Source organism: Bradyrhizobium hereditatis (assembly GCF_020329435.1).
In the GTDB taxonomy this organism is placed as follows: Bacteria; Pseudomonadota; Alphaproteobacteria; order Rhizobiales; family Xanthobacteraceae; genus Bradyrhizobium; species Bradyrhizobium hereditatis.
This window is the reverse complement of record NZ_JAGKJK010000009.1, coordinates 287726-345396: the sequence shown is the minus strand read 5'-3', so window position 1 is coordinate 345396 and position 57671 is coordinate 287726. Positions and strand designations below refer to the sequence as shown.

The 57671-nt window shown below is 62.6% G+C and carries 48 protein-coding genes (2 of these 48 running past the window's edge); 16 read left to right on the top strand and 32 right to left on the bottom strand.

Going from position 1 to position 57671, the window contains the following annotated elements; all coding sequences use genetic code 11:
- The 6 genes from fmdA to urtA form a co-directional block, all read right to left on the bottom strand.
- Positions 1-1198, bottom strand: partial view of a formamidase gene (gene fmdA, locus J6524_RS22725; protein WP_225674593.1) — the 5' portion only. The gene continues 32 nt to the left of window position 1, outside the view; 1198 of the gene's 1230 nt are visible here — the first part of the coding sequence; it begins with the start codon at positions 1196-1198; its stop codon lies off the left edge, out of view.
- A gap of 37 nt (positions 1199-1235) precedes the next feature.
- A complete protein-coding gene (urtE, locus tag J6524_RS22720) occupies positions 1236-1925 on the bottom strand; it encodes an urea ABC transporter ATP-binding subunit UrtE (protein WP_225674591.1) in 690 nt (229 codons plus the stop codon).
- 11 nt (positions 1926-1936) lie between these two features.
- Positions 1937-2692, bottom strand: coding sequence for an urea ABC transporter ATP-binding protein UrtD (urtD, locus tag J6524_RS22715; RefSeq protein WP_225674589.1), 756 nt, complete (start codon positions 2690-2692; stop codon positions 1937-1939).
- A 124-nt stretch (positions 2693-2816) separates the two neighbouring features.
- Entirely contained in the window at positions 2817-3959 is a 1143-nt protein-coding gene (gene urtC, locus J6524_RS22710; protein WP_225674587.1) for an urea ABC transporter permease subunit UrtC, read from the bottom strand.
- A gap of 18 nt (positions 3960-3977) precedes the next feature.
- Positions 3978-4904 carry an urea ABC transporter permease subunit UrtB gene (gene urtB / locus J6524_RS22705; protein ID WP_225674585.1) on the bottom strand — a complete coding sequence of 309 codons (927 nt, stop codon included), beginning with the start codon at positions 4902-4904 and terminating at the stop codon, positions 3978-3980.
- A gap of 128 nt (positions 4905-5032) precedes the next feature.
- Positions 5033-6292 carry an urea ABC transporter substrate-binding protein gene (urtA, locus tag J6524_RS22700; RefSeq protein WP_225674583.1) on the bottom strand — a complete coding sequence of 420 codons (1260 nt, stop codon included), beginning with the start codon at positions 6290-6292 and terminating at the stop codon, positions 5033-5035.
- A 173-nt stretch (positions 6293-6465) separates the two neighbouring features.
- On the opposite strand from urtA, the gene J6524_RS22695 reads away from it, so the two are divergent.
- Together J6524_RS22695 and J6524_RS22690 are read left to right on the top strand one after the other, a co-directional pair.
- Positions 6466-9837, top strand: a complete 3372-nt coding sequence (locus J6524_RS22695; RefSeq protein WP_225674581.1) for a hybrid sensor histidine kinase/response regulator — start codon at positions 6466-6468, stop codon at positions 9835-9837.
- Entirely contained in the window at positions 9827-10753 is a 927-nt protein-coding gene (locus J6524_RS22690; RefSeq protein WP_225674579.1) for a response regulator, read from the top strand. The genes J6524_RS22695 and J6524_RS22690 overlap by 11 nt, the downstream gene beginning before the upstream one ends.
- A 159-nt stretch (positions 10754-10912) precedes the next feature.
- Here the strand turns inward: J6524_RS22690 and J6524_RS22685 are convergent, their stop codons facing one another.
- The 6 genes from J6524_RS22685 to J6524_RS22660 all read right to left on the bottom strand — a co-directional run bounded on the left by J6524_RS22685 (position 10913) and on the right by J6524_RS22660 (position 19230).
- A complete protein-coding gene (locus J6524_RS22685; RefSeq protein ID WP_225674576.1) occupies positions 10913-13618 on the bottom strand; it encodes a nitrate reductase in 2706 nt (901 codons plus the stop codon).
- Positions 13619-13631: 13 nt separating this feature from the next.
- A complete protein-coding gene (locus J6524_RS22680; protein ID WP_225674574.1) occupies positions 13632-14849 on the bottom strand; it encodes an NAD(P)/FAD-dependent oxidoreductase in 1218 nt (405 codons plus the stop codon).
- Between the two features lie 33 nt (positions 14850-14882).
- The gene (locus tag J6524_RS22675; protein WP_225674572.1) at positions 14883-15677 is read right to left on the bottom strand and encodes an ABC transporter ATP-binding protein; all 795 of its coding nucleotides are present in this window, start codon (positions 15675-15677) and stop codon (positions 14883-14885) included.
- A gap of 11 nt (positions 15678-15688) precedes the next feature.
- Complete coding sequence (gene ntrB / locus J6524_RS22670) at positions 15689-16597, bottom strand: nitrate ABC transporter permease (protein ID WP_225674570.1); 909 nt, start codon at positions 16595-16597, stop codon at positions 15689-15691.
- Positions 16598-16663: 66 nt separating this feature from the next.
- Entirely contained in the window at positions 16664-17983 is a 1320-nt protein-coding gene (locus J6524_RS22665; RefSeq protein WP_225674568.1) for a CmpA/NrtA family ABC transporter substrate-binding protein, read from the bottom strand.
- 332 nt (positions 17984-18315) lie between these two features.
- The gene (locus tag J6524_RS22660) at positions 18316-19230 is read right to left on the bottom strand and encodes an intradiol ring-cleavage dioxygenase (protein ID WP_225674566.1); all 915 of its coding nucleotides are present in this window, start codon (positions 19228-19230) and stop codon (positions 18316-18318) included.
- 134 nt (positions 19231-19364) lie between these two features.
- Between J6524_RS22660 and J6524_RS22655 the strand changes: the two genes are divergently transcribed.
- The 3 genes from J6524_RS22655 to nhaD all read left to right on the top strand — a co-directional run bounded on the left by J6524_RS22655 (position 19365) and on the right by nhaD (position 23642).
- Positions 19365-20639, top strand: coding sequence for a serine hydrolase domain-containing protein (locus J6524_RS22655; RefSeq protein ID WP_225674564.1), 1275 nt, complete (start codon positions 19365-19367; stop codon positions 20637-20639).
- A gap of 141 nt (positions 20640-20780) precedes the next feature.
- On the top strand, positions 20781-22289 hold the full coding sequence (locus J6524_RS22650; protein WP_225674563.1) for a sensor histidine kinase: 1509 nt from the start codon (positions 20781-20783) through the stop codon (positions 22287-22289).
- Between the two features lie 75 nt (positions 22290-22364).
- On the top strand, positions 22365-23642 hold the full coding sequence (nhaD, locus tag J6524_RS22645) for a sodium:proton antiporter NhaD (RefSeq protein WP_225674561.1): 1278 nt from the start codon (positions 22365-22367) through the stop codon (positions 23640-23642).
- A gap of 85 nt (positions 23643-23727) precedes the next feature.
- Here the strand turns inward: nhaD and J6524_RS22640 are convergent, their stop codons facing one another.
- The 3 genes from J6524_RS22640 to J6524_RS22630 all read right to left on the bottom strand — a co-directional run bounded on the left by J6524_RS22640 (position 23728) and on the right by J6524_RS22630 (position 26712).
- Positions 23728-25047, bottom strand: coding sequence for a TRAP transporter large permease (locus J6524_RS22640; RefSeq protein WP_225674559.1), 1320 nt, complete (start codon positions 25045-25047; stop codon positions 23728-23730).
- Positions 25044-25559, bottom strand: coding sequence for a TRAP transporter small permease (locus J6524_RS22635; protein WP_225674557.1), 516 nt, complete (start codon positions 25557-25559; stop codon positions 25044-25046). Before J6524_RS22635 ends, J6524_RS22640 begins: the two co-directional genes overlap by 4 nt.
- Before the next feature lie 148 nt (positions 25560-25707).
- Positions 25708-26712 (bottom strand): TRAP transporter substrate-binding protein, encoded by a 1005-nt coding sequence (locus J6524_RS22630; RefSeq protein WP_225674555.1) that lies wholly within the window; start codon positions 26710-26712, stop codon positions 25708-25710.
- A gap of 905 nt (positions 26713-27617) precedes the next feature.
- Here J6524_RS22630 and J6524_RS22625 point away from each other — a divergent pair.
- Complete coding sequence (locus J6524_RS22625; RefSeq protein WP_376700250.1) at positions 27618-27989, top strand: helix-turn-helix domain-containing protein; 372 nt, start codon at positions 27618-27620, stop codon at positions 27987-27989.
- A 386-nt stretch (positions 27990-28375) separates the two neighbouring features.
- The gene (locus tag J6524_RS22620) at positions 28376-29197 is read left to right on the top strand and encodes an enoyl-CoA hydratase (protein ID WP_225674639.1); all 822 of its coding nucleotides are present in this window, start codon (positions 28376-28378) and stop codon (positions 29195-29197) included.
- Between the two features lie 98 nt (positions 29198-29295).
- Here the strand turns inward: J6524_RS22620 and J6524_RS22615 are convergent, their stop codons facing one another.
- The 8 genes from J6524_RS22615 to J6524_RS22580 all read right to left on the bottom strand — a co-directional run bounded on the left by J6524_RS22615 (position 29296) and on the right by J6524_RS22580 (position 38408).
- Positions 29296-30378 (bottom strand): isocitrate/isopropylmalate dehydrogenase family protein, encoded by a 1083-nt coding sequence (locus J6524_RS22615; RefSeq protein WP_225674553.1) that lies wholly within the window; start codon positions 30376-30378, stop codon positions 29296-29298.
- 169 nt (positions 30379-30547) lie between these two features.
- The gene (locus J6524_RS22610) at positions 30548-31618 is read right to left on the bottom strand and encodes an alcohol dehydrogenase (protein ID WP_225674551.1); all 1071 of its coding nucleotides are present in this window, start codon (positions 31616-31618) and stop codon (positions 30548-30550) included.
- Positions 31619-31723: 105 nt separating this feature from the next.
- Positions 31724-32704, bottom strand: a complete 981-nt coding sequence (locus J6524_RS22605) for an ABC transporter ATP-binding protein (protein ID WP_225674549.1) — start codon at positions 32702-32704, stop codon at positions 31724-31726.
- Positions 32701-33696, bottom strand: coding sequence for an ABC transporter ATP-binding protein (locus J6524_RS22600; RefSeq protein ID WP_225674547.1), 996 nt, complete (start codon positions 33694-33696; stop codon positions 32701-32703). Before J6524_RS22600 ends, J6524_RS22605 begins: the two co-directional genes overlap by 4 nt.
- On the bottom strand, positions 33693-34565 hold the full coding sequence (locus tag J6524_RS22595; RefSeq protein WP_225674545.1) for an ABC transporter permease: 873 nt from the start codon (positions 34563-34565) through the stop codon (positions 33693-33695). The genes J6524_RS22600 and J6524_RS22595 overlap by 4 nt, the downstream gene beginning before the upstream one ends.
- On the bottom strand, positions 34552-35502 hold the full coding sequence (locus tag J6524_RS22590; protein ID WP_225674543.1) for an ABC transporter permease: 951 nt from the start codon (positions 35500-35502) through the stop codon (positions 34552-34554). Before J6524_RS22590 ends, J6524_RS22595 begins: the two co-directional genes overlap by 14 nt.
- Before the next feature lie 6 nt (positions 35503-35508).
- Positions 35509-37050, bottom strand: coding sequence for an ABC transporter substrate-binding protein (locus J6524_RS22585; protein ID WP_225674541.1), 1542 nt, complete (start codon positions 37048-37050; stop codon positions 35509-35511).
- A 152-nt stretch (positions 37051-37202) separates the two neighbouring features.
- A complete protein-coding gene (locus tag J6524_RS22580) occupies positions 37203-38408 on the bottom strand; it encodes a CaiB/BaiF CoA transferase family protein (RefSeq protein WP_225674539.1) in 1206 nt (401 codons plus the stop codon).
- A 208-nt stretch (positions 38409-38616) separates the two neighbouring features.
- Here J6524_RS22580 and glgA point away from each other — a divergent pair, with 208 nt between their 5' ends.
- Positions 38617-40068 carry a glycogen synthase GlgA gene (glgA, locus tag J6524_RS22575; RefSeq protein ID WP_225674537.1) on the top strand — a complete coding sequence of 484 codons (1452 nt, stop codon included), beginning with the start codon at positions 38617-38619 and terminating at the stop codon, positions 40066-40068.
- On the opposite strand, the gene J6524_RS22570 is transcribed toward glgA, so the two are convergent.
- Together J6524_RS22570 and J6524_RS22565 are read right to left on the bottom strand one after the other, a co-directional pair.
- Positions 40046-41209, bottom strand: a complete 1164-nt coding sequence (locus J6524_RS22570; protein ID WP_225674535.1) for a patatin-like phospholipase family protein — start codon at positions 41207-41209, stop codon at positions 40046-40048. The two genes, glgA and J6524_RS22570, sit on opposite strands and share 23 nt — an antisense overlap.
- Before the next feature lie 21 nt (positions 41210-41230).
- Positions 41231-42055, bottom strand: coding sequence for a 3-hydroxybutyrate dehydrogenase (locus J6524_RS22565; RefSeq protein WP_225674533.1), 825 nt, complete (start codon positions 42053-42055; stop codon positions 41231-41233).
- A 167-nt stretch (positions 42056-42222) separates the two neighbouring features.
- Here J6524_RS22565 and J6524_RS22560 point away from each other — a divergent pair, with 167 nt between their 5' ends.
- From J6524_RS22560 to J6524_RS22550, 3 genes are all read left to right on the top strand, one after another.
- Positions 42223-43125, top strand: a complete 903-nt coding sequence (locus J6524_RS22560) for a LysR family transcriptional regulator (protein ID WP_225674531.1) — start codon at positions 42223-42225, stop codon at positions 43123-43125.
- A gap of 188 nt (positions 43126-43313) precedes the next feature.
- Positions 43314-43640, top strand: a complete 327-nt coding sequence (locus J6524_RS22555) for an antibiotic biosynthesis monooxygenase family protein (protein WP_225674529.1) — start codon at positions 43314-43316, stop codon at positions 43638-43640.
- 236 nt (positions 43641-43876) lie between these two features.
- Positions 43877-44446: a NuoB/complex I 20 kDa subunit family protein gene (locus J6524_RS22550; RefSeq protein ID WP_376712061.1), complete on the top strand. Its 570-nt coding sequence runs from the start codon at positions 43877-43879 to the stop codon at positions 44444-44446.
- Positions 44447-44508: 62 nt separating this feature from the next.
- Here J6524_RS22550 and J6524_RS22545 read toward each other — a convergent pair whose 3' ends face one another.
- Both J6524_RS22545 and J6524_RS22540 read right to left on the bottom strand, forming a co-directional pair.
- A complete protein-coding gene (locus J6524_RS22545; protein WP_225674525.1) occupies positions 44509-45228 on the bottom strand; it encodes a peroxiredoxin-like family protein in 720 nt (239 codons plus the stop codon).
- Positions 45229-45305: 77 nt separating this feature from the next.
- Positions 45306-45590, bottom strand: a complete 285-nt coding sequence (locus J6524_RS22540; protein WP_225674523.1) for a hypothetical protein — start codon at positions 45588-45590, stop codon at positions 45306-45308.
- 242 nt (positions 45591-45832) lie between these two features.
- Between J6524_RS22540 and J6524_RS22535 the strand changes: the two genes are divergently transcribed.
- The 4 genes from J6524_RS22535 (at position 45833) to J6524_RS22520 (ending at position 49740) form a co-directional block, all read left to right on the top strand.
- The gene (locus tag J6524_RS22535) at positions 45833-46324 is read left to right on the top strand and encodes a DUF302 domain-containing protein (protein ID WP_225674521.1); all 492 of its coding nucleotides are present in this window, start codon (positions 45833-45835) and stop codon (positions 46322-46324) included.
- 79 nt (positions 46325-46403) lie between these two features.
- Positions 46404-47765, top strand: coding sequence for a dihydrolipoyl dehydrogenase family protein (locus J6524_RS22530; protein WP_225674519.1), 1362 nt, complete (start codon positions 46404-46406; stop codon positions 47763-47765).
- Positions 47766-47897: 132 nt separating this feature from the next.
- Positions 47898-48389, top strand: coding sequence for a cupin domain-containing protein (locus tag J6524_RS22525; protein WP_225674518.1), 492 nt, complete (start codon positions 47898-47900; stop codon positions 48387-48389).
- A gap of 121 nt (positions 48390-48510) precedes the next feature.
- Positions 48511-49740, top strand: a complete 1230-nt coding sequence (locus J6524_RS22520) for an MFS transporter (RefSeq protein ID WP_225674516.1) — start codon at positions 48511-48513, stop codon at positions 49738-49740.
- On the opposite strand, the gene J6524_RS22515 is transcribed toward J6524_RS22520, so the two are convergent.
- The 4 genes from J6524_RS22515 to J6524_RS22500 all read right to left on the bottom strand — a co-directional run bounded on the left by J6524_RS22515 (position 49691) and on the right by J6524_RS22500 (position 55644).
- Positions 49691-50941, bottom strand: a complete 1251-nt coding sequence (locus tag J6524_RS22515) for an MFS transporter (RefSeq protein ID WP_225674515.1) — start codon at positions 50939-50941, stop codon at positions 49691-49693. The genes J6524_RS22520 and J6524_RS22515 overlap by 50 nt on opposite strands.
- 142 nt (positions 50942-51083) lie before the next feature.
- The gene (locus J6524_RS22510) at positions 51084-51569 is read right to left on the bottom strand and encodes a PRC-barrel domain-containing protein (protein WP_225674512.1); all 486 of its coding nucleotides are present in this window, start codon (positions 51567-51569) and stop codon (positions 51084-51086) included.
- Positions 51570-51611: 42 nt separating this feature from the next.
- Positions 51612-53813, bottom strand: coding sequence for an amylo-alpha-1,6-glucosidase (locus tag J6524_RS22505; protein ID WP_225674511.1), 2202 nt, complete (start codon positions 53811-53813; stop codon positions 51612-51614).
- 67 nt (positions 53814-53880) lie between these two features.
- Complete coding sequence (locus J6524_RS22500; protein WP_225674508.1) at positions 53881-55644, bottom strand: ABC transporter ATP-binding protein; 1764 nt, start codon at positions 55642-55644, stop codon at positions 53881-53883.
- A 304-nt stretch (positions 55645-55948) separates the two neighbouring features.
- On the opposite strand from J6524_RS22500, the gene J6524_RS22495 reads away from it, so the two are divergent.
- On the top strand, positions 55949-57019 hold the full coding sequence (locus tag J6524_RS22495; protein ID WP_225674506.1) for a glycosyltransferase family 4 protein: 1071 nt from the start codon (positions 55949-55951) through the stop codon (positions 57017-57019).
- A 136-nt stretch (positions 57020-57155) separates the two neighbouring features.
- Here the strand turns inward: J6524_RS22495 and J6524_RS22490 are convergent, their stop codons facing one another.
- A protein-coding gene (locus J6524_RS22490; RefSeq protein WP_225674504.1) for an alkyl/aryl-sulfatase crosses the window boundary here: on the bottom strand, positions 57156-57671 show its 3' end. 1431 nt of this gene lie beyond the right edge of the window; 516 of the gene's 1947 nt are visible here — the last part of the coding sequence; its start codon lies off the right edge, out of view — the gene reads right to left on this strand; the stop codon is at positions 57156-57158.

The window sequence follows — 57671 nt, the reverse complement described above, 5'->3', positions numbered from 1 at the left end:
CGCCCGTGATGTGTTTGATCGGGCCTGCCGAGGACGGCATGATGTCGAAGTCGAAGATCTCCGTCGGCAGCCATAGCGTGGCGCAGGCGTTCGGCACGTCGACCACGCCCGAGATGTGGCCCTGACACGGCGCGGTGCCGAGGATCGAATAGGCCTGCGCGCCGGAATAGCCGAACTTCTTCAGGTATTCGATCGCGTTCAAACAGGCCTGGCGATAGGCGATGTGGACATCGAGGTAGTGCTGCTTGCCGGCTTCGTCCACCGAGATGCCCTCGAAGATCAGATAATCCTTATAGTTCGGCGTGATCGGCGACGGCTTGAAAACGGGATTCTTGATGCCGTATTTGGCGACGCCGTCCTTGATGACGTCGACTTTCAGATGCAGCCATCCTGCCATCTCGATGGCGCCGCAGAAGGTGATCTCGCCGTCGCCCTGGCTGAAATGCAGATCGCCCATCGAGAGGCCGCCGCCCGGCACATACACCGGGAAGTAGATTTTCGAGCCGCGCGACAAATCCTTGATGTCGCAATTGCCGCCATGCTCGCGCGGCGGCACCGTGCGCGCGCCCTCCGCGCCAACCTTGGCCTTCGCCTCGCCCTTGGCGCGGCCGGCATGCGCGGTCGCGGCGAACGGCGGATTGGCGAGACCGGGCACACGGGTCGGATTGGTCGAAATCAATTCGGCCTCGCGCGCATTCCATGTTGCCAGCATTTTTGGATCAGGCAGACAGCCGATCAGCCCGGGATGGATCAGGCCGGCAAAGGAAACGCCAGGCACGTGACGCGACGAGGTGTAGAGGCCCTTGATGTCCCAGATCGACTTCTGCGCCAGCGGGAAATGATCGGTGAGAAAGCCGCCGCCATTCTGCTTGGAGAAGAAGCCGTTGAAACCCCAGAGGCTCTCCTTCAGCGGACCAACATCGAGCAGATCGACCACGAGCAAATCGCCAGGCTCGGCGCCCTTGACGCCGATCGGGCCGGACAGGAAGTGCACGATCGACAGATCGATATCGCGGACGTCATCGGCGGAGTCGTTGTTCTTGATGAAGCCCCCAGTCCAGTCGTAGGTCTCGATAATGAAGTCGTCGCCGGGATTGACCCACGCCACGATCGGTATATCGGGATGCCATCGGTTATGGATCATGTCGTTCTCGTAGGCCGACTTGGTAAGATCGACCTTGATCAGTGTCTCTGGCATCGATAGCTCCCCTTTTTAGACAGCACGAGTTACGGTATTAGACGGACAGGAATTTCGAGACTTGCGCGGCATCGACGCTGTCGCGCGGATCGTCGCGGACGATCTCGCCGTTCTCGATGACGAGCACGCGATCGGCGATATCGAGCGCAAAGCTCAGCACCTGCTCGGAGACCACGATCGACAGGCCGCGCTCGTCGCGGATGCGCTTCAAGGTGCGCGCCATGTCCTTGATGATCGACGGCTGGATGCCCTCGGTCGGCTCGTCCAGCAGCAGCACTTTTGGCTTGGTGGCGAGCGCGCGGGCGATCGCCAGTTGCTGCTGCTGCCCGCCGGAGAGATTTCCGCCGCGGCGGCCCTTCATCTCCAGCAGCACCGGAAATAATTCATAGATATCTTCCGGCACCTCGGAGCCACCCGACACCACGAGCCCGGTTTCGATGTTCTCCTTCACCGTCATGTTCGAGAAGATCATCCGGCCCTGCGGCACATAGGCGAGGCCCTTGGCGACGCGCTCATAGCTCGGCAGCGCGCTGAGCTCGGCGCCGTCCATGCTGACAGAGCCGCTCTTGGTCGGCACGATGCCCATCAGCGATTTCATCAGCGTGGTCTTGCCCATGCCGTTGCGGCCCATGATCGCAACGATCTCGTTAGGCGCGACCGAAACGTTGAGGCCGTGCAGCACCTCGCTCTGGCCGTAGGCGACGTGAAGGTTGGAGATAGCCAGCATCGACGCGCTCCTTAGTGACCCAAATAGACTTCAATGACCTTCGGATCGTTCTTGACCTTCTCCATCGTCCCCTCAGAAAGTATCTGGCCCTGGTGCAGCACCGTGACCTTGTGGGCGATGTCCTCGACGAATTTCATGTCATGCTCGATCACAAGCACCGAGCGGTCCTTGATAATGCGGTTGAGCAATTCGGCGGTCTTGGCGCGCTCGGCGACGCTCATGCCGGCGACCGGCTCGTCGAGCATCAGGAGTTCCGGGTCCTGGATCAGCAGCATGCCGATCTCCAGCCATTGCTTCTGGCCGTGGCTGAGCTGGTCGGCATAGGTGTCGAGACGGTCCTGCAGGAAGATCATCTCCGCAACCTCTTCGACGCGCTGCTTCACGGCGCTATCGCGCTGAAAGGCGAGCGAGCCGAACACAGTGCGGCCGCGCGGATAGGAAATCTCCAGGTTTTCGAACACGGTGAGGTCTTCGAACACCGACGGCGTTTGAAATTTGCGGCCCACACCGGTCTGCACGATCTGGTTCTCTTTCAGCTTCGTCAGCTCCTTGCCGCGAAACTGGATCGAACCTGATGTCGCCTTGGTCTTTCCGCAAATCAGGTCGAGCACCGTGGTCTTGCCCGCTCCGTTGGGGCCGATAATGACGCGGATCTCGTTCTCCTCGACATAAAAGGAGAGGTTGTTGACCGCCTTGAAGCCGTCGAAGGAAACGGTGAGCGCCTCGACCGCAAGCAGGAAGGGCTTGGGCTGGTGACCGATGAGCATGATCTATCCCCTCATTTCTGCCAGTGTGGCATCGGCACTGCGGTGACCGATGAGCATGATCTATCTCCTCATTCTGCCAGTGTGGCATCGGCACCGGGGTGACCGATGAGCATGATCTATCTCCTCACTCCGCCGGTGCGCCGTCGGCGACGGAATTCCAGCCGTCTTTCGGTTTCGATTTGCGTGATGCCAGGAGGCGATCGATGCGCGGCTGCACGTGGTCCTGCCAGATGCCGGACAAGCCGTTCGGGAAGGCCAGCACGACTGCGATGAACAGCGCGCCAAGGCCAAACAGCCAGAGCTGCGGGAAGGATTCCGAAAGGCTGGTCTTGGCGAAGTTCACCAATATCGACCCCCACACCGCGCCGAAGATCGACATCCGACCGCCGACCGCGGTGTAGATCACCATCTCGATCGATGGCACGATGCCGACAAAGGACGGCGACATGAAACCGACATTGAGCGCGAACATGGCGCCGCCGATCGCCGCGAAGATCGCAGCCATGCAGAAGGCAAAGATCTTGAAGTTGGCGACGCTGTAACCGGAGAAGCGAACGCGGTCTTCCTGCTCGCGCATCGCCACCAGGATACGGCCGAGCTTGGTCAGGCGGATGAACTGGGCGATGCCGATGCAGGCGAACAGCAGAACCACCTCGACGAAGTACAGGATGACCTTGGCATGATCCGGCCGGATGTCCCATCCCTTGAGGGTGCGCAGGTCGGTCATGCCGTTGATGCCGCCGGTGTAGCCCTGCTGTCCCACGATCAGGATGGTCATAATCGCGGCGATGGCCTGGGTGATGATCGCAAAGTAAGTGCCGCCGACGCGGCGCTTGAACATCGCGGTGCCGATGATCAAGGCGAACAGTCCGGGCACCAGGATGATTGCGGCGATGGTGAACGTGAGACTGTGGAAGGGCTGCCAGAAGAATGGCAGCGCGGTGACCTGATTCCAGTCCATGAAGTCGGGAATGCCTGGCGTCGACTGGATCTTGGTGTTCTCGACGCTGGAAGCTTCCAGCTTGAGGAACATCGCCATGCAGTAGCCGCCGAGGCCGAAGAACACCCCCTGCCCCAGGCTTAAGATGCCGCCATAGCCCCAGCATAGCACCAGCCCGATCGCGACAAAGGCGTAGGTCAGATATTTCGCGACCAGGTTGAGACGGAACACATCCAGCGACAGCGGCAGGATCACGAACAGAATGGCGGCCAGCGCAATGAAGCCGATGAGCTCGGACCTGTTGAAGAAGCGTGAGTTGATGATCATGACCTGGCCTGCTTTTTGTTATTTGCGGACTTTGAGGGCGAACAGGCCTTGCGGCCGCAGCATCAGGATTCCGACCACGGCGAGCAGCGTGAGCACCTTGGCCATCGAGCCCGACATGAAGAATTCCAGCGTCGACTGGGTCTGCGAGATCGAGAAGGCGGAGGCGATGGTGCCGAGCAGGCTGGCGGCGCCGCCGAACACGACGACCAGGAAGGTATCGACGATGTAGAGCTGGCCCGACGTCGGCCCGGTCGAGCCGATCATGGTGAAGGCGCTTCCGGCGATGCCGGCGATGCCGCAACCGAGTCCGAAGGTGAAGCGGTCGACCTTCTCGGTATTGATGCCGACCGCACCGGCCATGATGCGGTTCTGCACCACAGCGCGGACCTGACGGCCCCAGCGCGATTTGTACAGAACGTAGGCGACCACGATCGTGATCAGCACCGTCAGCCCCATCACGAAGACGCCGTTGATCGGAACCTCGATGCTGTCGGTCACCTTGAGCGAGCCCAGCATCCACTGCGGCAGCTCGACGCCGACCTCGCGCGGACCGAAGATCGAACGATAGGCCTGCTGCAGCATCAGGCTGAGGCCCCAGGTTGCGAGCAGCGTATCGAGCGGTCTTTTATAGAGGTGCCGTATCAGCACCCACTCCACCAGCATTCCGAGCGCGCCGGAGGCAAGGAAGGCCAACATCATTGCGAGGAAGAAGTAGCCGCTGAACAGACTTGGCAGAAAGGACTGGAATAAGTTCGATGTCATCCAGGTGACGTAGGCCCCGAGGATCATGAACTCGCCATGCGCCATGTTGATGACGCCCATCTGGCCGAAGATGATCGCAAGACCGAGCGCCATCAGCACGTAAACGGAGAACAGGATCAGGCCCGCAAAGCCCTGCATGACGAAGATGGAGCCCAGATCGCCAATCGAGTATTCGCCGAACATCTGATTTCTCCGTTGGGGAAAGGGTCCCGCGCCGCGAGCAAAGTCGCGGCGCGGGGTCGTCAAGCGCGGATTGACGGTCCACGCCAGGGAGCTGGTGCTCGGAGAGAAGCCGCTGATGATGGCGGCGCTTACTGGTAACCCTTCGGAAACGGATCGGGCTCGACCAAATCAGCGGTCTCAAAGATCAGTTCGAACTGACCATCGAGCTTGGCGCGGCCGACGCGCGTCTTCGACCAGAGGTGATGGTTCTCATGGATGCGCACGTAGCCCTCGGGTGCGCCCTTGAACTCGACACCGGCTGAGGCTGCTGCGATCTTGTCGACGTCGAAGCTGCCGGCTTTCTCGCAAGTCAACTTCCACAGCCAAGGGCCGAGATAGGCGGCCTGCGTGACGTCGCCGATCACGGTCTTCTCGCCCCACGCCTTCTTGAAGGCCGGAACGAAATTCTTGTTGTTGGCGTTGTCGAGCGACTGGAAGTACTTCATGCAGGCATAGGCGCCCGCGATGTTCTCGCCGCCGATACCGTCGATTTCGTCCTCGGTCACCGAGATCGTCAGCAGCGCCTGCTTGGAGAGATCGACACCGGCCGCCTTGAGCTGCTTGTAGAAGGCAACGTTGGAGCCGCCGACGACGTCGGTGAAGATGACGTCGGGCTTGGTGAGCTTGATCTTGTTGATGACCGAATTGAATTGCGTAGAGCCGAGCGCGTAATATTCCTCGCCGACGACCTTGCCCTTCAGCACGTTCTCGACATGCTTGCGCGCGATCTTGTTCGAGGTGCGCGGCCAGATGTAATCCGAACCGATAAAGAAGAATGATTTGGCGCCCTTCTCCTTGGCGATCCAGTTCAGGCCCGCGAGAATCTGCTGGGTGGCTTCCTGGCCGGTGTAGATGACGTTCTTTGACTGCTCGAGGCCTTCATAGAAGGTCGGGTAGTAGAGCATGCCGTTATACTGCTCGACGACAGGCAGCACCGCCTTGCGCGAGGCCGAGGTCCAGCAGCCCATGATGGCCGCGACCTTGTCGTTGACGAGCAGCTTCTTGGCCTTCTCCGCAAATGTCGGCCAGTCGCTGGCGCCGTCTTCCTGGATGAACTTGATCTTGCGCCCGAGCACACCGCCGGCGGCGTTGATCTGTTCGATCGCGAGCTTTTCGGCCTGGATCGAGCCGGTCTCCGAGATCGCCATCGTGCCGGTGGCCGAGTGCAGGATGCCGACGGTAACTTCCGTATCGGTGACCGCAAGGCCCGTGGTGTTGACGGTAGCGGTCGCGGGACCGGCCCCGAAGGAGGGCCGCGGAAGGATCGAAACGAGCGGCAATGCCGCCGCCCCCATCAGCAGTTTGCGGCGAAGCGGCGACCGCAGGTCCTTGTTCGGTTCGTCTGACATGAGCACCCCATTTGTTTCGAGAACGCTTATTGGTCAGGCGAGGATTGCCCAGAATTGTGCACTGCACAGATACGTGGGATTGCGTATACTGCACCGCAAAATAGCGACGTAGATTTTGGTACGGAGTTTGCTGGCACTAGGCGGGGTCGATTGAGCGGGCAGGAGCAGCATCAGTGGCAGGGCGGCAGCGGATAGACCGCGTCAGGCGCCAGTATAATCAATGGGTTGCGAACCAGACCCTGGAAGACTACGCGCTGCGCTTCACCGCCAAGAGCGCGCGGCGATGGTCCGCCGCCCGCGTTGCCAATACTGCGTTAGGTGCGATCTCATTTCTGGCGCTGGAAGCGATCGGCGGCACGATTACGCTGAATTACGGCGCCACCAACGCCACCGTGGCGATCCTCGTTGTCAGCGTCATCATTTTCTTCTGCGGCCTGCCGATTGCCTATCATGCTGCCAAGTGCGGCATCGATATTGATCTGCTGACCCGCGGCGCGGGCTTCGGCTATATCGGCTCGACCATCACCTCGCTGATCTACGCCTCCTTCACCTTCATCTTCTTCGCGATCGAGGCCGTGATCCTCGCTTCCGCGCTGGAAATGTGCTTCGGCATCCCGCGCCCCATTGGTTATCTCATCAGCGCCGTCGTCATCATTCCGCTGGTGACCTACGGCATCACGCTGATCAGCCGCTTCCAATTGTGGACGCAGCCGATCTGGATCATCCTGCATATCCTCCCGTTCGTTGCTATCGCCTATGCCAATCCGCATTCATTCGCAGAGTGGCGCAAATTTTCCGGCGAGCATGGCGATCCCGCCGGTCAGCTCGATCTCCTACTGTTCGGTACTGCCGCTTCAGTCGTGTTTTCGCTAGTCGCGCAGATCGGCGAGCAGGTCGATTTCCTGCGCTTTCTGCCGCGCGATCGCCGCACCTCGCGGACGTCATGGTGGATCTCGCTGCTGATCGCGGGCCCCGGCTGGATCCTGTTCGGCGCGCTGAAGCTCCTGCTTGGCTCGTTCCTCGCCTTCTTCGCGATCAGCCACGGCCTCTCCACCGAACAGGCCGCCGAGCCGGCGCATATGTATCTCGAGGCGTTCCGCTACGTGCTGTCGCAGCCGGACATGGCGCTGGCACTGACAGGTCTTTTCGTCATCCTCTCGCAGATCAAGATCAACGTCACCAACGCCTATGCGGGCTCGATCGCATGGTCGAACTTCTTCTCGCGGCTGACCCACAGCCATCCTGGACGCGTGGTGTGGCTCGTCTTCAACGTGCTGGTCGCGCTGCTGCTGATGGAGATCGGTGTCTACAAAGCGCTGGAGCAGACGCTGGCGCTCTATTCCAACGTGGCGATTGCCTGGGTCGGCGCGCTGGTTGCCGATCTCGTCGTCAACAAGCCGCTGGGCCTGCGGCCGCAGCATATCGAGTTCAAGCGCGCGCATCTCTGCGACATCAATCCAGTCGGCGTCGGCGCGATGACGATTGCGACCATCATCTCGATCTCGGCGTTCTATGGCCTGTTCGGACCGACGGCTAAAGCGCTCTCCGCCTTTGTCGCGCTCGCGGTCGCGTTCGTCACCGCGCCGCTGATCGCATGGGCGACCGACGGCAAATATTACATCGCGCGAAAGCCGAAGCGGAGCTGGCAGAATCTCGAAGCAATTCAGTGCTGCATCTGCGAGCATTCGTTCGAGCCGGAGGACATGGCCTCCTGCCCGGCCTATGCCGGGCCGATCTGCTCGCTGTGCTGCTCGCTCGATGCGCGATGCCACGATCTCTGCAAGCCGCATGCACGCGCCGGGGCACAGGTCTCGGACTTGCTTGGGATATTATTGCCGGAGACGATCTATGCGCGGATCAACTCGCAAGTGGGGCATTATCTCGGCGTATTCGCGGTTTCCGCCGGCCTGGTCGGACTGACGCTGGGGCTGATTTACCTGCAGACCTCGTCAACGCTGCCTCTCGACAATGTCCAGATATCCGACGTGTTGTGGAAGGTGTTCTTTGCGCTCACCATCATCATCGGTGTGGTGGCGTGGCTGTTCGTTCTGGCGCAGCAAAGCCGCCGCGCGGCGGAGGCGGAGACGCGGCGGCAGACCGCGCTCTTGATTCAGGAAATCGACGCGCACAAGCGCACCGACGCTGAGCTGCAGCGCGCCAAGGAGGTCGCGGAGTCCGCCAACCTCGCCAAGAGCCGCTATGTGGTGGGGCTGAGCCATGAGCTGCGCTCGCCGCTCAACGCCATTTCGGGCTATGCGCAATTGCTGGAGCAGGATTCAAGTCTCGCTACCAAGCCGCGCGATCAGGTGCGCGTGGTCCGCCGCAGCGCCGATCATCTGTCGGGGCTGATCGACGGCATTCTAGATATTTCCAAGATCGAGGCGGGCCGGCTCTATCTTTCGCGCGACGAGGTGCGGCTCGGCGAATTCCTCGATCAGCTCGTCGGCATGTTTCGCGTGCAGGCTGCCGCCAAGGGCATCGATTTCGTATTCAAGCGGCCGGCGGTGCTGCCCGTCGTGGTCTATGCCGACGAGAAGCGGTTGCGGCAGGTACTGATCAATCTTTTGTCGAATGCGTTGAAATTCACGCAAGTGGGCAGCGTGCAATTCGTCGTCCATTACCGCAGCCCGGTCGCGGAATTCGAAATCATCGATACAGGCCCCGGCATTCAGGCGGACGATCTCGAGCGCATCTTTGCACCCTTCGAGCGCGGCGCGCTCGGCGTGTCGCAGCCGCAGACCGGTACCGGGCTCGGCCTCACCATCAGCCGTCTGCTCGCGGGCGTGATGGGCGGCGATATCAAGGTGACGAGTGAGGTCGGGACCGGCAGCACGTTCCGCGTGAAAATCCTGCTGTCGGAGGTGACCAATCCAACGCGGATCGCACCGGTGGAGGCGCCGATCTTCGGCTATCACGGGCCGCGCAAGACGATTCTGATCACCGATGACGACCCGACCCATCGCGACCTTCTGCGCGAGGTGCTGGCGCCGCTCGGCTTCATCCTGCTCAGCGCGCCCGATGGACCTGGATGTCTCGCGCTGGCGCAGCACTGCCGGCCCGATCTGTTCCTGCTCGACATCTCGATGGCTGGGATGGACGGATGGACTGTCGCTGAAACGCTACGCGCAACCGGTCATCATCAGGCGCGCATTCTAATGGTGTCAGCGAGCGCGCTGGAAGCGCACGGCGCGCCGCTGGCACAGCCGTTCCACGACGGCTATCTGATGAAGCCGATCGACATTCCACGGCTGCTCGAAGCCATCCGGCAATTGCTCAAGCTCGAATGGCAGCATGAAGCCGAACAGCCCGCCCTGCCCCGCTGGAAGCCGGAGACCGGCTCGCGGCCGCCCGTGAAGTATGTCGAGGAACTGATCGGGCTCGGGCAACTCGGCTATATCAGGGCCATCCAGCTCAAGCTCGACGAGATTGGCAATGATTATCCCGAGCACGCCGACTTCGTCTCGCAGATGCGCGGCCTGATCGATCGCTTCGATCTCGACCAGTACATGGCGACCCTGAAAGCGCTGCACAGCTATGATCATTGAAACGAAAAAGCGCGACGTCGCTCTCGTGGTCGACGATTCCCCGGAGACGCTGCGGCTGCTCACGGATGCGCTCGACGGCGCGGGCATGACGGTCATGGTCGCGCTGGATGGTGCTTCCGCGATGCGGATCGTCGACCAGATCACGCCAGACATCGTGCTGCTCGACGCCGTCATGCCCGGCATCGACGGCTTTGAAACCTGCCGGCGGCTGAAGCGCGATGCCGGGCTCGACCATGTGCCGATCATCTTCATGACGGGCCTGGCCGAAACCGAACACATCGTCCGTGGGCTGGAGGCCGGCGGCGTCGACTATGTGACCAAGCCGATCGCGGTCGAGGAGATGTTGGCGCGGATCCGCGTTCACCTTGCGAACGCGCGGCTGACCCAGAGCGCCCGCGCCGCGCTCGACGTTTCCGGCCGCTATCTGCTCGCCGTGAACGGCGCGGGCAAGCTGATGTGGGCGACGCCGCAGGCGCAGAAGCTGTTGTCAGACGCGCTTTCGAGCGAAGGCGACGCTGTCGTGTTGCCGGACCCGATCCCGCAATGGCTCGAGCAGGCGCGCAAGGGCAAGGCAGGATCGAAAGCCACCGTGATCGCGGCACTGCCCGGCAACGAGCCGCTCCGCCTGCAATATATGGGCAAGCTCGGCGCCAACGAATTCCTGCTGCGGCTCGCCAAAGATTCCGGCGCCGATGCGCCTGCGGAATTCTCCAGCGAATTGGGGCTGACCACGCGCGAAGGCGAAGTGCTGTCGTGGCTCTCCAAGGGCAAGACCAACCGCGACATCGCGCAGATTCTCGGCCTCTCCCCGCGCACCGTCGACAAGCATCTGGAGCAGATCTACGCCAAGCTCGGCGTCGAGAACCGCACTGCAGCGGCGGCAATCGCGGTGAATGCGAAGAACAGGAGGGGGTGACGGGGTGGTTGCGCTCCTTCTCCCCGTTCTTCACGGGGAGAGGGAGAAGGGCCGCTGCGCCCTCCGTCGTCATTGCGAGCGCAGCGAAGCAATCCATAGCGCCGCAAGCGGAGAGATGGATTGCTTCGTCGCTGCGCTTCTCGCAATGACGGTGGACAGTCAGTTTGCTGCGGTTAACTGAGGCTGTTGTCGAGAATTGAGAGCGCTCTCCGCAACCAGCCGCTTCAACTCCGGAATGCACGAACCGCAATTGGTGCCCGCCTTCAGCTTCGCACCGATATCGGCTGCCGACCGTGCGCCGGCGGAGATGGCCTCGCCGATCGTGTTGCGGCCGACGCCGAAGCAGGCGCAGACGATCGGGCCGGCATTGGCGAGGCCGTCGGCGGATTTACCTGACAACAGCATCCGGCGCTGGTCACCGCCCAGCCTATCCGCTGCAAACAGGTCCTTGACCACGTTCCAGTCCCCGGCGTCGTGCGCGGGGCCGATAAACAGGCAGCTATCGATGCGGTCACCGTCGAAGCACGCCGCGCGATAGACGCCGCCGCCGAAATCCTTGTATTCGGCGAGGTCGTCGGTCGCGATGGCTTGCAGCCAGGACTGCCAGCCGGTGAGATCGGCATTGTCGGCGAAGAGATAGCCGTAGCCGCCTTGGATGGCGACCCGCGCCACCCAGGCGTGCGCCGGGAATTCGATCGGCCGGCGCGATAGCGCAAAGCCGCGGAACACATATTCGTACGGCGCGATCGAAGCCGGCGTCGCCTTGTTCTCGGGCTGGCCCGAGAACGGATCGGTGACGGGCGCCACCAGTGAGCCGACGCGGGCGCCGGTCGCATTCGCCTCGCTCCAGTGGATCGGCGCAAACAGCATGCCGCGCTGCTGGCGCGCGCTGACGACAACGCGAAGCGTGCATTGCCCGTAATCGGTCGTGACGCGGGCGAAATCACCGTCGGCGACGCCGTAACGCGCGGCATCGTCAGGGTGAACTTCGACGAACGGCTCCGGCAGATGCTGGCCGAGCCGCGGGCTCTCCCCCGTGCGGGTCATGGTGTGCCACTGGTCGCGGATGCGGCCGGTGTTCAGCCGCAGCGGCCGTGCAGGCGTAGTCTCGGTGCGCAACGCAGGGACTTCCGGCGCGATGAAGCGGGCCTTGAAGTCGCTCGAGAAGAAGCCGCCTTCGGCAAAGAATCGCGCCTGCGGATCGGCGCCCTGCCGGATCGGCCATTGCACCGGCGCCATCGCGTCGAAATCACTATCCGACAGCGATTGCAGCGCGCCGATATCGAAATCGCGCGCGCCCTCGTTCTCGAATGCCGAGAGCGCGGCGTGCTCGCGAAAGATATCGGCTACTGAGGCGAAACTGAAAGCCGCGCCGAAGCCGAGGCGCCTCGCGACCTCCCCCATTATCCACCAATCGGGCTTGGCCTCTCCCGGCGCCGGAAGAAACGCGCGCTGCCGCGAGATGCGGCGCTCCGAGTTGGTCACGGTGCCGGATTTCTCGCCCCACGCCAGCGCCGGCAGCAGCACGTGCGCGCCGGCATCCACCGTGTCGTTGGAAATCACGTTCTCGGAAATCACGAACAGATCGAGCTTCTTTAGGGCGTCGCGGACGCCGTCGGCATTCGGCAGCGACACCGCCGGGTTGGTGCCCATCACCCACAACGCCTTGATCTCGCCGCGCGCGATCGCTTCGAACATCTGCACCGCCTTGAGCCCCTCATGGGTCGCGATGCGCGGCGCCTTCCAGAACCGGCGCACACGATCGATGTCGGGCGGCGTGAAGCCCATGTGCGCGGCGAGCTGGTTGGCGAGACCGCCGACCTCGCGGCCGCCCATCGCATTGGGCTGCCCGGTCAGCGAGAACGGCGATGCGCCGGGCAGGCCGATCCGCCCGGTCGCGAGGTGGCAGTTGAGGATGGCGTTGACCTTGTCGGTGCCCTGCGCCGACTGGTTGACGCCCTGCGAGTAAAGCGTCACCACGCGCGGCGTGTTCGCGAACATTTGAAAGAACGTCGCGACGTCCTGCTCGGAGAGGCCGGTCGCCAGCGCGGTGGCGCCGACGCTACCGGCCATGCTGCGGGCACGGGCGATGGCGTCATCGACGCCGGTCGTGTGAAGCGCGATGTAGTCACGGTCGAGCACGCCACTATCTGCGAGGTAAACCAGCAGGCCGCTGAATAGCGCGGCATCAGTGCCTGGCTTCAATCCGAGAAACAGATCGTCATCGCCGACGGTGTCGGTGCGGCGCGGATCGATCACCACCATGCGCGCGCCGCGCTTCTGTTTGTTCACGAGCATGCGCTGGTACAGCACCGGGTGGCACCATGCCGCGTTGGAGCCGACCAGCACCAGAAGGTCGGCCTCGTCGAGATCCTCGTAGCACCCAGGCACGGTGTCGGCGCCGAAGGCTCGGCGGTGGCCGGCGACGGAGGACGCCATGCAGAGCCGCGAATTGGTGTCGACATTGGCGCTGCCGACAAACCCCTTCATCAGCTTGTTGGCGACATAATAGTCTTCCGTCAGCAACTGGCCGGAGAGATAGAACGCGACCGCGTCCGGGCCGTCGCGTGCGATGATGTGCTGGAAGCGGTGCGCAACGTGGTCCAGCGCGTCGCTCCACGCTACCCGCTCCATCTTCCCTTCGCCGCAGCGGATCATCGGATAGAGCAGCCGATTGGAAAGCCCCAGCGTCTCCCCGAGCGCCGAGCCCTTTGAGCACAACCGGCCGAAATTGGCGGGATGATCAGGATCGCCCGATATCGCCGCCCCGCCTCGCCCGTCCGGCGTCGCCAGAATGCCGCAGCCGACGCCGCAATAGGCGCAGGTGGTTTTGACAGCGCGAAGGTCGGGAGCGACGATGGTCATGCGGGTAACCCGATCATGCAGCTTCCGAACGCATCGCGAGCGAGCGGCCGAACATCATGTCGGCACGAATTCGGGCCGTCGGCTGCTGCATACGGATCAATTCGTGATACCAGAGCGCATCAGTGACATCTCCGATCAGCACCGCGCCGGTCAGGCGCCCGTCGGCAATCACGAGCTTCTTGTAGGTGCCACGGTTGATGTCTGATAGCACGATGCTTTCGCTACCCTCGCCGCCGATGAAATCCCCGGCGGAGAACACGCTGACGCCGGAAACTTTCAGATTGGTCGCGACGATGCTGCCGGCATACGACGCTTCGCGCCCGGCAAGATGCCGCGCCAGCAGCCTCGCCTGCTCATAGGCCGGCTCGACCAGGCCGTAGCAGACGCCGCGATGCTCGGCGCATTCGCCGATGGCAAAGATGCCGGACGCGCCGGTTTGCAGATGGTCGTCGACCACGATGCCGCGGTTGACAGGGATGCCGGCTTCCTTCGCCAGCGCGATATTCGGCCGGATGCCGGCGGCAAAGATCACGGCATCGGCCGGAATCAGGCGACCGTCCGCCAGTTCGACGTCCTCAACGCGCGTCTCGCCGTGGATGCGCGCAGTGTTGGCGTTGAGCAGGATCTCGATGCCCTTGCGCTCGACGATGGATTTGAGGAGCGCCGCCGCTGGTGCATCGAGCTGGCGCTCCATCAGGCGGTCGATCAGGTGCACGAGCGTGACCGGCGCGCCGGCTTTGGCAAGGCCATAGGCCGCTTCGAGGCCGAGCAAGCCGCCGCCGACCACCACCACGCGCCTTTTCTGTGCGGCAAGCGCAAGAAGAAGGTCGACGTCGCGGCTGTCGCGGAACGTATGTACGCCGGCGAGATCGGCGCCCGCCATGTTCAGCCGCAGCGGGGACGATCCTGTCGTCAGCACCAGCTTCGAGAACGGAATGCTTTCGTCGTTCTCGATCTTGAGTTCACGGCGGCCGACATCGATCTCGGTCGCCAGGCAGCCATATTTCAGCGTGACGCCGCGGTCGCGCCACCAGGATGCCGGCCGCAATTCGATGTCCTGCGACGTTGTCTCGCCGGCCAGCACCGATGACAACAGCACGCGGTTGTAGGCAAGGCGCGGCTCGTCGCCGATCACGGCGACGGCGTAGCGGCCCAGGGCCACCTTGGTGAGTTCGTCGACCAGCCGGGCTGCGGCCATGCCGTTGCCGACAATGACAAGCGGTTCGCTCATGGCGCGTCCTCACCCGGCGGATTGTGCGCGAAACTACGCCGCCTCGACGAAGCGATGCCGCTCGTAGAGGAATTCGAGCACGCGCTGGCGGCACTTGAGGTAGCCGGGGTTGGTTGCCAGCTCGAGCCGCTTGCGCGGCCGCGCCAGCGGCACTTCCAGCACCTCGCCGATCCGCGCGCTCGGGCCGTTGGTCATCATCACGATGCGGTCCGACAGCAGCACGGCCTCGTCGACGTCGTGCGTGATCATCAGGATGGTGTTGCCGAGCTTCTGATGCAGCGCCATCACCGAGTCCTGCAGATGCGCGCGCGTCAGCGCATCGAGCGCGCCGAAGGGCTCGTCGAGCAGCAGCACCTTCGGCTCCATCGCGAGCGCCCGCGCAATGCCGACGCGCTGCTTCATGCCGCCGGAGATTTCTGATGGACGCTTATCCTTGGCGTGCGCCATCTGCACAAGATTGAGATTGTGCATCACCCAGGCGTCGCGCTCGGCCCGCGTCTTGGTCGAGGCGAACACCTTGTCGACGCCAAGCTTGACGTTTTCATAGACCGTCAGCCAGGGCAGCAGGCTGTGGTTCTGGAACACCACCGCGCGATCCGGTCCCGGCGAGTTGACCTCGCGGTTTTCTAGCAGGACGCCGCCCTGCGTCGCGTTGGTGAGGCCTGCAACGATATTGAGCAAGGTGGACTTGCCGCAACCGGAATGGCCGATGATCGAGACGTATTCGCCCTTCTCGATCGTCAGGTTGATGTCCTTCAGCACCTCGGTCGTGGCGTTGCCGCGGGTGAAGGTCTTGTCGATGTGGTCGAGCTTCAGATAGGCCTGCATGACATTCTCCTTCAGTTCAGCGCGGTGCCGCGGGTCACGATCTTCGCCAGTCCCGCGATCAGGCGGTCGAGCACGAAGCCGATGATGCCGACGTAGAACAGCGCGAGGATGATTTCGCTGATGTGCGAGGAGTTCCAGGCGTCCCAGATGAAGAAGCCGATGCCGACGCCGCCGATCAGCATTTCAGCTGCGACGATCGCCAGCCACGACAACCCGATGCCGATGCGAAGACCGGTGAAGATGTAAGGCGCGGCCGCCGGGATCATGATCTTGGAGAAGAACTCCAGCGGGTTGAGCTGCACCACCGCTGCGACGTTGCGATAGTCCTGCGGGATGTTGCGGATGCCGACGGCGGTGTTGATGATGATCGGCCACACCGAGGTGATGAAGATCACGAAGATCGCCGAGGGCTGGCCATCGCGGAATGCAGCAAGCGACAGCGGCAGCCATGCCAGCGGCGGGATGGTGCGCAAGACCTGAAACAGCGGATCGAGCCCGCGCATCGCCCAGACCGACTGCCCGACCAGCGTGCCGAGCGCGACGCCGACGACAGCGGCGATCGAATAACCGTATGCGACGCGCTGCAGCGAGGCGGACAAATGCCAGAACAGGCCCTTGTCGATGCCGCCATTGTCGAAGAACGGATCGAAGATCAGTTCCTTTGTGTCCTTGAAGACTTTTGATGGCGGCGGCAGCGTCGAGCCGGTACGACGACAGACCAACTCCCAGAACAGCATCAACAGCGCGAGCACGATCAGCGGCGGCACGACGCGTATCGCGGCTTCTTTTATCATCTTGATGTACTTCTCCGCGCGCGGCGCTTGCTTCGGCGTCATCGTCACCACCGGCGCCGCCGTGACTGGCGATGCGGTCGGAATGGCCACAGCAGTGGCTTCGGCTTTGATCGCAGGCATCGTCATTGAAAATGTGTCTCCGTGTTCAAAGAGGGCGGGCCGCACGCTCCTTTACGCGCGGCCCGGACTTGATCAGACATCAACACGCTTGATCGAAAGCGACTTCAGATACGCAGCCGGATTCTCCGGATCGAACACCTTGCCGTCGAAGAAGGTCTCCTTGCCGCGCGACTTCGAGGCCGGGATGTCGGATGCGGCGACACCGAGCGTCTTGGCCGCGTCACGCCACATATCCTCGCGGTTGACCTTAGCGATCAGCGCCTTGCTGTCGAAGCCCGCTTCATACTTGCCCCAGCGGATGTCCTCCGTCATGAACCAGAGATCATGGCTCTGGAACGGATAGGACGCGTGATCGCGCCAATATTTCATGATGTGCGGCGAGTTCTCGACGACCTTGCCCGGAATGCCGTAGTCGAACTTGCCGGCCGAACGATCGTAAACGTCTTCGACCGGGCAGTTCATCCACTGCCGCTTGCCCATGATGGTGGCGAGCTCTTTCTTGTTCTCGGCCTTGTCTGCCCATTGCTGCGCCTCCATAACAGCCATCAGGATCGCCTTGGCGGCTTTCGGATTCTTGTCGACCCAGGCTGCGCGCATACCGAACGACTTCTCCGGATGCTTGTTCCAGAGCTCGCCGGTGTTGACAGCGGTGTAGCCGATGCCCTGGTTGATGAGCTGTAGATTCCAGGGTTCGCCGACGCAGAAAGCGTCCATCGTGCCGACCTTCATGTTGGCAACCATTTGCGGCGGCGGCACCACGATAGTCTCCACATCCTTGTCGGGGTCGATGCCACCGGCCGCGAGCCAGTAGCGAATCCAGAGATCGTGCGTACCGCCCGGGAAAGTCATTGCGACCTTCGCCGCCTTGCCGGCAGCCTTCTTCTGCTCGAACACCGCCTTGAGCGGCGAGGAGTCGACTCCGATTTGCAGGTTGGCGTACTCCTTTGCGATCGAGATGCATTGCGCATCGAGATTGAGCCGCGCCAGGATGTACATCGGCGTCGGGACGTTATTCTGCGTCACCTTGCCGGCCGAGATCAGGTAAGGCATCGGCGTCAGGATGTGGGCGCCGTCGATGCCATTGCCTTCACTGCCGAGCACGAGGTTGTCGCGGGTCGTGCCCCACGAGGCCTGTTTGGCGACTTCGACATCGGGCATTCCGTGCTTGGCGAAAAATCCTTTGTCCTTGGCAACGAACAATGGCCCTGCGTCGCTAAGCGCAATGAACCCGAGTGTCGCCTTGGTGACTTCCGGACCCGCGCCCTGCGCGAACGCGCCGGCGGGGAAGTTCAGCTTGGCGGCGGCGAGCAGTGCTGCCGTCCCGCCGGTCGCCTTCAGAAGCTGGCGGCGGCTGAAACCGCGGCGCGAGGTCGGATGGGTAGGCTTCGTCATTGGTAGTGCGCTCCTTTGCGTGTGAATGGGGCCCTCCGTTTCGTGTCGCCGCGCGAGACGCATAAGGGCGCGCGCCGGGGATGCCCCGGACGTGCGGCGTCACGATTCGGATAAGTGGTCTCAAGGGACGGCGACAATGGCGTCGGCACTAACTATTCAAGCTTCGTGCCAAGCCTCCCGCATCGCGAAAAGATTATTTATTTCAGTATATTGCGAGATAACTGCCGTAAAAAGCGGCACCGGTCAGGAACCAGTCATCGCATTCTAAACTTGCGATTCGCTCAATCCTTGTGCGACGCACAAGAATTGAGCAAGCTGTGCAAGACGCTGCCTTACGCGTCCTCGGCGGTCTTCGCCAGCATCGGTTTTGGCGCGTTTCCTTCGCCCGGCTTCATCCGAAATTCGTAGGTCATGAGGTGCCAGGGTTCGCCGGCTGGCTTGCCGTCCGGCATCCTCGGATCGCTGCGTTTCTCGATCTTCGCCACCAACTCGTCCTTGACCCCGAACACCACGTCGGAATCAAGATACTTGTCGCCTTCCATGAAGACGTGGGTGATCAGCGGCTGATAGCCTGATGCATTGACCAGGAAATGGATATGCGCCGGCCGCATCGGATGGCGGCGCGTCTGCAGGATCATCTCGCCAACGGGCCCATCGGTCGGAATCGGATAGCTGCACGGCAGAATGGTGCGAAAGTAGAACCTGCCATCGGCATCGGTGATGAAACGCGCCCGCGACGAGGGCCCCTGCGTTTCATAGGTTGGCTTCTGGGAATCGTAGAAGCCGTCACCGTCGGCGTGCCAGATGTCCACCGGCACATTCGCGAGCGGCTTGCCCTTGAGGTCGGTGACGCGGCTCTGCACGAACATCCGCTCGCCAGGCAGCTCGGCCGAAATATCCGTGCCATGCGGCGTCACCTTGTGCTCGCCGACATAAAACGGGCCGAGCACCGTCGTTTCAGTCGCGCCCTCGCGCTCCCTGTGATTGACGGCATCCACCAGCATCGACACGCCGAGCACGTCGGAGAGAAGAATGAACTCCTGCCGGATCGGCGTGCACTTCTGGCCGGTCCGGGTCAGGAAGTCGATCGCGTATTCCCATTCTTCGAAGGTGAGATCGGTCCTGCGGACATAATCGTGCAGCGACTTCACCAGTTCCTGCAGCAGGAATTTGGCGCGCGCATCAGGCGTGGCGTCGAAGCTGCGGATCACGGCGGCGGTCAGTTCGGTCTCACTGAATTGGCGCATTTTGCTGTCCTGCGAAATAAACGAAGTTGGCGCGAGCCTACACTACCGCCCCACTCTGGATAAGCATGGTCGGTTGGAACGGGAGACACTTTTCGGCTATCAAAGCCGTATCGCCCAGCCGGAGATCAGCGCCGATGTTAGCTCCCACCCCTGCCTCGCCCGAGCAAGCCGGAATGTCCCAGGCGGCGCTCGACCGCCTCGAAAACCACCTGAAGCAACGCTACATCGATGCCGGCCGCTTTCCGGGAACGCAGCTCCTGATCTATCGCCGCGGCAAAGTCGTCCATTCGATCTCGCAGGGCTTTGCCGACATCGAGCGCAAGGTGCCGGTCAAGGACGACACGATCTTTCGCATCTATTCGATGACCAAGCCGCTCACCAGCGTCGCCTTCATGATGCTGGTCGAGGAAGGCCGCGTCGCGCTCGACGAGCCCGTGCACAAATATATCCCAGCGTGGAAGAACCTCGGCGTGTTCGTGGCCGGCACGCACCCTGCGTTCCTGACCCGTCCGCCGTCGCGGCCGATGCTGATCGTGGACCTGCTGCGGCACACGTCCGGCCTGACCTACGGCTTCCAGCAGCGCAGCAATGTCGACGCCGCCTATCGCGAGAACAAGATCGGCGAAGTCATCAAGGCCGGCACACTGCACGGCATGATCGACGACCTCGCGAAAATTCCCTTGGAGTTTTCGCCGGGCGAAGGCTGGAACTACTCCGTCGCCACCGACGTGATCGGCTATCTTATCGGCGTAATCAGCGGCAAGCCGTTCGAGCAATTCCTGAAAGAGCGCATCCTCGATCCGCTCGGCATGCACGACACCGATTTCTTCGTCCCGAAGGAAAAGGCGCACCGTTTCGCGGCGTGCTATTCGGCCGATCCTGAGGCCGGTTTCAACCCGCTCGCCGCTGATCGCAAGGGCACGCTGACGCTGCAGGACGATCCGGCGACGAGCTCGTTCCTGGAGCCGCCTTCCTTCATCTCCGGCGGCGGCGGCCTGTGCTCGACGACGGCCGACTACCTCTCTTTCTGCCGGGCGCTGCTCAATGGCGGCGAACTCGGCGGCGTCCGCCTGCTCGGACCAAAAACCTTGAAGCTGATGATATCGAACCACCTGCCCGGCGGCGTGGATCTGCCGGCTATGTCGCGCTCGCTGTTCTCGGAAGCCGCCTATAACGGCATCGGCTTCGGGCTTGGCTTTGCTGTCACCATGAATCCGGCGCAGACGCTGATTGCCGGCAGCCCCGGTGAATACAATTGGGGCGGCGCGGCGACGACCTCATTCTTCATCGATCCCGCGGAAGAGCTGATCACGATCTTCATGACCCAGGTGCTGCCATCGAGCGCCTATCCCTTACGGCGCGAGCTGCGTACCATGGTGTATGCGGCTATCACGGACAGCAATGTCTGAGGCGGCGGCCGGGACGCATGGCGGAACCCGGCCTCCCTCCAACGCGCCTGAATACCCTAATTCATCCTCTTAATATCCTTGGCGAAATTCGGCGGCTTCTCCTATGCTTTGGGGACGTTGGGGGCCGATCCGGGGCTTGCGTTGCCGAAGCTTTCACTGCCAGTGCGTCTCGTCCTTCTGGTTGCGGGCACCACACTGCCGCTGATCCTTTTCGCGGCCGGCATCGTTTTCAACAACTACAAGCAGGACCGCCAGAACGCGACGCAACGGGTACTTGAAACGGTTCGCAGCATTCGCCTTGTGCTTGATGCGGAGATGCAGCGGATCACCGGCGCGCTGCAGGTGTTGTCGCTAACAGACGCACTACACAAGCGGGACTTCGAGGCATTCCGCCGCATCTGCCAGGGTTTCCTCGACCAGTATGGCGAAGGCGGCGTGGTGCTGGTGGCGGACCGCGACGGGCGCCAGGTTTTCTCCTCGCTCACGCCTGATACGGCAAGCCTGCCGCTCCGCAACAACCTGCCGATGGTCGAGAAGGTCTTCACGGAGAAGAAGCCGGTTTATTCCAACCTGTTCTTCGGATCGGTCAAGAAGCGGCTGATCGTGACAGTCGAGGTGCCCGTGATGCAGGACGACGAGGTGCTCTACGACATCTCATTCAGTCCACCGATCGAAATCTTCCAGGCGATGGTCGAGCAACAGCGCCCGAGCAAAGATTGGACGATCTCGATCTTCGACGGCGAAGGCATCAACTTTGCGCGAGTGCCCAACCCGCAGGAGACCGTCGGCAAGCGTGCATCGCCCTCGCTCCACGCGGTGATGTTCAAAAGTCCGGAAGCCACCTTCCCGACCGTATCGCTCGAAGGCGTGCCGCTGATCACGAGCTTTGCCCGCTCCTCGCTCACAGGCTGGACAGTCGCCGCCGGCGTTGCCGAAAGCTCGCTGGTCGCGCCGCTCTGGCGCAACCTCGCGATAACAAGCGTGATGGGCGCGGTTCTCCTGATGGTTGGTCTCGCCTTCGCGGTGCGGATGGCGACCCAGATCGCGCGCGGCGAGATGCTGCACAATCTCCTGATCGAGGAGCTCAACCATCGCGTCAAGAATACCCTTGCGGTGTTGCAGTCGATCGCCACCCAGACCTTCCGCAGCGCGAGCCGGGCCGAGCGCGAGAAGTTCGAGGGAAGGCTCGGCGCGCTGGCGGAGGCGCACAACCTTTTGAGCCAGGAGAAATGGCAGAGCGCGGAGCTGCGCGAAGTGATTGCCCGGGTGCTGCGGCCCTATCTGCTCAACAATGCGGAACGGGTGCGGATGTTCGGACCAGACGTTCCGCTGACGCCGCGGCTCGCCGTGGTGCTGTCGATGATCGTGCACGAGATCGCAACCAATGCCGCGAAATACGGCGCGCTGTCGAACGACACCGGGACCATCGCGGTGGATTGGGAAATCCTCCAGGAAGCCAACGGCCGCAAGCTGCGGCTGATCTGGACCGAGGCCGGCGGCCCGCCGGTCACCGCGCCGGTGCAGCGCGGCTTCGGCTCGCGGCTGATCGAGCGTAGCGCACGCGATCAGCTCGGCGGCGAAGCGACCGTCGACTTCCTGCCGCGCGGCGTGGTCTATACGGTGAGCTGCGCGCTCGATAAGGAGGAATAGGCGCGAGGCGCCTCGTCGCATGGCCAGGACCATCCTGAGCGCATAGGACGATCTCGCTATTTCTCAGAGGTTCCCTTGGTCGTCGCTCTCGTCCTGATCTTCATCATTGTCTACGCCGCCATCGCCCTTGAGCACCCGCTCAAGATCAGCAAATCCGCATCTGCGCTGTTCGGCGCCGGACTGTTGTGGACAGTGTATGCGCTGTCGATCGGCGACCACGGCCGAATTGGGCACGAGCTCGACCACAGCATCACGGCGACGGCACAGATCACGTTGTTTCTGCTCGGCGCGATGACCATTGTCGAAGTCATTGACGCGCATGACGGATTTGCGCCTATCACCTCTCGCATCCGCACGCAGCGGCTGACGAGCCTATTATGGCTCGTATCCGCAGTGACATTCTTTCTGAGCGCCATTCTCGATAATCTGACCACCACCATCGTGATGGTCTCGCTGATGCGAAAGCTGCTCGACTACGGCACGGAGCGGCTGCTTTTTGCCTCGATGATCGTGATCGCAGCCAATGCAGGCGGTGCGTGGTCGCCGATGGGAGATGTCACCACCACGATGCTGTGGATCGGCGGTCAGATAACCGCGACAGGAATCATCGCGGCACTGCTCCCTGCCTCTGTCGTGAACCTCCTGATTCCCTTGATCGCGGTGACTTTCAGGCTGAGGGGCAAGCCGTTCGCGGCGACGAGCACCGCTACTGAAACTTCGGACTTTCCGCCATTCGAGCGCAATACCATGCTCGCCCTGGGTCTTGGCGTTCTCGTACTGGTGCCGGCGTTCAAGCAGGTCACGCATTTGCCACCCTTCATGGGCGTCCTATTTGGGCTCGGCATCGTCTGGTTTGCCGGAGAAATCCTGCACAAGGACAAACCGCCTGAGGCGCGGGAAAGGCTGACACTCGCGCATGCGTTGAGCCGGATTGATCTCAGCTCCCTTCTCTTCTTCGTCGGCATTCTGCTCGCCGTGGCGACGCTGGAGCACGCCAAAATTCTTGAAGCGCTGGCCGGCTGGCTCGATCGCACGGTCGGACGTCAGGATGTCATCGTGCTGGCGCTCGGGCTATTGAGCGCGATCGTGGACAACGTACCGCTGGTGGCGGCGTCGATGGGAATGTACCCGCTCTCGCAATATCCGACTGACAGCTTCCTCTGGACGTTCATGGCCTATTGCGCCGGAACGGGCGGCTCGATCCTGATCATCGGATCGGCGGCTGGCGTGGCGGCGATGGGCATCGAGAACATCCAGTTCATCTGGTACATGCGCCGGATCGCATGGCTCGCAATGCTCGGCTATTTTGCCGGCGCAGCGGTCTATATCGTGCAATTCAGTCTGATGAACTGATGAGGACCCCATTAATCGCTGTCCGCGGCGAGCAACGCGCCGGACAAGCCGACGCACAACCCGCGATCGGTGGCGAACCGCACGATTACTTGAGCATCTCCGGCACGATGAGGCGCGGCAGGAACAGCGAAACGCTTGGCCAGATGATGACGGCGGCCAACACCAGCAGCATCGGGATCAGCATGATCACCGTGTCCTTCAGCGCATAGCGCAGCCGCACCCCAGCAATCGAACAGGCGATCATCAGGCACAGCCCATAGGGCGGCGTCACCAGGCCGAAGGCCAGCGACACGATCGAGATGATCGCGAACTGGACGGGATGCAGGTCGACCGATTTGGCCAACGGCTCCAGTACCGTGCCGACGATCACGATGGCCGGAATGGCATCGAGGAAGCAGCCGACGACCAGGAAGCAGAACGAGATGAAGAAGCCGGCAGCGATCGCGCCCATGCCCCAGGTCGAAACATTGGCCAGCAGCTCCTGCGGTATCTTGTAGTAGGCCAACAGCCAGCCGAAGGCGCTGGCGGTGCCGACGCAGAACAGCGCGACGCCGGCCAGCCGCCCGGTATCGAGCAGAGCTTTGTAGAGTTCGCGCCAGCCGGTCTCGCGGTAGAAGAATGCGGACAGCACGATTGAATAGAGCACCGCGACGCAGGCGGACTCGGTCGCGGTGAACCATCCGAGCAGGATGCCGCCGACGATGATAAACGGCGTCATCAATGCCGGTATCGACCGCCAGATGGCGTAAACGATATCGGTCCAGCTCGATTTCGGGTAGGTCGGATAGCCGCGGCGCACGGCATAGACATGCACCGTCGCCATCTGCGCGCCGGCAATCAGCAATCCCGGCACGATGCCGGCGAGGTACATCGCCGCGATCGAGGTCGAGATCAGCCCGCCCCACACGATCATCAGGATCGAGGGCGGGATGATCACCGCGAGCACGGCGGATACCGCGGTGATCGCGATCGAAAACGAGAGGTCGTAGCCCTCCTTGGATTGGGCATCGATGAAGATCTTGGACTGGCTCGCCGCATCCGCGGTGGACGAGCCGGAAATCCCGGCAAAGAACACGCTCAGCACGACGTTGATCTGCGCCAGCGACCCCGGCCAATGCCCGACCATCGAGCGCGACAACGCGACCAGGCGGTCGGTGATGCCGCCGATGCCCATCAGATTGGCAGTGAGGAGGAAGAACGGTACCGCCAGCAGGATGAACGAGTTGTAGGCGTTGAAGGTCTCCTGCGCGAGCGTCATGATCGACAGGCGCGGCTCGATCATGAGGATCGGCACGCAGGCAAGGCCGAGCGCGAAGGCAACCGGCACGCGGATGATGAGCAGGCCGATGAAGACGCCGAACAGGACCAGTGCGGCCTCTCCGGCAGAAAGAACATTGCCGCTCATTGCTTTGCCCCAAGCAGAATTCGCGTTTCATCAAGGATCTGTTCGCCCGCGAACACGATCCACGTCACGCCCGCGACCGGCCAGGCGACATGAATCAGCCAGAGCGGCAGGTCGGCCAGTTCGGAGGTCCGGTTCCAGGCAAACCGGGTAAATTCGAGCCCCGCCCAGACGAACACCACCGCCATCGCCAGCACGCCGAGCCGCGCGGCGATCCGCACCGCGGCTTCGCTCCGGCGCGACAGATTGGGCCAGATATCGACCTCGAAATGCTGGGATTCCCGGATCCCGACCATGGCGCCGATCATGATCGTCCAGACGAACAGGAAGCGCGCCATCTCCTCGGTCCAGATGTAGGACGGGATCAGGGAGGTGTAGCGCGAGACGATCTGCAGCGTGACTGGAACGATCAGAATGCCGACGCAGGCGGCGAGCAAAAATTCCAGCAGTTTTGCATAGGCCGCCGTCGCTCGGCGCCACAGCGACGGGGTGGACACAATAGGCATTTCAGTCATTGCGGCTCCGTCTCGGGTACCAGTGCGCCGATCCGGGCAAGAAGCTGGGCCTGCCCGGAAGCTGCCGGCGGTCGTCGATCTCCGGCGTAATCAGCGCAGCCGCGGCTTGATGTCTGCGCGCGATAAATACCGTCCCCCACCTTCCGGTTCATCCCCCGGCGACGTTTATCTTCTCGTAGATGCCCTCGGCACCGATTTCCTTGGCGTAAGTGGCCATCACGGGATCGGCGAGCTTCTTCATGGCGTCGCGCTCCTCGAACGGGATACGCTTGAGCTTGCCTGCCTTTTCCAGCGTGTCGAGCTTGACGACCTCCTCGCTCGATTCCAGCTGGCGGCCGTAATCGCCGGCTTCCTTGCCGGCCTTCATGATCGCTTCCTGCAGATCCTTCGGCAGGGTCTTGAAGGTCTTCACCGAGAAGCAGATCGGCCGGATCGACACCGCGTGCTGCGTCAGGTTGAGGTGCGGCGCGACTTCGTAGAACTTCATCGCCTCGACGCCGGCCGCCTCGTTCTCGCCGGCCGCGATCACGCCGTTCTGGATGGCGTTGTAGACCTCGTTATAGGCGATCACCGTCGGGCTCATGCCGACCGCCGCAAACGTCTTCGACCAGATCGGCGCGCCCTGCACGCGCACCTTGAGGCCCTTGAGATCGGCGAGGTTTCTGAGCGGCTTGTTGGCGAAGATGTTGCGGACGCCGCCGCCGGCATAGCCGATCAGGACGACCTCGGCTTTGGCCGCGACCTCGTCGGCGATCGGCGCCAGAATGTTCGCTTGCACCACCTTGTTCATGTGCTCGATGCCCTTGAACACAAAAGGTGCATCGATGAACGGCGCAGCCTTGGCGAAGGTCGACATGTGCGCCGGCGAGACGATGGCGTAGTCGACTGCTTTGCCCTGCGACATGTACTCGAAATACTGCTTTTCGAGACCGAGCGACGAGTTGCGGTGCAGCGTGAAGTTGACCGGCTTGCCGTAGTACTTCTTCACCAGCTCTTCGAAGCGGAGCAGCGCCCGGTTGAAGGCGTGATCATCATTGAACTGCACGGCCCCGTTGAGTGAGATCGGCGCCTGCGCCCGCAGGATCGATGGCATGCCCAGGATGCCGGCAGCAGCCGTCGCACCAAGGCCCGCAAGTACGGTTCTTCGCTTCATGGCGTTCCTCCCCTGTGATGGCCCGTCCCTTGTGAGCGGGACTTCGGCCTGGCCGACGACGCGGCGACTACTGCGAAGCGTATGCAAAACGGCGCGGCTGTGGAAGCCAATTTAAGTAGTAACAAACTGCAAACCGATGATCGCGATCATTTGCGCACCCCCAAGAGGCTCCGGCGGAAGCGGCCTTCGGCCCGCGCAAATAGTCCCGGGCCAATCGGCATTGCACCGGACGTGCGTCGCTGAAGTGAGTAGCGATCCGTGCCAACACCGCCGATGATGCTCATTGAATGGGCGCACCGACGCGCCGCAAATGTTGCGCAATGTCAGGTCGCATCCGCCTCGACCCTGCTCGACGACACTGCGCGATTTGCTGGATTCCGATAGTGCGTCAAACGCACCGCTTGCCGCAATTTCCCGATATGCCGATCTGGAGCCTGCGCTGAATTTTGCCGCATTTCGTCAGGCATCACCGCACACGGACTTAAGTGATGGCGCAGCGGCACGCGCTGAGCGAGGCCAATTTCGGCTGCAAATCCCGTAGAAATCCGGAGCCTGAACGCGACATAGTAAGCATGGCGGCCAAAATCTGTGGCCTTTGAACTCGCGGTGGTTGTGGTTCGACGAATATTTTGTCAAATGTAGGGGGCGGGGTTTTTGCCAATATGCCCCGGGTGCCGACAGCTTTAGGTAGTTGGCGACGCCGGTATCATGATGCTGCCAATACGCGCGAGCGGTTGGCTGCCATCCTGCAATCTCTCGGGATCCCCGTGTTCCCTTACAACTCGCGGGGTCCGGACTGGATTTGACAACGGCAAATATGGACGAACCCCTGACCTACTTTTGCCAGGGTTTCCCGATTGAAGGACGGTAAAACCAGAATGAACAGCAGATCAGCAGCGAAAAAGATGAAACAGCGCAGCGCCGGCAAACCCGATATCGAGTTGGGCAAGCGGATTCGCCTGCGGCGCGTAGAGCAGAAAATCTCTCAAGCAGAGCTCGGCGACAAGCTCGGCGTGAGCTTCCAGCAGGTGCAGAAGTACGAGAAGGGCGTCAACCGCGTCGGTGCTGCTCGCCTTCAACAGATCGCGACCGCGCTCGATGTGCCGGTGACCTTCTTCTACGACGGCGACAGCAAAGCGCGCGAAGTTGAGAGCCTGCTCTTCCTGGACAGCGCCTTCAGCCTGAGGCTGCTGCGCGCCTACAGCAAGATCAAGGACCAGACGGTGCAGCGTCAGTTGGTGTCCTTGATGGAATCGATCGCGGCCAACGAGGGCTAGGCAACATCGCGCCTGGATCGCAGCACCGCGGACCCGATCAGTCGACGCGAGAAATCGCCGGGTAGCCTGTTGCTGCGCTAGGCCTGATCTTGATCTGGCCGGGACAAGATCGTTGGTTACTACCGAAATGGCGGAGCCCGGCCGTATCGCCGCGAGACTTTGCGCGGCACGTTCCGGCGAATAGTCGTGCCTTCGATCGCCGCAAAATCTCCATCATCGTCACACCTATGCCGCCGCGCCGCCACGCGTGTGTCAGGCTTTGCGCGACCTCGCATAATCTTCCCGCACGGGGCTTGGGTCTTGACGCACGGAAGCGGCCGCAATTGACCTCGGCGCGGCGCCTGCCCGACAATGGACCAAGCCTGTCGACCGAAAGCCGCGAACCGATGCACGACGTCCCGAAATCCGCCGAAATCTCCCATGCTGACGGCAAGATCCTGCAAAGCGTCGGCGATGGCGTCGGCGTCATCACCTTCAACAATCCCGACAAGCGCAACGCGATGTCGCTCGAGATGTGGGAGGGGTTCGGCCATGCGCTGACCAGCCTGCGCGACGACGCTGCAGTCCGCGTCGTGATCCTGGTTGGCGCCGGCGACAAGGCCTTTGTCTCAGGAGCCGATATCAGCCAGTTCGAAAAGAACCGCCATAATGCGGCGGCCTCGGAGGAGTACTCGAAGCGAAGCGAGGCGCAACGCGCGCTGCTCGCAAGCTATCCGAAGCCGACGATTGCCTGTATCCGCGGCTTCTGTCTCGGCGGCGGCATGCAGGTCGCGATGCTCGCCGATATCCGTATCGCTTCCGACAACAGCCAGTTCGGCATTCCCGCCGCAAAACTCGGCATCGCCTATGGTTATGACGGCCTGCGCCATCTGGTCTCGCTGGTCGGGCCGTCCTGGGCACGGCTCATCATGTACACGGGCATGCGGATCGATGCGGCTGAAGCGCTGCGCATTGGCCTCGTCGACCGCGTGCTGCCGGACGCGGATTTATGGGATGCGACCATGGACATCGCGCGCACCATCTCGGGCAACGCGCCGCTCGCCATCAAGGCGGCCAAGATCACCATCGCCGAGGTGCTGAAGGACGAGAGCAAACGCGACATGGATGCGATCAAGGCGATCGGCCGCGCCTGCATGGACAGCGAGGATTTCCGAGAGGGCCGAACGGCTTTCATGGAGAAGCGGAAGCCGCAGTTCAAGGGGAAGTAAGATCGAATCCCGTAGCCTGGATGAGCGAAGCGATATCCGGGATTGTCGCCAGATCGAATGCCGGTCCCGGGTATCGCTGCGCTCACCCGGGCTACAAGCTACAACGCCGCCAGCACCGCCTTCGCAATATCCGCCGTGCCGTTGCTGCCGCCGAATTCCATCGGCTTGATGCCCCCGGCATAGGCCTTGTCCACCGCGCGCTCGATGCGCTCTCCGGCCTCGGCGGCGCTTTCGAGGCCGTGCTTTTCGGCGAGCCAATCCAGCATCATCGCGGCCGACAGGATCATCGCGGTGGGATTGGCCTTGCCCTGCCCCATGATATCAGGCGCGGTGCCGTGGCAGGGCTGGAACACGGCGTAGCGGTCGCCAATATCGGCAGAAGGCGCCATGCCGAGGCCGCCGATCAGGCCGGCGGCGAGGTCGGAGAGAATGTCACCGAACATGTTCTCCGTCACCATGACGTCGAAATCCCAGGGCCGCTTCACCAGCATCAGCGAGCAGGCGTCGACATAGAGATGATCGGCCCTGACGCCCGGATGACGCTTTGCGGCTTCATCGAACATCTCGCGAAAGAACGCGAAGGCCCTGAACACGTTGGCCTTGTCGACGCAGGTCAGCCCGCCATTCGCCTTGCCGCGCGCCTTGCGCCGCTCAGTGAGCTTGAAGGAAAACTCGAACAGCCGCTCCGAGGTCTTGCGGGTGATGACGAGCGTCTCGCGCGCATCGGCCTCCGTCACCACGCCCTTGCCCATCGAGGCGAACAGGCCTTCGGTCGATTCGCGGATGAGCACGAGATCGATGCCGCGCGCATCCGCGCCGACGATCGGGCTCGGCACGCCCGGGATCAGCCGCGCCGGACGCACGCCGGCGTAGAGGTCGAAATGGAAGCGCAGCTCGATCTGCGGCGCAATCTCGGTGTTATCGGGGTAGCGCACCGACGGCAGGCCGCAGGCGCCGAGCAGGATGGCGTCCGCCTCTTCGCATAGCCGTACCGTTGAGTCCGGCATCGACTTGCCGGTCGCGAGATAATTATTGGCACCGGCCGGCGCCTCGGTGAAGCGGAATTTGAGATCCGACCTCGCCTCGATCTTGCGCAGGACTTCCAGCGCCGGCGCCATCACTTCAGGGCCGATGCCATCGCCGCCGAGCACGGCGATGTGGAGGGCGTTATTTGCGGACATGGGAAACTACCTCAGCGGAATCGGACAGGAAGTTTTAGCTGTCATTGCGAGCCAACGAGTCGCACGAATGTGCGCCAGATGACAAGCTCCGCGAAGCAATCCATGTCACGGCACAGCGGATGGATGGATTGCTTCGCTTCGCTCGCAATGACGATGGCAGCAGCGGAGGCTACGGCGTCAGCACGGCGCGTCCAACCAATTTGCCCTTCTGCAGATCGGCGAGCGCTTCGTTGGCTTTCGCAAGCGGCATCGTGGTTACCGGGATCGGCGCGATCATCTTGTTGCGGACGAGTTCGAGCAGTTCCTGGGTCTCGCGCAAGTTGCCGACATAGCTGCCCTGTATCGTGATCGCCTTAATTGGGATGAGCGGCAACGGAAACGTGGCGCCGCCGCCGAACAGACCGACGATGACGAGCTTGCCGCCCTTGGTGAGGCAATCGAAGCCGAGTTGCGTGGTCTGCGCGTTGCCGACGAGGTCGATGACCGCGCGGATCGGACCGCCGGCCTTCTTCGCAAGCTGCTCCAGCGCGTCCGGCGCCTTGCCATCGACCGTGGCGAGCGCGCCCGCCGCCTCCGCCGCCTCGCGCTTGCGCGCATCGATATCGACAACGATGGCGCCCTTGCCGCCCATCGCCTTCAGCAGTGACAGCGCCATCAGGCCGAGCCCGCCGGCGCCGAAGATCACGATCGGCGAGTTGAAGGCGAATTCGACCTTCTTCAGCGCGCTATAGGTGGTTACGCCCGAACAGGCATAAGGCGCCGCCGTGACCGGATCAAGCCCCTTCAGGTTTAGGAGATATTTCGGGTTCGGGACCATCATGTGATCGGCATAGCCGCCGTCGCAATAGACGCCGAGCGAATTCGGCTTGATGGCGCACATGTTCTCGTCACCGCCGACACAGGTCGGGCATTTGCCGCAGCCGAGCCAGGGATAGACCAGCGCGACGTCGCCGATCTTGAGATCGCCCTTGTCGGCAGCGGTAACATCGGGCCCGAACGCCACGATCTCGCCGACCGTCTCGTGGCCCATCGTGCGCGGCAGCGAGACGCCGCGGTCTTTCAGCGACAGCGGCTTGCGGCCATGGCCGAGATCATAGCCGCCTTCCCAGATGTGAAGATCGCTGTGACAGACGCCGGCCGCCTTCACCTTGATCAGCACCTGCGTGCCCGTCGGCTGTGGGGTTTCCTGATCCACCTCTTTCAGGGGGGCGTTGAACTCGGCGACCTGAAAACTTTTCATCGCTTCTCTCCCGTCATTCTTGTTTTTGGCACCAGCCTTTCCTGCGCGCGGACATTGCCACGTCTAACTGATCGAGACAAACGCGCGGGCCGGCGCTCCGACTGTTCAGATCAGCGGGTGGTGGCACGCCGCGAACTGGCCGGGCGCGACGGCACGAAGCTCGGGCACCTCCGCACTGCATCGCGCATCCGCGCGGGGACAGCGGGTGCGAAATCGGCAGCCCGATGGCGGGGCAATCGGCGACGGCGGTTCCCCAACCGGCACTGACTCGGTCGGGCGAATATCCGGATCCGGCACAGGGATCGCCTCGATCAGCAGCGCGGTATAGGGGTGCGCCGGCCTCGCAAACAACTGCTCGGAAGGACCAACCTCGCAGAGCCGGCCGAGATACATCACCGCGACGCGGTCGCTGACCGCCTTCACGACGGCAAGGTCGTGTGCGATGAACAGCAGCGTCAATCCGAACCGTCCCTTCATCTCCTCCAGCAAATTGAGGATCTGGGCGCGGATGGAAACGTCGAGCGCGGAGACCGGCTCGTCGCAGACGATGAACTCCGGATTGAGAATGAGCGCGCGAGCGATGCAGATGCGCTGGCACTGTCCACCGGAGAATTCGTGCGGCAGCCGCCCGACTACGATCGCCGGATCGAGGCCGACGGCGCTGAGCACCTCTTCGACAAGTTGCTTGCGCTTCTCCGGATCCTTGACGCCTGCAATCACCAGCGGCTCGGCGACGATATCGCCGATCTTGCGGCGCGGATTGAGCGATGCGATCGGGTCCTGGAAGATCAGTTGCACGCGCCGGCGCATCTTCCGCAAAGCATCGCCGTGCATGGTCGTGAGATCGTGGCCGTCGAACAGCACCCGCCCCGCGGTCGGCCGGCGCAACTGCAGCACCGCCCGGCCCAGCGTCGATTTTCCGCACCCGGATTCGCCGACCAGCCCGAGCGTTTCACCGCGGGCGATCTGCAACGAGACACCTGATACGGCGTGAACGATTTTCTGGCCGACCGGATATTCCACGACCAGATCGTCGACAGTGAGCAGCGGCTCGCCCGAAACGGCGGACACGGCTTGCTGCATCATGCGCCGGCTCCCTCACGGATTTCGATCGGATGGAAGCAGGCGAACTGGTGCGCGCTGGTCTCCGCTGCCTCGAGCGCCGGCTTCTCGGTCCGGCAGCGAGCGACCGCATAACGGCATCGCGGCGCGAACGAGCATCCTTGCAGCGGCCGGGTCGGATCAGGTGGACGGCCCGAGATTGCCGGCAGCGGCGTGTGGGGCGCGGCATCCAACCTGGGCAGGGCCGCCAGCAGCGCTTCGGTATAGGGCATCCGCATCTTCTTGAACAAGGCGGCCGTCGGCGCGCGCTCGACCACCCGGCCGGCATACATGACGGCAACCTCGTCCGTACGGCCGGCGACGACGCCGAGGTCGTGGGTGATGATGATCATCGCCATGTGCCGGCGGCGCTGCTCGCGCGCCAGGAGATCGAGGATCTGCGCCTGGATTGTCACGTCGAGCGCGGTGGTCGGCTCGTCGGCGATCAGGAGTTTCGGTTCGCAGGACAGCGCAATCGCGATCGCCACCCGCTGCCGCATGCCGCCGGAAAGCTGGTGCGGATACTGCGCCAACCGCTGTTCCGGCGCGGGGATCCCGACCGCTGCGAGCAATTCGACGCTGCGCCTGGTGGCGGCGGCATCGTCCAGTTCAAGATGCTCCTGCAATGTCTCGATCAACTGGGTGCCGATGGTGAGCACAGGGTTGAGCGAGGTCATCGGATCCTGAAAGACCACCGCCAGCGAGCGGCCGCGAAGCTGGCGCAGCTTCTCCGCCGGAAGCCGCAAGAGGTCCTCTCCGTCGAACCTCACTCGGCCGGAGAGCTTTGCCTTCTTCGGCAGCAACTGCAGGATGGCGCGCGACAGCATGGTCTTGCCGCAGCCGGATTCGCCGACCACGCCGAGCGTCTGGCCCGCGCCGAGCGTGAGGTTCACCCGATCCACCGCGCGCAGATTGCCGCGCGGGGTCGGCAAGTCGACCACGACGTCTTCGACCGAAAGCAACACGTTATCAGTCACAGTGCGCCCTGCCGCGGATCGGTCAGCGCGCGCAAGGTGTCGCCGACCAGATTGAAGGAAAGCACGGTGAGGAACATCGCCGCTGCCGGCAGAAAGGCGAGCCGCGGCGCCACGTCGAGACTCTCGCGCCCCTCCCCGATCATGCTGCCCCAACTCGATATCGGCGGCGGCACGCCGAGGCCGAGGAACGACAGCGAGCCCTCGACCACGATGGTGATGGCGACGCCAAGCAGGAAGAAGGCAAACAGCGGCAGAATCACGTTCGGCAACAGCTCACGCAACAGGATACGCGCATGAGTGGCGCCGAGCGCCTGCGCGGCGATGACGAACTCGCGCCGCGACAGCGTCAGCGTGGCAGCCCGCGCCACCCGCATGAAAGCGGGGATGCCGAGCACGCCGAGGATGCAGGTCAAATTAAAGATGGACTGCCCGAGATAGGCGGTCACGGCCAGGGCCAGCACCAGCGGCGGAAAGGCCAGCAACACATCCATGCTGCCGACCACGCCCGACTCGAACCGGCCGCGGAAATAGCCGGCGAGCATGCCGAGTGCGCCGCCGATCGTGAGACCGATGACCGGCGCACAGAGGCCAACGACCAGCGATATCCGCGCGCCATAGACGAGGCGCGAAAGTTCGTCGCGGCCGAGCCCGTCGGTGCCGAGCCAATGCTCCGCCGAGAACGGCGCGCGTCGCTCCAGCATGTCCATGTCGGTTGGGCTCGGCAGCGGCAGCACAGGCGCCAAGACCGCCACCGCGAACACGAAAGTCATCCAGCCGATCGCCGCCCAGAACAGCACTCCAAGCCGCCGGCCCTTGCGTGCAGGCTGGCTTACCGCCTCCTCGGCAACTTCGAGTTCAAGCGTGGCCATGGCGAATCCTAGGATCGAGAACGGCGTAGAGCATGTCGACGATGAAGTTCATGATGACGAAACCGGCCCCCACCAGGAGCACTACCCCCTGCAGGATGATGAGGTCGCGCGTAAGGATCGCTCCGATCAGCAGCCGGCCGATGCCCGGGAGAGCAAAAATCGTCTCGACGATGACAGCACCGCCGATCAACCGGCCGATATTGATGCCGGTGATCGTAACAAGGGTTAGCGACGAAGGTTTCAGGGCATGCACGAAGAGGATCCTTGCCGGCGTCAAGCCTTTTGCCTTGGCGAGCGCGATGTAATCTTCCTGTAACGTCGCAATCATGTCTGAACGCAGCACGCGCATGATGGTCGGCCATTCCGCCAGCGCCAGCGTCAGCGAGGGCAGAACGAAGAAACGCAGATTGGCGAGCGGATCTTCGGCGAACGGCACGTAGCCGGTCGCCGGCAGCCAGCGCAGCTCGACCGCGAAAAGATAGATCAGGAGGATCGCCGACAGAAAGGTCGGCACCGACAACATACCAAAAGCAGTGCCGGTCATGAAACGGTCGAACGCGCCGCCGCTGCGCGCCGCACAGACGATCGCCAGTGGAACGCCGATTCCCAGAGCGCCGAGCTGCGCCAGGAGCATCAGTTCGATCGAGACCGGCAGACGCTCGGCGACGGCTTGAAGGACCGTCTGGCCGGTGCGGAACGAGCGGCCGAAATCGCCCTGCAGCACACCGCCGAGCCAGCTTATGTACCGCCACCAGATCGGCTGATCGAGCCCCATGTCGCGCCGCAACGCCGCGACGTTCTCCGGTGTCGCCTGATCACCGAGGATAGTGTAGGCGAGATCGCCGGGCAGCAGCGATGCGATCGAGAACGTCAGCAGCGAAACCGCAATCAGCACCGGCACGAGATACAGGAGCCGGCGTGCGACGAAGAACGCCATGAGCGGCTATTCCTTCCAGGTGCGCGATACGTCGATCACCCCGCTGTACATCTTGGGCAGTCCCTTGAGCTTTGCGCTCGAGATCGCGTAGTAGGTGTTCTGGAAAGTCCAGAACCAGATCGCCTCCTTGTTGATCAGCCGCGCGATCTCGCAATAGAGATCGACGCGCTTGTTCTGGTCGGCGGTGACCCGCGCGAGGTCAAGCAATTTATCGAGCTCCGGATTCGAATAATTGGCAAGCGCGACCGGGCTGCCGGTGCGGAAATTGGCATACATCTGGGTGTCAGGATCGGCGAGATCGACGATCCGCCAAGGCGTCATCTGGAACTGGCGCATGAAGGCGCGCGGCGGAATGGTCGCCTGATCGACCTGCTCGATCTCCATGTTGATGCCGGCGCGCTTCCACAATTGTTGCAGCACCTGGCCAACGGTGCGCCCACGGGGCGTCGCCGTGACGAGCATCTTGAACTCGACAGGCTTGCCGTAGTCCTTGATCAGCGCCTTGGCCTTCTCGAGGTCTTCGGGAAGTGCACCGTCATCCTTGCATTTGACCCAGGAGCCGTCGCCATAGGGATTGCTGGCCGGGCGAGACAAACCATTGGTGATCGCCTGTGACATCTTCTTGCGATCTAGCGCCATGACGATCGCCTGGCGCACGCGCACGTCGTCGAAGGGCGGGGTCTTGGTGTTCATGGCATACACCGCCGCACCCGAGCCGGCGTAGGTATGCACCGTCAGCTTGGAGTCCTTTTGCGCCTTTTGAATGTTATCGGCGGAAAATTCATCATCCCAGATCAGGTCGACCTCGCCGGATTGCAGGCTGGCAAAGCGCGATTGCGCGTCAGGCAGCGGCTTCAACGTGATGCGGTCGAAATAGACCTTGTCCTTGTCCCAGTAATCAGGGTTTTTCTCCAGGATCATGCGATCGCCGGCGGTCCAGGATTTCAGAATATAGGGACCGGTGCCGACAGGATTGCGGTTGTATTCTTCGCCCTTCGTCTTCCAAGCGGTCGGAGAGTGTATCGCGTTGGTCTGGCTCGCGTAGGAAACCAACGATGGAAAGTTCACCGAGGGGTCATTGAGGTTATAGACCACCGTCAGTTCGTCCGGCGCCTGAACGTTGTTGACGTTAGAGATATAGAAGGCGCAGCGGCACTTGTTGGCGGGATCCTTCTGCCGGTCGAAATTCGCCTTGAACGCTTCGGCGTTGAACGGCGTGCCATCGTGGAACTTGACGCCGGGGCGCAGCTTGAAGGTCCACATCTTGAAGTCCTCGGAGGGCTCCCAGGACAGCGCCAGCTCCGGCTGCGGCTTGCCGTTCGCATCGAGCGTGGTGAGCGTATCGAACAGCGCGGAAGATGCGGTGAGCGCCGCCGTGTCGTAAACGCCGACCTTCAACACATCAAAACCGGGAATATCGAGTTCGAGGCCGACGGTGATGCTGCCGCCCGCCTTCTGCGCACTGGCGGGCATTGCCGAAAACGCCATGCCAAATCCCGCCACAAGAAATATTCGCGCGAGCACGCTCGAACGGATCGCCGCCTTCATTGATGTTCCCTCCCGATATGCCGTTCGTCCGGTATTCCGGATCGCCGATTGCTTGCCCGCAAGATTGTCCGGAAACGCAGTCGCGGGCAAGGCCGTTCACAAGCTATGGATGAAAAGCCGCAGCTTTATGTTTCGCTATGCAGAGCGCGCCGTCAGGTGCTTGCGGCTACCTGCGCCTTTCCGGCAAAGGTTGCGATCTCATCGTCCGACAGGCCGGCTTCCTTCAGATAAGCACGCGTGTGCTCGCCGAGCGTCGACATGCGCGGCGCCGCAGACACTTTCGCTTCCGACATGCGGAATGGCAGATTGAGCACCTTGAAGGTGCCGCCGCCATCCTCGACTTCAGCCAATGCGCCGCGATGGGCGATCTGCGGGTCACGCAGCGCCTCGGCGACGGTGCGGTAGGCTGATGAAGGAACGCCGTGCGTATTGAGCGCGGCGAGGCACTGCGCAGTCGTCACCGTGCGCGACCACGCTTCCACACCTTCCATCAGGCTCACCCAGTTTTCCCGCCGATCGGAATATTTCGCAAAGCGCGGATCGCTCACCCACTCGGGATGACCGATCACCTGCATCAGGCTCTGGAAAGTTTTCTCGCTGGCGATCGCCATCATCACATAGCCGTCCGTGGTCTCGATCGGACCGAACATCGGCCGCTGCGTCGGCTTTACTTCGAATTGCGACCACTGCAGTTCGTTGAGCGTCAGGCTCAGCATCGATTCCAGCATCGAGACATCGATGTGCTGGCCCCGTCCAGTCGATGCGCGCTGATACAGCGCGGCCGAGATCGCGCCGAAGGCGTAGACGCCGGTCAGCACGTCGGCGTGATAGATGCCGCAATAGTCCGGCCGGCTGCGTCCCGGCTGGTAGGCCAGATGCGCCATCTCGTAGCCCGAGGCCGCGTGAATCACCGGCGCGTAGGCCGGCAGCTCTGCCGACGGGCCGGTCTGGCCGTAGCCGGAGATCGAGCAGTATACCAGTTTCGGACTAAGCCCTCGCAGTGAGTCGTAATCGAGCTTCAATCGCCGCATCACGCCCGGACGGAAATTCTCGACCAGCACGTCCGCCGTCGCGACCAGCCGGCGAACGGCCTCCAATCCCTTCGGCGATTTCAGATCCAGGACGAGACTGTTCTTGCCGACATTGAGCTGGCCGAAGGCAGTCGAGCAGTTATTGCGGACCGGCGGGCGAGTCCGCATCGTCTCGCCCTCCTCGGTCTCGATCTTGATAACCTCCGCTCCCATATCGGCGAGCATTCGTGTACAGTGAGGCCCGGCAATCGTGGTTGAGAAGTCGAGGACGCGCAGGCCCGCGAAGCTGCCTGTCAAATTCCTCTGATCATTGCCGGCTATGGTCATTTCGTAACGCTCCTTCGGCCGTTTGCGGCCATTCGTTTTGGTGGCGGCCGAGACCCTAAATTGTGCAGCCTTAACAGGAAAGTAGTTCTCCGAGGAACGACGGCCGGGAACGCGCGTTGTACGCGTGGAAGTTGGACCCATTCTTGCATTGGTTTCACCTGGATGAGCTTCGTTGAGTTTCATTGCGGATGGCACAGGGACATTTGCCTTGAAGGTCTTGTTCGTCACCACTGAAATGGATGACTTCATCCGGGTCGGAGGGCTTGCCGCCGTTTCCGCCGCTTTGCCCCGCGCGCTCCGCCGCTGGAGCGATGTCCGGATCATGCTGCCGGGCTATCACGACGTCGTCGAACAGCTCACCCATATTGAAATCGTTGGGGAATGCCCCTCCCTGGCGGAGATGCCGGCCTGCTCACTCGGACGAGCAGCGACCAAGGATGGTCTGCCGGTCTACGTCCTGCTCTGCCCGCAGCTCTACGACCGGCCAGGCAATCCCTATGGCGATGAATCGGGGCGCGACTGGCCGGACAACGACATCAGGTTCGGCCGCTTCGCATCCGCCGCAGCCGAGCTGGCCTCAGGCAACCTGGACAAGAATTGGGCAGCCGACCTGATCCATGCCAATGACTGGCAGGCCGCGCTGGCACCCGCCTATCTGGCATGGAAGGCCGTGAAGATCCCCTCGATCCTGACCATCCATAACCTCGCCTACCAGGGCCTATTCCCGCCGGACTCGCTGCGCAGGATCGGCGCGCCCGAGAGCTCGTTCCATATCGACGGGCTCGAGTTCTACGATCACGTGTCATTCCTGAAAGGCGGCCTCGTCTATGCCTCGCATCTGACCACCGTCAGCGCGACCTATGCGAAGGAGATCACGACGCACGAGCTCGGCTGTGGGCTGGAAGGCCTGCTGCAGAAGCGCTCGAATGCGGCGCAACTGACCGGCATATTGAACGGCATCGACGAAAGCTGGGATCCCAGCGCCTGTGCGCAGCTGGCGCAGACCTTCGCGCCCGGCGACTGGGAAGGCAAGCAGGCCAATGCCGACTACGTCCGCAAGCAGTTTGGCTTGGCGTTGTCGCGAGGTCCGTTGTTCGGCCTCGTTGCCCGTCTGGTGCACCAGAAGGGCATCGACCTCGTCCTGTCCGCCGCCGACGAAATCATCGAGGCCGGAGGGCAGATCGTGGTGACCGGCAGCGGCGAGCCGCAGATCGAAAAAGCGCTGGTCGACGCCCATCGCCGCCGGCCGAACGCAATCGGCGTTGTCATCGGCTTCAACGACGCGCAGGCGCGGCGTATTTTTGCCGGCAGCGATTTCACGCTGATGCCGTCGCGGTTCGAGCCCTGCGGGCTGAGCCAGATGTATGCGCAGCGGTTCGGATCGCTGCCGATCGGCCACCAGACCGGGGGGCTGGCGGAAACCATCAAGGACGGCGAAACCGGATTCCTGTTTCCGAAACCGTCCGCGGAGTCCTTCCTCGGCGGCGTCAGGCGCGCGTTCGAAGCCTACCGCGCCAAGGACAAGCTCGACGCGATGCGGCGCAGTGCGATGGCGCGTTCCTTTAGCTGGGATCTGTCCGCTTCGCTTTACAGCGCGCTCTATCGCAAGACCATCGCGCCCTCGATCGTGACGCCAGCTACTCTGCCGCTTCCGGCATGACTTCCACCTGCTCGTGCAGGACGACACCCGAGAGCGGATCGAATTCGCCGATCCAGGGCTGCTTTTCCAGCACCGCCTTGGTGTGACGGTAACCGGCATCCCAACGCTGCATGATGCCGGACGGGCTGAAATCGATATCCTTGGTGTGATCCTCGCGGCTGAGCTGGGGCGCAAGCAACCGCACGACATGCATCCGCGTCGGACAACCGTAGCCAGCGAGTTCTCTCACTTCCTGGCTGTTGCGCTCGGCTTCCGGCAGGCGCGCGGCGAGCTGGTTGATGACGTGTCGCAGCCGATGCGCCTGCTGCTGGCGGGCGATGTGGCTGGCGATCCGGCTCGAATACTGCACGTCCTTGTGCCGGTTCAGCACCTCCGCCATCGTGGTTGGCTCAGGACCGGATGGATTCCACAGATGCACGGCGAAGATCAGCGAGTTCTTGCGCGGGTTGTCGTCGAACACGGCTTCCGTCGGCGTGTTGGATAATATGCCGCCATCCCAATAAAGCTCGCCGTCGATGCGCACCGCGGGGAACGCCGGCGGCAGTGCGCCTGAGGCCATGACGTGCCTGACGCCAAGCTCGCCGTCGCGGCTGTCGAAATAGCGCATCCGGCTGGTGCGGACATGGGCGGCGCCGACGGTCAGCCGCGGCCTGCACTGATTGACCAGATCGAAATCGACCAGCTCCGTCAACGTCCGCTCCAGCGGCGCAGTGGAATAGTAGCCGGCATGGTCGGGTCCGAGCGGATAGGAGTCGCCGGCATGGGCCAGCGGGTTAGGCCGGAAGAAACCGGGAATGCCGTGGGTCACGGTCGACCAGTACGCGAGTTTTTCGTTGAAGCCGGGAAAGATGTCACGAAAATTCCAGACCGGGTTCTGCTCCATCCGCTTCCAGAACTCACGTAGGCGCGGCAACCGATTCGGCGGCAAGTTGCCCGCGATCAGGCTGGCATTGATCGCCCCGATCGAGGTGCCGATGATCCAGTCGGGTTCGATCCCAGCCTCATTGAGCGCCTGGTAGACGCCGGCCTGGTAGGAGCCGAGCGCACCGCCGCCCTGCAGCACCAGGACGACCTGACCGGATTCGGAACTGGCCCGCGCTCTGATGTTGGGCGATGAAGAGACTTCCCTTGCATCGTGCATGTCACGCTCCTTGAATCTCTTTCAATGTGCGGTCCAGCCGCCATCGACCGGCAGCGCGATGCCGGTGATCGACGCCGCCGCATCGCTGGCGAGAAACACCGTAAGCGCGCCCAATTCCTCCACCGTGGCGAAGCGCTTGTTCGGCTGCTGCGCCAGCAGCACGTCGTGAATGACCGTTTCGCGGGAAATGCCGTGCGCCCTGGCCTGGCCGTCGATCTGCGCCTCGACCAGCGGCGTGTAGACGTAACCCGGGCAGATCGCGTTGCAGGTGATGCCGTCTTCCGCCGTCTCCAGCGCGGCAACTTTGGTGAGGCCTATGATGCCGTGCTTGGCCGCGACATAGGCCGCCTTGAAGGGCGAAGCGACGAGACCGTGTGCCGAGGCGATATTGATGATGCGGCCGAACTTGTTCTGACGCATTGCTGATAGCGCCAGCCGCATGGTGTGAAACGCCGACGACAGGTTGATCGCCAGAATCGCGTCCCATTTTTCGGGCGGAAACTGCTCGAGCGGCGCGACATGCTGAATGCCTGCATTGTTGACGAGGATATCGAGCCGGCCGTGACTGGCGACAGCGGATGCGATCATCTCGGCTATCGCTTCCCGGCTCGTCATGTCGGCCGCGGAATAGCTGACCACGACGCCGCAATCGGCTGCGATCTGCTCGCGGGTCCTGGCGATTTCGGCCGCCATGCCCAAGCCATTCAGAACTACCGCCGAGCCGGCCTCCGCCAGCGCCCAGGCGATCCCGAGCCCGATACCGCTGGTCGAGCCCGTCACCAGTGATACCTTGCCGGCCAGCGGCCGCGCAGCTGCAACACCTTGCGATTTGAGCTGGATATTCATGGCGGTCCTTTTCAGGTGGGATTTCGCTGCTGCCACCCTGCCCGGCCACCTTCATTTCAGGAAATGCCGTTTGGCTTTCAAAACCATAGGCCGCTGCTATGGCGGTTATGGTGTCGTCACCTCATACGATCGGTTACGGTGCGATCGAGACAGACCGGGGCACGGCCATGGAGATGCATCAGGTTCGCTATTTTCTTGCGGTTGCACGCGTGCTCAACTTCACGCGCGCCGCTGACGAGTGCAACGTCACGCAGCCGTCGCTGACGCGGGCGATCAAGCAACTGGAAGCCGAACTCGGCGGCGATCTGTTCCGCCGCGAGCGTCCCGCCGCGCAACTGACCGAGCTCGGCCAGCGCATGCATCCGCTGCTCAAGCAATGCTACGAGGCGGCCACCGGGGCGCGCGAGCTTGCCTCCTCCTTCAAGAGCGGCGAAGTCGGCGCGCTCCGGATAGCGCTCACCCATTCCGTCGACCTCTCGCTGCTGATTCCGCATCTCGACCAGATCAAGCGAATGTTCAATCGCCTGGAGTTTCGCTTTCTGCGCGGCAATGCCCGCGAGGTCGCGGAATATCTCAAAAGAGGCGAAGCCGAGCTCGGCATCGCCGCCGAGATCAGCGAGGAATGGGATCGGCTCGACACTTGGCCGCTGTTCACCGAGAATTTTCAACTCGTCGTCAACAGGAATCATCGGCTGGCGGCGCGCGAAAAGATCGATTTCGGCGATCTTCGTGCCGAGCAGCTGCTGTCGCGCAATTACTGCGAACATGCCGCGCGCGTGAACAGTTCGCTGCGTGAGCACGGCCTCGACGTCGATCGCTGTCATGAGATTGCGTCCGAGCGCGATCTGATCGCGCTCCTGGAGGCCGACATCGGCGTTGCGGTGGTGCCCGATACCGCATCACTTCCGCCGACGCTGAAGCGTGCCAATGTCGAGGGACTGGATGCGCGACGAACGGTCAATCTCTACGGCGTCGCCGGGCGCGAACGGACTGCGGTGGCATCCGCCGTGATGCGCATGCTGCGCGGCGCCAATTGGCAGCAATTTATACGCAATGAGGGAACCAGATAGGCTTGGTTCGAAGCAATTCGTCTTTTCTCAGTCCGAGGTGTCCGGTCCAGCCCTGGGACTGATCCATTGTGGAACCGCCTCCCGCTACCGGAATTTCCATAGTTGACGCGTCACCGACGCCGCAAAAGCTGCACTTGGCGCCGTCAAATTGCGGACGCCCGGCTTGGAATATTCAAGGGAGATCAGCCATGGCGCAGATCCATACCGAAAGACAGCCCGTCACCCAGATCACCATCGTCGAGTCAGAGCCCGAGAAGCAGGCCGAGGCGTTGTCGATGATGACCGAGCGCGCCCGCTTCATGGCGCGTCAGCCGGGCTTCGTCTCCATCAGCCTGCATCGCAGCCTGGATGGCCGCCGCATCGTCAACTACGTGCAATGGGAGAATCGCAATCTGCTGCGATCGGCCCATCAATCGCCAGAATTTCGCAAGCAATGGGGTCATTTCGACGAGATAACGAGCGAGATCGATCCTCATCTGTACGAAGTCGCCGAAGTCATGGACAGTGGACGGTAAGCATCGCGGCGCCATCTACACACTCTTGCTCGCTCGATAGGAACGGCCGAAAGCGTCGCCGCGTTGAACATTGTCGCGTCGAACATTGAAAAGGCTGCCGGCCCAGTCCGGGCCCGCCCAGGGAATCAGGGGCGCGAAGGAGGAGCAGCAGACGCGGTGCTCATCCGACGAAAAGCGGCAAGGCAAATCCGGACATGGTTGCAGCTTTGGCCAGACCAAGCTGGAGCGACTCAAATATGCAGCATTCCCGACCATTGATCACGCCTTCTGGAAACGGAATTCTGGATCCAGGGACCGGCCGTCCCGTGAGTGACGACTACTTTTTTGCGGGGTTGAACAGTGAGCTGAGCGACAAAGGCTTCTTCGTTACCGCCACCGACGATTTGATCACGTGGGCCCGCAGCGGTTCGTTGATGTGGATGACATTTGGCCTCGCCTGCTGCGCGATCGAGATGATGCAAATGGCGATGCCCCGTTACGACGCCGAGCGGTTTGGATTTGCGCCCCGCGCCAGTCCGCGGCAGTCGGATGTGATGATCGTCGCCGGTACTTTATGCAACAAGATGGCACCCGCGCTCCGCAAGGTTTATGACCAGATGCCCGAACCTCGATATGTGATTTCGATGGGTTCGTGCGCCAACGGCGGCGGCTATTACCACTATTCGTACTCGGTGGTGCGTGGCTGCGACCGGATCGTTCCGGTCGATATCTATGTCCCCGGCTGCCCGCCGACCGCCGAAGCGCTGCTTTACGGCGTGCTGTTGCTGCAGCAAAAGATCAGGCGTTCGGGCACTATCGAACGTTGATTGTCGGTCGCCCGGAACGCGGGAACCTGCCACAGCACTCGTGTTGAGCAAGGGGATTCTGGCTAGCGCTCGTCGCTCGCGCTTTTTAGCACAGTAATCAGGTCGTCGATCTCCATGCGCTTGCGAAAGTCGGGATCGACGAAGCGTGCCTTCACCCGTCCGTCACGGCCGACCACGAAAGTCGCCGGGATCGGCAGCACCCAGCCGTCATTGCCGTGAAAGCCCGCCATGTCCTGGTATGACAGCAGCTCTTGGATTTCGCTGCCGAGCCAGATCGCAAGATTGAGCGACAGCGCGTATCCGTTGTCGAGATCGGTCAGCACGGGAAACGGCGCGTTGGCCTCGGATTTGAATTGTTCGGCATAGGCCTGCATCTCCGGCATGATCGCGACCGTCTGCGCGCCCAGCGCCTTGATGCGGTCCTGCGCCTGAATCACCGCCCGCACATTCAGCCGGCAGTAAGGGCACCAATGGCCACGATAGAACATCACCGCGACCGGACCCTGCTCGATCAGTGATGTCAGGCTGATCAGCCGGCCGGTCTCATCCGGCAATACGAACGGCGGCATCACTTCGCCCGGCCGCGGCGCATTCTCGCCGCCGCCATTCTCATTGAGCCGCGCCACCAGCCGGTCGACCGCCTCGCCATAGGCCGGAAAGAACTCCCTCCCCGCCGCGGCGTAGGCCTCGAGTTGCTCGCGCAAGGAACCTTCCATGTCGCGGCAGCGCAGGAAGGCCTCCTTGAGGCGTTCGGCATTGGCTGGCGATAGCATTGTCGTCATGGCTTGCTCCGGCATTTCCATATTATTTCCGGCCCGGGCCGCTCCGCAAGGGCGGCCGGGCGTTGCAGCGTGCTTGATCAGGGAATGTAGAAATTACCGGTCGGGTCGAGCATGCCCGAGGCCGAATAGAGCTGGCCCTTGTCCATGAAGAATACTGTGTTGTCAGGCACCTTCCTGGCGTTCTTCATCATCGCGTCGTGGTTCTTGGGTGTCGCTGCCATTGCCATCGCCGACATCTTCCCGGGGCCGCCATAGACGTAGGCCATGCCGGATTTGAATTCCCAGGCGCCTTGCGAGAAGGCGGTGGTAGCGACAACGGCAAACGCCGCAGCGGCGATCAGGGTCTTGGAAACGGTCTTCATGGGGAATTCCTTTATGTGGATGGTGACGCCCGCCAACCGGACGCTGCCCTATCAGAGGGTCGCGCGAGCCGAATGAGAAATGCCGATGCACAATCGGTTCGATAGCTGCGACGTATTGAGAGGCGCCGATAGCCCGCTGCTATCGACTTCAGAGCGAATCCGCATTTCATCTTGGCCGGCCGGACCTTCATCCTGTCCTCGAAGGCATGCGGAGGCATGCACCCATCGACAGGAGATTTCCGATGACAGGTCATTCGACGAACCGCCTTGCGAATTTCGGCGCCTCGCTGCTGCTGGCCTTGCTGATCCTTTCCGCCGTCTCCGCCGCACGCGCCGACGGCGACGACGGCATCGTCCGCGTCAAGAGCGCGGTGCCGATGGCAGAGGCCATCACCCGCATCAAGGCCGACATCGCCGCGAAGGGCATCAAGTTCTTCATGGAGATCGACCAGGCCAAGCTTGCGGCCGACGCCGGCATCAAGCTGCGTCCCTCGACGCTGCTGGTATTCGGCAATCCACCGCTCGGGACGCAGTTCATCACCTCGAACCCGAATGCCGGGCTCGACTGGCCGGTCCGGCTGCTGCTCACGCAGGACGACAATGGCGAGGTCTGGGCTATCTGGACCGATTTCGGATGGATCGCCAGACGTCACAACATCAGGGATCGTGGCGCGCAATTCGAAATAGCCACAAAGGTGGTGAGTTCGATCAGTTCGACCATCACGAAGAGGTAACGCGCAGCCGAAGCACCTGACGTCATCAGGCCGCCTCACGCCCGGCCTGATCGCACAGGCGAATAGAGGGGTTGGTTCGATGGCACCTGAGAAATTTGATGTGGTCATTTTAGGCGGCGGCAACGCGGGTATCGGCGTGACAGGACCCGTGCGGCGCGCCGGAATGTCGGTCGCGATGATCGAGGCGGATCTTCTCGGCGGCACCTGCCCGAACCGCGGGTGCACGCCGAAGAAGATCTTGGTCGCCGCGGGTCACGCGCTGCACGAGATCGAACGCGCATCGATCCATCGCATCGCCATCGGCAAGCCGAAGCTCGACTGGGCCGCGTTGATCGGCCGCGAGAAGGACATGATCAAGGATATCCCCGCCGCCCTCGCCCGCGCGATGGCCAAGCGCCAGGTCGAAATCATCAAGGGCCATGGCGCATTCATCGGCCCCGACACCATCCGTGCGGGCGATCGCGAGCTCCACGCCGGACATATCGTGATTGCGACCGGGTCCAAGCCGCGGCCGCTGCCGATTCCCGGGGCCGAGTTCATGATCACTTCGGACGAAATGCTGAGCGAACGCGAACTGCCGCGGTCCGTGATCTTCGTTGGCGGAGGCGTGATCGCGCTGGAATTCGGTCATGTCTACGCCCGCGCCGGCGCTGAGGTCTTGATCCTCGAAGCCCTGCCGCAACTGCTGCCCGCGATGGATGCCGACGCCGTCGCGAGCCTGCAGGTTGAGAGCGAACGCATTGGCATCCGGGTCCGGACCGCGGTCAACGTCAAACGCATTGAGCGGACGAACAGCCGCCTGCGCGTCGTCTTCGATCACCACGACGCCGAACAGACGGCTGAGGCCGACCGTGTCGTCAACGGCGCCGGCCGCGTTGCCAATGTCGATACGCTTGATCTCGCCGCGGGCCAGGTCGAGCACAGCAATGGCCGCATCGCGATCGATCGGCACCTGCGATCGGATTCCAATCCGAACGTCTACGTCTGCGGCGACGCAGTGCCGAGTTCGCCGCAACTATCACCGATCGCGACCTATGAGGGCGACATCGTCGGCCGCAACATTGTCGAAGGCCCAAAACATGGTCCCGACTATGCCAGCATGGCGACATCCGTCTACACCGTGCCGCCGCTCGCTTCGGTCGGTCTGACGGAAGCCGCTGCCCGGCAAAAGGGACTTTCCGTCAGCGTTCACACCAACGACATGCTCGGTTGGTTCACGTCGAAGACCTATGCCGAAACCGTGGCGTGGTCGAAGGTGATCGTGGAGCAATCGACCGATCGCATTCTTGGCGCTCATTTCGTCGGGCACTCCGGGCAGGAGTTGATCAACATCTTCGGACTTGCGATGCGGTTTGGCATTACCGCAAGCCAGATCCGCGGCAATGTCTACGCCTATCCGACATTCTCCTCCGACCTCAAGCACATGCTCGGCCACGGCTAGCTCGCATAGCGCGACGCTATCGATTCAAGAGCTAGCCGGCATTTCCTCTCGTGCACGATTTCGATGATGGTGGCGATGTAGCCGGCCAAGCAAATCGGGGCCGAGACAGACAGCAACAGAGGAGACCACGTCATGTCCAAATCCATCGTTACGTCGCGCACCATCCGGCACGGCCTCGCGCTAGCCGCGCTTGCCGCAGGCTCGCTTGCGACAAGCACTGGCGCCGTAGCCGGCGAATGCCCGGCCGGGAAGATGCAGCCGAATGTCCGCCCGATGGTCGACCACAAGGCGGTCGGCGTCACCGACGTCACCCTCGGCTCGATCAACCTCGAAAAACAGCCGGCAAACATCAGGGAGCGCGAGCTGCGCTTCCGCAAGCTGACGATCGAGCCCGGCGGCATCGTGCCCTGGCACAGCCATGACGATCGTCCCGCACTGATCTACGTCCAGCAAGGCGAGATTGTCGAATATGCCAGCAACTGTTCGGAGCCGATCGTGCACAAGGCCGGCGAGATCAGGCCGGAAGTCGCCGGCACCTCGCACTGGTGGAAGAATCTCGGCAAGGAGACCGTCATTCTCTATGTCGGCGATGTTCGTAAGGATCCACACGATCACAACATGTAAGGAGCTGTGACGAGCGCCACCGACGTCTCGTTGCCGGATGTGACGACCTGGGAGTCCCCGTGTCGCCCCACACGCCCAGGCGTCACATCCTTCTTTCTCCGGGATGACAGGGAGAAGCGTCATGACCGACATCTCCGCGCCGACGAAATCCGAAGCGACGGATATGCAGGGTCACTCGCCGGGCGTCGTGCTGCGATCCCTCGTCATCGGCCTCACGGCGTTCCTGACGGTGGTCGATCTTTTCGCGACGCAGGCGATCCTTCCTTCGCTGACCCGGCATTACAACGTTACCCCGGCCGCCATAGGGTTCGCGGTCAATGCCTGCACCATCGGCATGGCGATCGCCGGCCTCATCGTCGGTTTTCTGAGCCCGCACATCGATCGCAGGCTCGGCATTCTCGTCAGCCTGATCCTGCTGGCGATTCCCACCACCTTGCTGGCGATCGCGCCGGATCTCACGGCATTCACGCTGCTTCGCATTGCGCAGGGCCTCTGCATGGCGTCGGCGTTTGCGTTGACGCTGGCCTATCTCGGCGAACAGTGCAGCCAGATGGATGCAGGCAGCGCATTCGCGGCCTATATCACCGGCAACGTTGCGAGCAATCTGATCGGCCGCCTGGTCTCGGCTGCGGTGGTCGACACGTTCGGGCTGGCTTCGAACTTCTATTTCTTTGCGCTGCTCAATCTCGCCGGCGCCGTGCTGGTGTATTTCACCGTCCACCGGGCCAAGCCGATGCATGCTATGCCCGAGGCGCAAACACCGCTCGTAGCGACCGTCGGGCATTGGCGCAACCCGGCGCTGCGGTCAGCCTTCGCCATCGGCTTCTGCATCCTGTTCGCCTTCATCGGTACCTTCACGTTCGTCAATTTCGTGCTGGTGCGCCCGCCGCTCTCGCTCGGGCGGATGGAGCTCGGCTTCGTCTATTTTGTTTTCGCACCTTCCGTGGTCACCACGCTATTTGCCGGCCGGGCCGTGGCACGCTTCGGCACGCGGCCGGCAATCTGGGGCGCGCTATCGCTCGCCGCCCTGGGCCTGCCGCTAATGCTGTCTTCTCGTCTCGCCGAGGTGCTGGCCGGAATGGTGCTGGTCGGCATCGGCACCTTCTTCGCACAGGCCTGCGCCACCGGCTTTGTCGGACAGGCCGCCAGCGACAACCGCGGCATCGCCAGCGGAATCTACCTCGCCTGCTATTTCCTCGGCGGGCTTGCCGGCAGCGCTGTGCTCGGCCAGTTGTTCGATCGCTTCGGATGGACCGCCTGCGTTGCGGGCGTTGGCGCAGCGCTTTCCGTCGCGGCGCTACTCACCGCGCGTCTCGCGCTTGATCCTCGATCCGCCTCGTCTCCGGCATGAACAGCCAGATCACCGTCAAGCCGAGAGATGCGACCCCGGCCAGCCCGACGAAAGCGACGCTGCTGCCGAAGGTGTCGCTGACATAGCCCGCCAGCACCGGGCTGAGCGACGCACCGATGCCGGTCGCCGTGCCGACGACGCCTTGCGCCAGATTGAAGTGGCCGCTTCCGAAGGCGACGTCGGCCACGATCAGCGGCACCATCACGCTGAGCACGGCCGCGGTAATGCCGTCGAACACCTGCACGACGACCAGGAGATAGGGATCCCTGACCACCGCAAACAAAAGGCCGCGGATCGCCAATGCGCCGAACGCCAGCAGCAGCAGCGGCCGTCGGCCCCAGGCCTGCGCCTTGCGGCCGACCGAGGGCGAGGTCAAGGCCACAATGGCTTGCGGCACGATGATACAGGCCGCGATCAGCACCGGCGCCCACTGGCTCGACCGGGTCGTGACCACGCCCGCCATCAGCGGCAGCATCGCGGCATTGGCGAGTTGAAACAGCAGTACGCCGCCGGCGAAGATCAGGAGTGGCCGCTGCCTTAGAAGATGGAAAACGCTCGTAGCTTCCTTGTCAGGAACCTCGCGCACGATGGCGCCGTGCGATTGCGCAACGTCGATTTCCTGCGCGCGAATCCGGGAAAGCGCCAGCAATGTGGGGATTGCCAGAAGAAAGGTCACGATAAATACTGACTGGTTCGACAACAGGTAACCAACGGCACCCATAAGCGCCGCCGCCGAGCCGTTGCCGAGCGATGCGAATCGGGCATTGCGCCCGAGCCGCTCCCCGATCGCGTATGGTCCGACCAGGCCCAGGCTGATCGCCGCAATCGCTGGCCCCAGCACGCAGCTCGCCAGCGCATGCAGCGTCGCCGCCGCCGTCACCACCGGAAAGATCGGCCACAATGCATAAGCCAACGCGCAGCAGCCGATGGTGGCAACGGCCAGCCCCGCCACCAGCCGCTCCGAGCGCGCGGCATCGACGATCGCGCCGCCCGGCATCTGCCCGAGCAGGCCGATGATGCCGCCGATCGACAGCACAAAGCCGATCTCGACCTGCGTCCATTTCTGCGTCGTCAGATAGACCGCAATGAACGGGCCGAAGCCGGTCTGCACGTCGGCGAGAAAGAAGATGAACCAGTCGAGACCACGCTGGCTTTCGCGCGACGGCTTCGGCCTTGTGCCCGCCGTGGGCGGCAGCGGCACAACATCACCTCCACCGGCGGATCGCCCACGGCGATCGTCGTCAATCCGGTCGAACGATTGGGACGAGCGCGCGACCAGGCTGCTTCTCCTTTATTCGAGCATGATCTTTCTCGGAAAACCGGTGCCCACCTTTCGGATCCAGCTAGTGATCGAAATCCCACGGCTGCAAGCGGCCGGCCGCACCGAGAACGATCACCGGCGCGTCCTCCTTGTATTCAGGCGCCGCGGCCACCTGAGCCTTGGTTAATTCGAGCGTGATGCTGTCGCGCTTGTTGGCCACGCGGCCGAAGCGCAGCGCGCTCCAGTCGACGACGATCTTGCGGCTGCCGACGCCGAGAAAGCCGCCGAAGTCGATCACCGCGGCACGGACGGTGCCCTCACGATCGACGATCACATCGACGACGCGCCCCATGTCCTCGTTCGCCGCGCTGCGGACCTCGCGGCCCAGGATGCCGTGAGCATCCCTGGCGCCGATGACCGTGACCGAGGGCGGAGGCGGAGGCTCCTTTGCGGCATCCTGCGGCGCGGTGCGGCTACCTTGCGTCGCGCCGGTGTCTTCCGCCGCTGAAGCCGCCGGGCCGCCGGCAAGCGCGGCGGTTAGAAACAAGGTGAGAAACCGGGCGCGCATGCGGCCCTCCTTAAATTTGGACGCGAGAGCCACGCACGACTCCTAATGCGTCAATACGATCGACACCTGAATCTGGCCGCGCGTTCGCACCACCTCGAGCGACACTTCATCGCCGTGACGGCGAACCCTCAAGTCGACGCTGGAAGGCCCAAGCTGCAGGTCGCGCAACACTACCTCGCTGAGGAATTCCGGCAAGCGAGGATTGCGAAGGCGGATCTCGCCGCGTGCCGCGTCGAATTCTAGACCAAGTGCTGCTTCCAGCAGCGTGAAGGGCGTTGCGCTGGCCCAGGCCTGGGGCGCGCAAGCGACAGGATAGAGCACCGGTCCGCGCCGCCTTTCGCGCTGGAAGCCGCAGAACAGTTCGGGCAGCCGCCGCAGGTCCATGTAGCTTGCAGCATCGAACAGGGCCTTGAACAGGTGCGCCACCGAGTGCTTCAGGCCGTAGCGCGCGAAGCCAAGCGCGATCAGCGCATTATCGTGCGGCCAGATCGATCCGTCGTGATAGGACATCGGGTTGTAACGGGCTTCGCCGCGCGCGATCGTGCGGATGCCCCACCCCGAAAAGAATTTCTGGCTCATCAGATCGGCTGCGACCAGCCGCGCGCGATCGGTTCGAATCATACCGGTGAAGAGAAGCTGGCCGGCATTCGAGCTTCGCACCTTGCACTGCCGCTTGGCACCATCGAGCGCGAGCGCGTAGGTGCCGAGCTCCTCGCACCAGAACGCCTCCTCGAAGCGCTCGGCAAGCAGCAGGGCTTCGGATTCAAGCCTCGCGGCCTGATCAATCAATCCCAGTCGCCGGGCGCAGCGCGCCGCCAGCCGCTTGCCGGCGAAGACATATCCCTGAACCTCGGCCAGCGCGATATAGCCTTCGGCAAGCTGTCCATCGGCATGGAAGATCGCGTCGTGGGAATCCTTCCAGCCCTGGTTGGCAAGCCCCTGCTCGGTTGCGCGCTGATATTCGACGAAGCCGTCCTTGTCGGGATCACCGGGGCCGTCGATCCATTGCAACGCCGCTTCGATCGAAGGCCACAGCTCGGCCAGCGTGGCCTCGTCGCCGGTGCGCTCGACATAGAGACCGGCCAGCAGAACGAACAGCGAGGTCGAATCGACGCTGCCGTAATATTGGGCGAACGGCACTTCGCGCAGCGCCGCCATCTCGCCGCCGCGCATCTCGTGCAGGATCTTGCCGGGCTCGGCGTCGGCGAGCGGATCGGTGGTCTTGGCCTGGAAGAACGCGAGCCGCCGCAGCACGCCCTGGGCAATGCGCGGATCGACCCACAGCATTTGCAGCGCGGTGATCAATCCGTCGCGGCCGAACGTGGTCGAATACCACGGGATGCCGGCGTAGGGGTATCGCCCCTGCGGCGTCTCCGTCATGAGCATGTTGAGGTCGCCCATCGCCTGGCACAGTACCTCGTTGAAGATGTCGTTCGACGTCTCGATGCTGGCCGAGCCGCGCGTCGAGCTCCGCATCTCGCGACGGTGCGCCAAGAGGCCGCGGAAGAACGGCACCGGCTTCTGCATGATCGGCTTGTTGCAGGACACCGCGACGACCAGCGCGACCACTTCCTTCGGCGCCAGCTCGAAATGATAGGTTGCCGAATTGACAGAGAGCCGCGTCGGCCGCGGCTCGAAATGCAGTGCGGTGATGCGGACCTGACCATCGAGCCCGCTATATTCCAGCACGACATCGGCGGGACCGAGCAAGCGGCTCGAGCCGGTTCCGCGGCGAGGCCGGCGCTCGCCGCGCACCTCGAACAAATCGGCAAAATCATTGTCGAACAGAAGCGTCAGGTCGAAGCTTGCCGGCCCGTCGCCGTGATTCTGCAAGGCGATGCGCTGATACGCCGTGCCGCGCCACAGGAAAATCGAGCGCACGATGTGCAGCGTATCCTTCTGCAGCACCAGTCTGCCGTTGCGGTACACATCGGAATTGGTGAGGTCGACCGTCAGCGCTGAATTGTCGTCACGCAGGTTGGAGCCGAGCAACAGCGGCTGGACCTCATCGAGCACCATTTCGAGCCGGGCAAGATAGCGCGTGTCGGAATTGAACAGGCCATCGGGGCCGCCGGCCGAAGCGCCGATGTCGCCATGGCTATCCAAGACAATGAAGGTATCGTCATGCTTGAGCGAACGACGCTGCCGCGTCGCCGGGCCCGTCATCGGGATGTAGAACGGCGATTCCCCGACGACGTGATCGGCCGCCTCGATGGTGATGAGTTGGCTGACTTCGGCTGTCATTTGGACCTCAAGCGATTTCCTTAGCGCTGTGATGCACGCATTGGGACGCAAACGCTACTGTCGCAGATCAGGCCGCATGGCTGGCGAGCCGGCCCAGTTCGCGCGCAACCAACTCGCGGTAAGGGCCCCTTCCCTGCACCAGAATATCCGGCGGTCCGTCCTCAATGATCCGTCCGCCCTGCAGCACTACCACGCGGTCGAAATTGCGCAACGTGGCGAGACGATGGGCGATGGCAATTACGGTACGCCCGCGCATCAGGCGGGACAATGCCTCGCGGATCGCCTCCTCGGATTCGCTGTCGAGCGAGGCGGTCGCCTCGTCCAGCAACAGGATAGGTGCGTCTTTGAGGAAGGCACGCGCGATGGCGATCCGCTGCCGCTGTCCCCCTGATACCTTGATGCCGCGATCGCCGACCATGGTCGCCATACCCTCGGGCAGATTCTCGATGAAATCGCAGCGCGCCGCAATCGCCGCGCGTAGCACCTCGTCGTCGGTCGCATTCGGCCGCCCATAGCGGATGTTTTCCATGATCGAGCGGTGGAACAGCGAGATGTCCTGCGGCACCACCGAGATTGCCTCGCGCAGGCTTTCCTGCGTCACCCGCGAAATGTCCTGACCATCGATCGTGATGCTGCCGCGCTGGATGTCGTAGAACCGCTGCAGCAGCATGAACAGGGTGGACTTTCCGCCGCCGGAATGGCCGACCAGCCCGACCCGTTGTCCCGGCTGAATGCGCAAGGTGAACTTCTCGAACACCTGGGCACCGCCGGGATAGTGGAACGCGACGTTGTTGAAGGCGACGGCGGCGCCGCTGCGGATCAGCGGCTCGGCCTCTGGATGATCCTTCAGTTCGTGCGGCAGCAAGAGCGTCGCAATCGCCTCGGTCAGACGCGCAACGTGCTGGGTCACATCGACCAGCGCCACCGCAAGGTCGCGCGTTGCGCTCAGGATCGAAAGTCCGAGCGTACAGACCAGCACGACGTCGCCGGTGGTCGCTGCGCCCTTCTGCCAGAGCGTGATGACCCATGCGAGCAGCGCTATCGTCAGCGCGATGGTCACGACCGCGTGAAGAAGCCGGAGCTTTTCCAGATAGCGCAGGCTGCGCCCGCGGGCATCGAGTTCCCGCTCGACGGTGGCGTCGAAGCGGTCGTGTTCGTAGCTGAGGCCGCAGAAGGCGCGAACCAGCGGCAGATTGCTGATGACGTCGACCATCTCGCCGTCCACCGCAGCCGCCTTATCGGCGAAGTCATCATGCAGCGGCTTGCCCGCCGCCGCGAGATGGAACATCGCCATCAGCATGATCGCCGCGATGACGATCAGGCCTGCGGACATTGCGAAACTCACCGTCCCGATCAATAGAATCGCAGAAACCGTCGCAACGCATGGCGGCAACACATTCCAGACGAACATGTTTTCGACGGTGAAGACGGCGTTGGACGTTGCCGTGATACGGCTGGTCAGCATGCCCGGCAGCCGGTCCGAGAAGTAGCTCGGAGCATGTCCCGTGAGATGACGGAACATGTCGCGGCGGAGATCACCCGTGACACCAACGAAGGTGAAGCTCGCGATCCAGCTCGCTACCCGCCACAGCAGATTATCGGCTGCGATCAGCGACATGAGAAAAGCGAATGCCAGCCATACGTTGCCCGCGTGCGAGGGACCGGCCGTCAGGCTGTCGACCAGATTCTTCACGCCATATTGCGTGCCCACTGAACAGGCAACAGCCGCCACGACCGCAGACACAATGACGATGTGGGCCGCGCGACGCCGGCGCAGATAGCGCAGCACAAATGGAAACGGCCGTCGCACATACCCTGAGAGATTGTCCATGAGTTCCCGCAAACCTGTTGAGAGTGAATGAGAATCCCTAACGCCTGCCGCACACGACGACGTGAAGAATGTCGTTTCGGATTTCCGTGCGCGTGGCCATCAACGCGCAACAATTCTGCAGCATCGAGACGGCCGTAAATCTGTTTCTGTCAGATGGCATCAGCAAGACAGCCGTGTGGAAGAAGCAAGATGTGCAGCACATTGGAACTTCGCAGATGCAAGAACGTTCCCGTTCTCGGCACGCTTGTGCCGATTGTGGGCAGAGGGATTCATTCAACCACCAATCCAGACAGGAGACGAAAAGATGCGCATCGCGCAGGTCGCCCCGCTGACGGAGGCTGTTCCCCCCAAACTGTACGGCGGCACCGAGCGGGTCGTGCACTGGCTGACTGAAGAGCTTGTAACGTTGGGACACGACGTCACGCTATTCGCCAGCGGCGATTCACATACCTCGGCGAAACTGGACGCGGGTTGGCCAAAAGCGTTGCGGCTCGACGGCTCGGTCCGGGATCCTAACGCACTGCACATGGAGATGCTGGAGCGCGTGCGGCAGAAATGCGACGATGAAGAGTTCGATTTTCTGCACTTTCATCTCGACTACTATCCATTCTCGCTGTTCTACCGGCAGCCGACCCCATTCCTGACCACGCTGCACGGCCGGCTCGACCTGCCCGAGCACCAGCCCGTGTTCAACACCTTCTCCAAAATTCCGGTGATATCGATTTCCAATGCGCAGCGCCGGCCGGTACCGCAAGCCAATTGGGTGCGGACCATCCACCACGGATTGCCGGAGGACCTGCTAACGCCGCAGCAGGTGAAGCCTTCCTATCTCGCCGTGCTCGGGCGGATCGCGCCGGAAAAGGGTGTGGATCGGGCCATCAGGATCGCAACCCGATGCGGCATTCCGCTCAAGATCGCAGCCAAGGTCGATCGTGCGGACCAGGAGTATTATGATGAGGTGATCTCACCGCTCATCAAGACCAATCCGCTGGTCGAGTTCATCGGCGAAATCGGCGACCGCGAGAAGTCCGATTTCCTCAGCGGCGCGATCGGCCTCCTAGTCCCGATCGACTGGCCGGAGCCGTTCGGCCTTGTGATGATCGAAGCGATGGCCTGCGGCACGCCGGTTATTGCCTATAACCGCGGTTCGGTCCCGGAGATTATCGATGCCGGCCTCACCGGGTTCGTAGTCGAAGACGAAACCAGCGCAGTCGGCGTGATTGATCGGCTTACGGCGCTGGATCGGTCCGCAATCCGTAAGCGCTTCGAAGCCCGCTTCACCGCGCGCCGCATGGCGCTCGACTATCTTGCCGCCTATCGCGGCCTGATGGAGCAGGCGGAGCCGCGGATCAAGCTGGTCAGCAGCGCGGAGTAAGTGGCGCGAAGGCCTTCCCATGTCGTCGCAAGACGACGGTAGGGTGGGCAAAGCGAAGCGTGCCCACCATCTCAAGCGGATCCGGACACAGATGGTGGGCACGGCGCTACGCGCCTTTGCCCACCCTACTCATGTCTCAACTCACCGCCGTCCGTTTCGGCTCGACGATCTCGAACATCCGCGGAAACTCGTCCATCAGCATCATCAGTTCGGCAAGCCGCATCGGATCGCCGCTAACCTTGATCTTGCCGGCACTGACCGCTTCGGGAAATGTCGTCAGCTTTGCGACCACCTCGTCGAGCACGCTGCGGGCAAGCGTGAAGCCGGCGTCGGCGTCGGCCGCTTGGGCGCCGGGCACATAGGTCAACGCGCAGTTCTCCAGATTGAGAATGAAGCTCTCACCGGTGTCGGTGAAATTCCAGTTCAGCACGATGCGCTTGCCTTCGGCCTTGGGACCGTTGAGACGAACGCCGAGCACGTCCCAGAGCTGTTCGGTGCGCAGCGCCGCCAGCGTCTCGCGCGGCATTGTGGAGCGCGGCGGCGTCTTCGGCATGCCCTGCCGCAGCTCCTGCGCGCCGAACAGGTAGGCGTTGCGCCAAGTCGAGCTCTCCGAGGCATAGCCGAGCTGCTCGAACGTATCGGCGAGCATCGC

What these genes read in the sequence shown, in the direction of transcription:
- urtE (WP_225674591.1), bottom strand. Translation starts at nt 1,925, where the DNA reads ATGCTGGCTATCTCCAACCTTCACGTCGCCTACGGCCAGAGCGAGGTG.
- urtD (WP_225674589.1), bottom strand. Translation starts at nt 2,692, where the DNA reads ATGCTCATCGGTCACCAGCCCAAGCCCTTCCTGCTTGCGGTCGAGGCG.
- urtC (WP_225674587.1), bottom strand. Translation starts at nt 3,959, where the DNA reads ATGATCATCAACTCACGCTTCTTCAACAGGTCCGAGCTCATCGGCTTC.
- urtB (WP_225674585.1), bottom strand. Translation starts at nt 4,904, where the DNA reads ATGTTCGGCGAATACTCGATTGGCGATCTGGGCTCCATCTTCGTCATG.
- urtA (WP_225674583.1), bottom strand. Translation starts at nt 6,292, where the DNA reads ATGTCAGACGAACCGAACAAGGACCTGCGGTCGCCGCTTCGCCGCAAA.
- J6524_RS22690 (WP_225674579.1), top strand. Translation starts at nt 9,827, where the DNA reads ATGATCATTGAAACGAAAAAGCGCGACGTCGCTCTCGTGGTCGACGAT.
- J6524_RS22685 (WP_225674576.1), bottom strand. Translation starts at nt 13,618, where the DNA reads ATGACCATCGTCGCTCCCGACCTTCGCGCTGTCAAAACCACCTGCGCC.
- J6524_RS22680 (WP_225674574.1), bottom strand. Translation starts at nt 14,849, where the DNA reads ATGAGCGAACCGCTTGTCATTGTCGGCAACGGCATGGCCGCAGCCCGG.
- J6524_RS22675 (WP_225674572.1), bottom strand. Translation starts at nt 15,677, where the DNA reads ATGCAGGCCTATCTGAAGCTCGACCACATCGACAAGACCTTCACCCGC.
- ntrB (WP_225674570.1), bottom strand. Translation starts at nt 16,597, where the DNA reads ATGACGATGCCTGCGATCAAAGCCGAAGCCACTGCTGTGGCCATTCCG.
- J6524_RS22665 (WP_225674568.1), bottom strand. Translation starts at nt 17,983, where the DNA reads ATGACGAAGCCTACCCATCCGACCTCGCGCCGCGGTTTCAGCCGCCGC.
- J6524_RS22660 (WP_225674566.1), bottom strand. Translation starts at nt 19,230, where the DNA reads ATGCGCCAATTCAGTGAGACCGAACTGACCGCCGCCGTGATCCGCAGC.
- J6524_RS22655 (WP_225674564.1), top strand. Translation starts at nt 19,365, where the DNA reads ATGTTAGCTCCCACCCCTGCCTCGCCCGAGCAAGCCGGAATGTCCCAG.
- J6524_RS22640 (WP_225674559.1), bottom strand. Translation starts at nt 25,047, where the DNA reads ATGAGCGGCAATGTTCTTTCTGCCGGAGAGGCCGCACTGGTCCTGTTC.
- J6524_RS22635 (WP_225674557.1), bottom strand. Translation starts at nt 25,559, where the DNA reads ATGACTGAAATGCCTATTGTGTCCACCCCGTCGCTGTGGCGCCGAGCG.
- J6524_RS22630 (WP_225674555.1), bottom strand. Translation starts at nt 26,712, where the DNA reads ATGAAGCGAAGAACCGTACTTGCGGGCCTTGGTGCGACGGCTGCTGCC.
- J6524_RS22625 (WP_376700250.1), top strand. Translation starts at nt 27,618, where the DNA reads ATGAAACAGCGCAGCGCCGGCAAACCCGATATCGAGTTGGGCAAGCGG.
- J6524_RS22620 (WP_225674639.1), top strand. Translation starts at nt 28,376, where the DNA reads ATGCACGACGTCCCGAAATCCGCCGAAATCTCCCATGCTGACGGCAAG.
- J6524_RS22615 (WP_225674553.1), bottom strand. Translation starts at nt 30,378, where the DNA reads ATGTCCGCAAATAACGCCCTCCACATCGCCGTGCTCGGCGGCGATGGC.
- J6524_RS22610 (WP_225674551.1), bottom strand. Translation starts at nt 31,618, where the DNA reads ATGAAAAGTTTTCAGGTCGCCGAGTTCAACGCCCCCCTGAAAGAGGTG.
- J6524_RS22605 (WP_225674549.1), bottom strand. Translation starts at nt 32,704, where the DNA reads ATGATGCAGCAAGCCGTGTCCGCCGTTTCGGGCGAGCCGCTGCTCACT.
- J6524_RS22595 (WP_225674545.1), bottom strand. Translation starts at nt 34,565, where the DNA reads ATGGCCACGCTTGAACTCGAAGTTGCCGAGGAGGCGGTAAGCCAGCCT.
- J6524_RS22590 (WP_225674543.1), bottom strand. Translation starts at nt 35,502, where the DNA reads ATGGCGTTCTTCGTCGCACGCCGGCTCCTGTATCTCGTGCCGGTGCTG.
- J6524_RS22585 (WP_225674541.1), bottom strand. Translation starts at nt 37,050, where the DNA reads ATGAAGGCGGCGATCCGTTCGAGCGTGCTCGCGCGAATATTTCTTGTG.
- J6524_RS22580 (WP_225674539.1), bottom strand. Translation starts at nt 38,408, where the DNA reads ATGACCATAGCCGGCAATGATCAGAGGAATTTGACAGGCAGCTTCGCG.
- J6524_RS22570 (WP_225674535.1), bottom strand. Translation starts at nt 41,209, where the DNA reads ATGCACGATGCAAGGGAAGTCTCTTCATCGCCCAACATCAGAGCGCGG.
- J6524_RS22565 (WP_225674533.1), bottom strand. Translation starts at nt 42,055, where the DNA reads ATGAATATCCAGCTCAAATCGCAAGGTGTTGCAGCTGCGCGGCCGCTG.
- J6524_RS22560 (WP_225674531.1), top strand. Translation starts at nt 42,223, where the DNA reads ATGGAGATGCATCAGGTTCGCTATTTTCTTGCGGTTGCACGCGTGCTC.
- J6524_RS22555 (WP_225674529.1), top strand. Translation starts at nt 43,314, where the DNA reads ATGGCGCAGATCCATACCGAAAGACAGCCCGTCACCCAGATCACCATC.
- J6524_RS22550 (WP_376712061.1), top strand. Translation starts at nt 43,877, where the DNA reads ATGCAGCATTCCCGACCATTGATCACGCCTTCTGGAAACGGAATTCTG.
- J6524_RS22545 (WP_225674525.1), bottom strand. Translation starts at nt 45,228, where the DNA reads ATGACGACAATGCTATCGCCAGCCAATGCCGAACGCCTCAAGGAGGCC.
- J6524_RS22540 (WP_225674523.1), bottom strand. Translation starts at nt 45,590, where the DNA reads ATGAAGACCGTTTCCAAGACCCTGATCGCCGCTGCGGCGTTTGCCGTT.
- J6524_RS22535 (WP_225674521.1), top strand. Translation starts at nt 45,833, where the DNA reads ATGACAGGTCATTCGACGAACCGCCTTGCGAATTTCGGCGCCTCGCTG.
- J6524_RS22530 (WP_225674519.1), top strand. Translation starts at nt 46,404, where the DNA reads ATGGCACCTGAGAAATTTGATGTGGTCATTTTAGGCGGCGGCAACGCG.
- J6524_RS22525 (WP_225674518.1), top strand. Translation starts at nt 47,898, where the DNA reads ATGTCCAAATCCATCGTTACGTCGCGCACCATCCGGCACGGCCTCGCG.
- J6524_RS22520 (WP_225674516.1), top strand. Translation starts at nt 48,511, where the DNA reads ATGACCGACATCTCCGCGCCGACGAAATCCGAAGCGACGGATATGCAG.
- J6524_RS22510 (WP_225674512.1), bottom strand. Translation starts at nt 51,569, where the DNA reads ATGCGCGCCCGGTTTCTCACCTTGTTTCTAACCGCCGCGCTTGCCGGC.
- J6524_RS22505 (WP_225674511.1), bottom strand. Translation starts at nt 53,813, where the DNA reads ATGACAGCCGAAGTCAGCCAACTCATCACCATCGAGGCGGCCGATCAC.
- J6524_RS22500 (WP_225674508.1), bottom strand. Translation starts at nt 55,644, where the DNA reads ATGGACAATCTCTCAGGGTATGTGCGACGGCCGTTTCCATTTGTGCTG.
- J6524_RS22495 (WP_225674506.1), top strand. Translation starts at nt 55,949, where the DNA reads ATGCGCATCGCGCAGGTCGCCCCGCTGACGGAGGCTGTTCCCCCCAAA.